Source organism: Cryptosporangium minutisporangium (assembly GCF_039536245.1).
Classification (GTDB): Bacteria; Actinomycetota; Actinomycetes; order Mycobacteriales; family Cryptosporangiaceae; genus Cryptosporangium; species Cryptosporangium minutisporangium.
This window is the reverse complement of the sequence record NZ_BAAAYN010000062.1, coordinates 1-57,671: the sequence shown is the minus strand read 5'-3', so window position 1 is coordinate 57,671 and position 57,671 is coordinate 1. Positions and strand designations below refer to the sequence as shown.

Genomic DNA, 57,671 nt, shown 5'->3' with positions numbered 1-57,671 from the left:
CCCTCGGCGATCGCGGTGAGCTGCAGGCTGCGTGCCAGGTGGAGGATCGCCCGGGTGAACGTCGGATCGGCCGGGCCCGTGTCGGGGGAGCCGGCGATGAAGCTCTTGTCGATCTTGAGGATGTCGACCGGGAGCTGACGCAGTGCGGCNCCGGGCCCGTGTCGGGGGAGCCGGCGATGAAGCTCTTGTCGATCTTGAGGATGTCGACCGGGAGCTGACGCAGTGCGGCCAGCGACGAGTAGCCGGTGCCGAAGTCGTCGATCGCGACGCGGACCCCGGCCGCCCGCAGCCTGGTCAGCCGCTCGCGGATCTGCGCGGCCGGCAGGTCACCGCCGGTCACGAGCACCGACTCGGTCACCTCGAGGATCAGCGCCGCCCCGGGCAGGCCCGCCGCCGCCAGCGCGTCGGTCACCACGTCGACGAAGCCGGGATCGGCCAGCTGCACTCCGGACACGTTGACCGCGACCGCGACGCCGTCGGTGCGGTACCAGGCCGCTGCCTCCGCGCACGCGCGCCGCAGCACCCACGCACCGATCGGCACGATCAGCCCGTTCTCCTCGGCCACCGGAATGAACTGGCTCGGCGGCACCGACCGGCCGTCGGCGTCGGTCCACCGCAGCAGGGCCTCCACGGCCTGGCAGCGGCCGCTGTGCAGATCGACGACCGGCTGGTAGTCCAGGCGGAGGCCATCGGCGACCAGCGCGTCACGCAGCCCCGCGACGAGCCGGCTGTGGGCGAGCCGCGCGGCCCGCAGCTCCGGTGTGAAGACGACCGCTTGGTTCTTGCCGGCGTTCTTGGCCGCGTAGAGCGCCAGGTCCGCGTCGCGTAGAGCGTCGCTGGCCGACGTGGTCGAGGCATCCGCGACCAGCACGCCGACGCTCGTCGTGACGTGCAGGTGCCGGTCGGCGATGGGGTACGGCGTGGCGAGCCCGGCGACGATCTGGTCCGCCAGCCGCTGGGCGGCGTCCGCGTCGGCCGTCGGCAGGACCACGGCGAACTCGTCGCCGCCCAGCCGGGCCACCGTCGCCTCGTCCGGCACACCGGCCCGCAGACGCGCGGCCACCTCGAGCAGGAGCTCGTCGCCGACCGGATGGCCGAGGGTGTCGTTGACCTCCTTGAACCCGTCCAGGTCGCAGAGCAGCAGGGTGAGCGCGCCCGGGCCGGCAGCCAGCGCCGCGGTGAGCCGGTCGGCGAGCAGCGCGCGGTTGCCCAACCCGGTGAGCGGGTCGCGCAGTGCGCGGGCGGCCAGCTGCTCCTGGAGCGCTTCCTGCCGCTCGAGCGCGGCACTGAGCGCGAGCTCGCGCTCGGCCAGCTCGGCCGCGCGCGCCTGGGCGACCCTCGCCACCACCACGAGGCGGACGATGAGCAGCGCGGAGAGCACCGCGACGATGACGGCGGGCACGACGCGGTCGGCCGGGCCGGACAGCTGGCCTCCACCGTCCGCTCCGTCGATCACCCAGAACACCGGAGCCGAGATCGCCACCAGCGCGAAGACGCCGGCCCGTCGCCAGGTGAGCCGGTCGCCGGTGGGCCGCGGCGCCGGTTTGGCCGGCGGCGGCGCAGGCAGCACACGGACGTCGGACGCCGCCCGCGCGTACCAGGCACCCGCCGCACCGAACAGCAGGTAGGACACGGCCCAGCCAAAGTTGGCGGGCGGCAGCGCCTCGGTCGAGCCGGTGAGGGCCGTGCCACCGAGGTAAAAACCGTCGGCGACGAGCAGCACGCCGAGCCCGGCCGCGAGGAGGCGGGACCCGGTCGTCCGCAGGAACGAGCCGATCAGCAGTCGGGCGACGCAGGCGAGCAGCAGTAGGTCGCACGCGACGTAACCGACTGTGGCCGCGGCCGTCGCGGTCGACGCGTGGCCCGCGTGCAGATACGGCTCGACCGCGAACGTCCAGGCCGGGAGCAGGAGGCCGGCAGTGGTGATCCCGGCGTCCAGCAGGCCGATCCGGGACGGCGCTCGGCGGTCGCGCAGCGCGACCACCCCCGCGGAGAGCACGAGATAGTGCAGGCCGTAGCTCGCGGTGGACCACGACGTCGCCGGAACTTCCGGCCCGTAGAGCGCCACGTGCCCCATCCAGCCCAGGTCGGCGACGACCCGGAGCAGTACCCCGGCCGCGAGCAGTCCGCCGGCCCACCGGGAGCCGCAGCGCCGACTGCGCAGCACCCCCCAGACCAGCGTTCCGGCGCCGAGTGCCACGGCGGCCAGGTACAAGGCGGCGCGCCAGTCGATCGGCGCGACCAGCGTGGCCACCGCCAGCGCGCCACCGACGACGACGTAGGCGAGCCCACGCCGGGACACCCCGTCGAGGCGGGTGTCACCGGGAGAACCAGCGAGACGGGGCATGCCGCCATCTGATCGCGGCCAGGGTGCGAGACGGGGTTCCGTCGGTTGCGGCTCCGGTGCGGCTTACTCTTTTCGGCGGGTTGCTCACCGCGGCCGCAGGCCGTCCAGGATGAGCTGGGCGAGGTGCGCCGAGCGCTCGCGGCTGGTCTCGGCGCCGGCGTGCCGGATCGCGGCGAACGCTCCGGCGACGAGCGCCATCACCTCGTCGGCAGTGGCGTCCGGGCGCACGGAGCCGGCTGCGCGGGAGCGCTCCAGCAGGTCCGCGACGTGACGCGTGAGCGCTGCCGCGAGGTCCGGGGCGGCGGTGCGCAAGTCGAACTCGGCCGCCGTCAGCGCGCTCTTGACCGCCGCGTTCTCCGCGCCCGTGGTGATCATCCGGGACAGCAGCGAGAAGAGCGCGGCGGGATCGTCGCCGGCGACGAGTGCTTCCGCCTCGGCCACCAGCGCCTGCAGCATGTCGGTCGCGACGGCGAGATACAGGGCCTCCTTGGCCGGGAAGTGCCGGTGCACTGTGCCGGGGCCGACGCCCGCACGGCGGGCGATCTCGTCCAGCGACACTCCCAGGCCCTCCGTCGCGAACAACTGCTGCGCGGTGCGCAGCACGCGCTCCCGGTTGCGACGCGCGTCGGCGCGCAGCTCGCGGTCGCTGCCGGGGACGGCTGGTGGCGTGGACATCGTGGTTCGAGCATAACCGGGGCGGCGCACCGGCTACGCTGAGGCCTAACCGGGGCGGCGCACCGCTTACTGCCGCGCGGTCCCAGCCCGAGGAGAGGAGACGCCGATGGCCGGACCCGAAGACGTCAGCACCCTGGTGCGGCGGATGCAGGAGTGCTTCAACACCCGCCAGTTCGACGACGCCGCCGACCTGCACACGCCCGACTTCGTCAGCCATCCGCTCGCCGCTACCGGATTCGACGCCGGCCGGGACGCCTGGCGCGCGCTCACCGCTCGGTTCCCCGGCATGCGGGTGGTGGCGCAGGACATCCTGGTCGACGGTGACAAGGCCGCCGTTCGCTCGGCGGTCGAAGGGGTCGCGACCACGGAGGGCACGCCGCCCGAGCTGTTCGAGATCTTCCGCGTCGTCGACGGCCGGTTCGCGGAGATGTGGGGAGCGAGCACCGGATTCCCGTCGTCGGCCAGCCCGGAGGAGCTCCTCGGCTGACCGGGCGACGTCCGGCGAGTGCGGTGATCACAATCATTCGCCGGGGTCGCTGACGTCGGAGGCGGAGTGCGTTGGGAAGCAAGCTGAGCGCCCGATACCAGCCCTAGAGTCCGGTTCTGCGCAAGCGATGCGCGATGCGTGTGCAATTTGACCTGCTACAGCCTGCACAACTGCACACGCGCAGCAGCCCATCCTGCTGCCGGGACCTGTGCCGCACGACGCGTCGGACCCGAGGAACGTTCGTGGTCGCCGCGCTAGCCTCCGCGGCATGGCCGACGAGCAGGTGCTGCAGGACGAGCCCCATCGGCGGGTCGTCCGCATCGGCGACACCGTGCGGCGGCCACTGCATCCGTGGTCGACGAGTGTGCACGAGCTCCTGCTGCACCTGGAGCGCGTCGGGTTCCCGTTCTCGCCGCGGCTGCTCGGCATCGATGCGGACGGGCGCGAGGTCCTGACCTACCTCGACGGGGACTCCGGCGCGGACGGTTGGGGGAGGGTGGTCGAGGACGCCGGACTCCGCGCGATGGCTCGGCTGCTGCGGGCCTACCACGACGCGGTCCGCGATTTCCGGCCGGACGCGACGGCCGGATGGGCCGCCTGCGCGGGTGCCGTCGGGCCGGACGAGCTGGTGTGCCACGGCGACTTCGGTCCGTGGAACCTGGTGTGGCGGGGGAGCGAGCCGGTCGGCAGCCTCGACTGGGATTACGCCTGGCCGGCTCGGCCGGTCCACGACGTCGCCTACGCGCTGGAGTACGTCGCGCCGTTCCGCGACGACCAGTTCTGCCGCGAGTCGTTGCGGTACCCCGCCGCGCCCGACCGGCGTCGACGGCTGGAACGCTTTGCCGAGGCCTACGGGCTGTCGTCGACCGCGGGTCTGGTGGACGAGGTCATCACCCAGCAGGAGCAGGTAGGGCGGCGTGCCCGCGCGCTCGCCGCCCAGGGACGACAACCGCAGGTCGCCTGGCGGGACGCGGGTGTGCTGGACGAGGTGGCCGAGCGGGTCGAGTGGAGCCGCGCCCACCGCGACCTGTTCGAATGAACTTGCGGTGGGCGGCGCCCTGCGGCGCTCCTACCGAGCCCGCCAGCGGCGGAAAATGCGTTCCGGACGGTTATCGGTAGCGGCCGCGCCGGCATCGGCGTTCTCGTAGGCTGCGTCGTATGCAGTCTCGGTCGGTGGAGTCGACAGCATGACCGACCGGCTGTTCGTGTACGGCAGCCTGGCGCCGGGGCGACCCAACGAGCACGTCCTCGCCGATCTCGCCGGCACCTGGGAGCCGGCGACGATCCGGGGGCACCTCCGCAAAGAGGGCTGGGGAGCCGACCTGGGGTACCCGGGCATCGTCCTGGACGAGCGCGGGCCGGAGGTCGAGGGGCTCGTCTTCACCGCGCGCTCGCTCGGTGAGCACTGGGAACGCCTCGACGAGTTCGAGGGGGACGGGTACCGGCGGGTGCTCGCCGCGGCCCGGTGCCCCGACGGGCGCACCGTCTCCGTCCACGTGTACACGCTCGCCACGGACCCGGGCCGCTAGCGAAACCCAACCCCGAGTCCTACGTCCGTCGGTTGTGCTCTTCGTGCCGTGCCTCGGAGGGACCGCGGGCCGACGTCAGGTTGCGGGCGGTGTCGATCAGCGGCACGTGGCTGAACGCCTGCGGGAAGTTGCCGACCAGCCGCCCAGCCTTCGGGTCGTACTCCTCCGACAGCAGGCCGACGTCGTTGCGCAGCGCCAGCAGGCGCTCGAACAGTTCGCGCGCCTCGTCGTGGCGCCCGGCGAACGCGTAGTTGTCGGCGAGCCAGAACGAGCAGGCCAGGAAGGCCCCTTCGCCGCCGGGCAGACCGTCGACGCCGGGCTCCGGAGGCTGGGTGTAACGCTGGACGAAGCCGTCGACGAGCAGCTCCTGCTCGATCGCGGCGACGGTACCGCGCACCCGCGGGTCGTCGGCGGGCAGGAAACCGACGAGCGGCACCATCAGCAGCGCCGCGTCGAGCTCGGTCGAGCCGTACGACTGGGTGAACGTCTGCCGCTTCTCGTCGTACCCGTGGGTGAGGATGTCCGCGCGGATCTCGTCCCGCAGCGCGCGCCACCGCTCGGCCGGGCCGGACAGGCCGAACTGCTCCACGCCCTTGACCGCGCGGTCGGCGGCCACCCACGCCATCAGCTTGGAGTGGGTGAACTGCAGCGAGCCGCCGCGGACCTCCCAGATGCCCTCGTCCGGGTCCCGCCAGTGTTCCTCCACGAACGCCATCAGCTTCACCTGCAGGCCCCACGCCGGATCGTGGGCCTTCAACGCCGAGCGGCGGCCCTGGTGCAGCGCGTCCATCACCTCGCCGTAGACGTCGAGCTGGAACTGCTCGGCGGCGGCGTTGCCGATCCGCACCGGGAGGCCGTCGTAGCCGGGCAGCCAGTCGGCGACGTACTCGGTCAGCCGGCGCTCACCGGCGATCCCGTACATGATCTGCATCTCCGCCGGGTCGCCGGCGATCGCCCGCAGCAGCCACTTGCGCCAGGCCTGCGCCTCGGCCTGGAATCCGGAGTAGAGCAGCGACTGCAGGGTGATCGTGGCGTCGCGCAGCCAGCAGAACCGGTAGTCCCAGTTGCGGACCCCGCCGAGCGCCTCCGGCAGTGACGTCGTCGCCGCGGCGACGATCCCGCCGGTCGGCGCGTAGGTCAGGGCCTTCAGCGTCAGCAGCGAGCGGACGACGGCCTCGCGCCACTCGCCCTCGTACGTGCACGCCGACATCCAGCCCTGCCAGTAACCCTCGGTGGCGCCCAGCTCGACGACCGGGTCCAGCGGCTCCGGCGGCGGCAGGTGCGAGGGCCGCCAGGTCAGGATGAACGGTGCGCGGTCGCCGGGGCCGACCGAGAACTCCGCGTGGGTCGCGAGGTCTTCGCCGTACGTCTCGACCGGCGTGCGCAACCAGACCGCGTCCGGCCCGGCGACGGCGACCAGGTCGCCCTGCTCCCGGTACACCCACGGAACGACCCGCCCGTAGTCGAAGCGCAGCCGGAGGTGCATCCGCATCGGCACGCGGCCCCGCACGCCTTCCACGATCCGGACGACGTCCGGTGCCTCGCCGCGCGGTGGCATGAAGTCGATGACCCGGACGGTGCCCTCGTCGGTGTCGAACTCGGTCTCCAGCACGAGCGTGTCGCCGCGGTACCGCCGCCGGACCGCGCGGACCGGGCTGGCCGGGGCGAGCAGCCAGCGGCCGTGCTGCTCGGTGCCGTGAATCGCGGCGAAGATCGCGCCCGAGTCGAAGCGGGGGACGCACAGCCAGTCGATGGATCCGTCCTTGCCGACCAGCGCGGCGGTGTGGGTGTCTCCGATGACGGCGTAGTCCTCGATCGCTAGAGGCATGGCGGTCTCCCGGCGGCTGCGTGGTCGTGGCGGCGGCGTGGTCGTTGCGAAGTCCGGTGCGGACGTTCCCACCATGCCCACCCCGCCGCGCTGTCGAACCGCCGGTCAGCTCCCGGAAGCCGGCCGTGCAGGGACTGCCTCGGTGAATGGGTGATAGATCAAGCCAGTTTGATGTATCGTCGGGTATGGCCTCGTCGAGCCGATCCGTTCCGGCGTTCGTGCGTCTCGCCGGGCATCCGCTGCGCTGGCAGCTACTGGCCGAGCTGGCCTCCAGCGACCTGCGGGTGCGCGAGCTGGTCGCGCGGGTCGGTGAGCCGCAGAACCTGGTCTCCTACCACCTGCGACTCCTGCGCGACGAAGGCCTGGTCACCGCCGGGCGGAGCAGCTTCGACGGCCGGGACACCTACTACCACCTGGACCTCGACCGCTGCGCCGACGGGCTCACCGGCGCCGGAGCGGCCCTGCACCCCGCGCTGCACCCGGCCCTGCGGACGACCCGGTCGGGGTCGGCGGGGGATCCGCTTCCCCCGGGGCCCGACGACCGTCCGGCGGTGTTGTTCGTCTGCACGGGCAACAGCGCGCGCTCCCCGATCGCGGAGGCACTGCTCCGGGCGCACGCCGCCGAGGCGGTGACGGTGATCAGCGCCGGGAGCGCACCACGTCCGCAGCTGCACCCCGACGCGGTGCGGGTGCTGCGGGACGACTACGGCATCGACGTCGCCGACGCCCGGCCGCGGCATCTCGACACGCTCACCGGCCGCCGCTTCGACTTCGTGATCACGCTCTGCGACAAGGCCCGCGAGGTCTGCCCGGAGTTCGGCGCTGCGTCCCGGCGGATGCACTGGAGCGTCGCCGACCCCTCCGGTGGCGGTCCCACCGTGTTCTCCCGGACCGCCGCCGACATCGACACCCGGGTGAGGCACCTCCTGCCGGTCCTCACCACCACCAGCCCGAAGGAGGCTGTGTCATGACCACATCGGAGGAGTACGCGAGCGTCCGCTACGTCGTCGACGACGTCCCGGCCGCCGTCGACTTCTACACCGCTCACCTCGGCTTCACGCTGAAGGACAGTCCCGCGCCGACCGCGTTCGCCGACGTCGTCCGTGGACCGCTGCGGCTGCTGCTGTCCGGGCCCGCGAGCTCCGGCACCCGGGCCACTCCGGCGGAGGCGTCCGGCCCGGGCCGGAACCGCATTCACCTCGTCGTCGACGACCTGGACGCGGAGATCGACCGGCTGAAGGGCGCGGGCGTGTCGTTCCGCAGCGAGCCGGTGTCCGGCCCCGGCGGTCGGCAGATCCTCGTCGGCGATCCGGCAGGCAACCTGATCGAGCTGTTCCAACCGGCTAGGCGCTAACAACCGGGCGGCGGGTCCTCGACGGCCTCGCACCGGGAGCGCCGATAGGCGTGCGCGGCGGAGACACTGTCCACCACGGCCTCGACCGTCACCCGGCACCGGTGGGTAGGTGACCTCCGGATACAGGAGCGTTTGCGGGCCTGGGTGAGCATGCTCCGCCGCGACTCGGGGGCCACCCCCCAGGCCCACACCTCCCACCGGCCGCTGGGTGCCTTCCAATCGACGCGGTACACGGCGGCGCGTTCGGCCTGCGTCGGGCGGTCCGAGGCGTACGCGGGCGAGACGCTGTCCCGGCCGACGACGAGCCACAGCAGCGCCATCGCGGCCGCGAGGACGACCAGTTGCTTCGCGGTCGCCTCGGCCGAGACCGCGGTCGACGGAGTGGGTCGGTCCGGCGGCTCAACGGTCGGCACGCCGCCGCCCGCGGTGTCGGCCGGAGTAGCCGGGCTCCGGCGTCGAGTAGCCCTCCGGGTGCACCGGCCCGGGGCCGTACGGATGCGCGGCCGACGGGTAGCCACCGGCCTGGGATGGGGGAGCGGACCCGCGGGCAGCCGGTACGTGCGCGGGATCACCGCGCCAGTCGGCGCCCGGTGGATAGCTCCGTGGATCGGCAATGGGTGGATCGGCGGCCGCCGCCTCGTGCGCCGCGCGCTGCGCGGCCGCGGACGGACCGACCGGGAAGAGCCGCGGACGTCGCCGGGCGGCCAGATCCTCCACCCACCCGAACACCACGACCGCCAACAGGATCAGCACCCACGTCGTGCCGAAGATCCAGGCGGGGTGGTACGTGATGCCGGACTCCCAGATCCCCCCGATCCCCTCCATCCGTTCGCTGATCAGGTACGACATGTCGATCAGGATGTTGTGCCACAGATAGATGGTCACGGCTCGCGCGTTCACCAGCGCGACGAACCGACCCAGGACCGGCGTCCGGCCGATCCAGCTCGCCTCCGGAGCGAACCGCAGCAGGGGGACGATGATCGCCATCGACCAGAGCGCCTGCGCGATCGGGATCGCGTTGAGGTCGTAGGAGAACCCGGTGTCGGTCTCCGACGGGTGGGTGAGCGCCCACGCGATGCCGGCGCCCCCGGCAACCGCGACGAACGTCAGCAACGCGGGGACCGGAATCCGGTTGAGCGCGCCGGTGCGGTGGGCGAACCCCAGGATCCAGCACGGCGCGAAGATGCCGAGGTCGGAGAGGAGCGCCCAGAGCAGACCGTCGTCCGCCTCGGGAATCAGCCCGAACGCCTGCGCGACGATGATGCCCAGCGGAGCGATCAGCGTCGGGACCGGCCACTTGCGGAATGCCCGGAGCAGCAGCGGGCTGAGCGCGACCAGCCACAGGTAGGTGCGCAGGTACCAGAGCACGACCGTGGCGTTCTCGCCCCACTCGTTGCCGGGCGGATCGAAGATCGGCACCAGCCAGAACACCAGGTGCCAGAGCGGTATCGGGTCGCCGGTGTCCGAATCGGACCAGGTGCCCAGTGCGCCACCCTGCCAGATCATCACCGGGATCATGACCGCGCCGAACAGCCACAGCGCCGGAAGCAGCCGGCGCACGCGGTTCCGGATCACGGTGGTCGCCGGCTGCCGGTCCAACGACTTCACCATCAGCCCGCCGGCCAGCGCGAACATCACGCCCATGGCGGGGAAAGCCCAGCTCAGCCACGCTCCGCCGAAGGTGTGGTAGACCACGACCCGCACGATCGCGGCCGTCCGTAACGCGTCCAGATACAGCTCGCGTGGGCGTGCGGAGGGCAGGCGGGAGCCGACGGACGCGGTCATCGACGAGAAACTCCAAGCGATCGGTGACGTCTGCAACCTACGCGGACAAGTGTGAATCCTGAGAGATCACACAGCTTAGAGATCCGTTTCAAGCCGTATGAGCGCTGAATCACAGCAGGTCCCTAACTCGGGTGAACTGCGCCGGTCCGAACACTCCGGGAACCACCCGATCTCGCCCGATCTCCGCGGAGGCCTCGCCCGCCGCTGCTCGGCGGAGGATGATGTCGCCATGACCGCGGAGGCGGAGATCACCGAGGATCAGTTGGCCGAGCTGATCAGGGCGATGGACGAGGCGGCGGCCGCGTACATTCGCGGCGACATCCACCACTACCTCTCGCTCTTCGACCACCCGGACGACTACACGCTGATGCCGCCCTACGGCGGGGAGACGTCGCGCGGCTTCGTCTACACCGAAGAGGGCGCGGCCGCGACCGCGGAGTTCTTCGCTTCCGGCGAGGCCTGGCTGGACGTGGTGGAGTCCTATGTCTCCGGGTCGCTGGCCGTCCTGGTGGCGGTGGAGCGACAGCACGGCGAGGTCGGCGGTTACCCCGACCAGGACTGGTCGCTGCGGGTCACGCTGGTGTTCCGCCGGGCCGGCGAGCGGTGGGAGATCGTTCACCGGCACGCCGACCCGCTGGTGCGGCAGATTCCGTTCGACCAGTTCGCGCGCCTGGCCCGCGGCGAGACCTAGCGGTTGTCACGGCCGAGTACGGCGCGCGTGACGGGCCTATTACGATCATCGCGCGCGCCTTGCGGTGCTCGAAGCCCCCGGTTGACGGAGTTCTCCTGGCATGAGTGTGCAACGCCTGCGATCGATTCCCGCCTCCGAGTGGGCCGTGCTGGCCGCCCTGGTGGCGATCGCCGTGGCTGCCCGGCTCGTCGGGCGGGACTACGTCACCGACGACATGCGGGTCTTCTTCGACTGGTACGCCCACTTACAGGAGCACGGCTGGGACTCTCCGGTCGGCAACTACAACGCGCCGTTCCTGTACCTGCTGATGCTGGCCGGCTGGCTTCCCGGCGAGCTGCTGTTCAACCTCAAGGCGATCTTCGTCGTCTTCGACGTGGTGCTCGCCTGGTTCGTCTACCGCATCGTCGCGCTCCGGTACCGCGGCTGGCGGATCCCGACCGCCGCCGCGCTGATCACGGTCTTGATGCCGACGGTGGTCCTCAACGCGTCGATGTACGGCCAGTGCGACTCGATCTGGGCGTCGTTCGCGGTCGGAGCGCTCTACTTCTTCCTCCGCGACCGGCCGTGGCTTGCGGTCTCGTTCTGCGCGCTCGCCTACGCGTTCAAGCCGCTGGGCGTCTTCATCTTCCCGGTGCTCGCGCTTCTCCTGCTGGCCGGTCTGGTGCGCTGGCGGACGCTGCTCATCGCGCCGGTCGTCTACGTCGCGATCGACGTCCCGATCATGCTGATCGGGAGGGACCCGATCGAGGTCCTGACGCTCTACATTCACCAGCTCGACGACCCGAAGCGGCTGACCCGCGGCGGGCCGACCATCTACCAGTTCTTCGACGTGCGGGTCGGCGCCGTGGAGATGGCCGCGATCGGGACGCTGCTCGCCGCCGCGGTGGTGCTCGGTATCTGCTGGGTACTGACCGCGACCCGCACCGAGCTGGACCGGACGCGGATCGTCACGGCGGCCGCGTGCTTCGCGATTCTGGTGCCGTTCCTCCAGCCCCGGATGCACGAGCGCTACTTCTACCTCGCCGACGTACTGACGCTCGTCCTCGCCTTCTACGTGCCCCGGCGCTGGTATCTCCCGCTGATCGTCCAGGCGGGGTCGTTCCTGTCGTACCTGCCGTTCATGCTGCGGGGCGGGCCCCCGGGGACGTACGTGGACCGCAAGGTCCTGTCCGCGCTGATGCTCGTGGCGCTGGTGATCGCGGCGTACGAGCTGCTGCGGGACGTCCGCGGCAGCCGGCTGCTGGAGCCTCCGCCGCCGGATCCGGAGCCCGCGGAGGCGGAGAAGCGCGACGAGACCCCGGACGAGCGCGACGAAGCGGACGAGCGAACCGAGAAGGACGGGAAGACCGAGCCTGGCCACCGCGGCACCCCGTCTCCGCTCTTGGCCACCTAGTGTCTTGACGCGTTGATGCGTCCGCGCCCGGCTTCACCAGCCGTCTGCCTTCTACTTCTCGGTGACGAACCTCTGACTCACGACAGTAGGCTGGGACGTCGACCACGCGAGCGGAGAGCGAGGCTGGGCACGTGCGGCTTGCCGTCGGGTGCGCGATGTGGACGCACCGACCGTGGCAGGGGCGATTCGTCCCGCACCCGCTGCCGGCCGGTGAGCGCCTGCGGGCCTACGCGGGATGGTGCGACGCGGTCGAGGGCAACACGACGTTCTACGCGACGCCGCCGCGGGAGACCGTGGCAACCTGGGCCGAGCAGACCGACCCGGGCTTCCGGTTCGTGGTGAAGTTCCCGAAAATCGTCACGCACGAGCGCCGCTTCACCGGCGTCGACCAGGAGGTCCGGGCGTTCCTGGACGCGGTCGAACCGCTCGGCCCGCGAGCGCACGCGCTCTGGATCCAGCTGCCCGGCTCGTTCGCCCCGTCCGACCTGTCCGTGCTCGCGAGCTTCCTCCGGCGCCTTCCCGGTTCCTTCCGGTACGCGGTCGAGGTTCGTCACCCGGCGTTCTTCGACGACGCCCGCGCGACCGGCGCGCTCGAACAGGTGCTCGCCACGGTCGGCGCCGAGTGGGTGCCGTTCGACACGACCGCGCTCTTCGGATCGCCGCCGACGAGCGACGCCGAACGGGACGCCTGGACGAAGAAGCCGCGGGTGGCGCGGCGTTCGATCGCCCTGACCGACCGGCCGATCGTCCGGTACCTCGGCCGGGACGACACCGCGCGGACCGTCGAGGGCTGGCAGCCGTGGGTGGAGACCGTCGTCGGCTGGCTGCGGGAGGGCCGTTCACCGACGGTGTTCGTCCACACTCCGGACAACGCCGACGCGCCCGCCCTCGCCCGCCGCTTCCACGACGAGGTCCGGGTCCGGATCCCCGGGCTGGCCGCGCTGCCCGATCCGGCTCCGGTCGAGCCGCTGACGTTGTTCTAGCGTCCGACGCCCCGAGCAGACGATAGTTACTGCGCACGTCGACTTTGGTCGCATGCCGTAGCCCCGCGCACGACGCGCCGTGCACGTGGGGAGCGGAACGTAGGTGTCGTCCCGAAGGTCGAGGAGGCACCGACATGCGAGTTCCCCGGTACGTGTGGCCAGCCGCTCTGTGCGCGACCCTGTTCCTCGGGTACGCCGCCGGCAAGGCGTACTACGCGACGCAGGGCCGGCTGGGTCTCCCCGGCGGGGCGACCGTACCGCCCGAGGCGTACGAGCAGCTGGGCTACGTCCCCCAGCGGCAGTGGGCGCTCGCCGCCCTCGGCCTGGTCGCCGCGCTGCTCGCGGTGGCCACCGTCGTGCCCCGCGACGGCGCGGTCGCGCGGTGGTTGCCGCCCCGATGGCTGATCCTGACCGGCCTGTGGGGCGCGCTGGTGCCGCTCGCGGCCGGCGTGCCGTTCGTCGTGTTCCGGCTCGCCACGGACGGCTGGTCAGCCGTGGGGAGCGCGCTGCAGTCGGCGGTGCTGGCCGGGCTGTGGCTGACCATGGTGCTCTCCTACCAGCGCCGGACCCGGGAACTCCGGTGACCCGGCAGCGCGCTCTCGGCGCCGCGGTGGCGTGCACCGCGGCGTACGGCGGGCTGAAGCTCTACTGGGCACTCGGTGGCACCCTCGGGCTCCGGCAGGCGCCGCTCCCGGCGGAGGCGATCGAGGCCGCGCTGGCGCGTGAGCCCGCGACGGTGCTCGGGCACTGGGTGAGCGTCGGACTCGCCGTGGCCTGGATCGTCGTTCTGAGGGCGGCCGCGCGGCGGCGGATCGCGGCGATCGCGGTCGCGGCCGCGGCGGTACTGATGATCACGCGGGCGCTTCTCCAGGGCGTCGGCAGCGTGCAACGGCTGCTCGCCGACACCTCGGCCGCGACCGCCGACACCGCGCGCTGGGACCTGCTGCTGTGGTCCCCGTTCTTCCTGGTCTGGGGCGTGTGCGGACTCCTCGCGGTCCGAGGCAGGTTGCGGTCAGTGCCCGCGCGGGGCGTACATGATCACGGCGACGCCGACGAGGCAGATCACGGCGCCGATCAGGTCCCACCGGTCGGGCCGGAACTTGTCCACGACGACGCCCCAGGCCAGCGAACCGGCGACGAAGATCCCGCCGTAGGCGGCCAGGATCCGCCCGAAGTTCGGATCCGGCTGGAAGGTGGCGACGAACCCGTAGGCCCCTAGCGCCAGCACACCGCCGGCGATCCAGAGCACGCCGCGGTGCTCCCGCCAGCCCTGCCAGACCAGCCAGGCACCGCCGATCTCGGCGAGCGCCGCGAGGGCGAAGAGCAGCAGCGAGCGCACGATCGTCACGCTCCGGATCCGATCACGTCCCGCGGCGGCGGTCGTCGCCAGGGCCGTCAGCCGGGTTCCCGGCGGTACCGGACCAGCGGCCCGAGCGCTCCCGGCACGGTGGCGAACGGTCGCATCCCCAGCCGCTCGGCCACCGCGGCCGACGCGCGGTTGGCCTGATCGACCTCGGCGACGACGCACGGCAGCCGCAGGACGCCCAGGGCGTGGCCGACCACGGCGCCGACCGCCTCGGTCGCGTACCCGCGTCCCTGGTGCTCCGGCTCGAGGCTGTACAGGACCTCCGGCCCCACGCCGTCCAGCGTCCGCAGCCCCACGGCGCCGACCAGCGTCGACGTCGTGCGCTCGAACACCACCCAGACGACCGGCAGCAGCTCGCGGACCTGAGCCGACGTCGGCGGGCTGCCGTCGAACAGGAAACGCCGGACCTCCGGCCTGCCCCAGTGCGCGCGCAGCGCGGCCACGTCCGCGTCGGCCGCCGGGCGCAGCGTCAAGCGTGCGGTGGTCAGCACGGCATCCACCCGTCCGACGGTATCGGTGTCGGGTTGGGTCGCAACCGGGATCGTGTGCTATGGCTAGCGACGTGCTGTTCGACCGGGCCAAGATCGCGAATGCGCTGCCCTCCTACGAGCTGGGGCGGCAGGTCGGCAGCGGCGGATTCGGGCTGGTTCTGGAGGGGCGCCACCGCCAGCTCGGACGGCCGGTCGCGATCAAGGTGCTGTCGATGCACGACCCGGCCGCCGAGCGTCGGTTCCTCGCCGAGGCGCAGGTGATGGCGGCGTTCGACCATCCACACGTCGTGCACGTCCACGACTACGCCGACGACGAGGGCCTGTGCGTCCTGGTGATGGAGCACTGCCCGGGCGGAACCCTGACCGACCGGCTCGACGCCGGGCTACGGCCGGAGGAGGCGTGCGCGATCGCGCTGTCGGTCGCCGACGCCCTGCACGCGGCACACGTCCGCGGGATCGTGCACCGGGACGTCAAGCCCGACAACGTGCTGTTCGCCGCCGACGGTGCGGCCAAGGTGACCGACTTCGGCCTGGCCAAGATCTTCGAGGGCAGCATGGTGACCAGCGGTTCGCTGGTCGGAACGCCCGGTTACGCCGCGCCGGAGCAGATCCTCGGGCAGCAGGTTCGCCCGGCCACCGACGTCTACGCGCTGGCCGGCGTGACCTACCACATGCTCACCGGGCGTCCTCCGTACCCGGTGGACCTGCCGGTGCCCGAGATGCTGCACCACCAGATCTACCGCGGCCCCGAGCTGCCGGGCGGGATGCCGGACCGATTCGCGGCGGTCGTCGGGCAGGCGCTGCGCCGGGATCCCTCGGAGCGCCCGGAGTCGGCGAAGGACTTCGGGCTGCTCCTCGCCGCGGCTGCGGCGGCCGAGCTGGGCCCGGCCTGGTTGACCGGCGCGGAGACCCCGCTGCGGATCGAGGAGGACCTGCTGCGGGCGGCGACCGGCACCACCGGCGGAGGCCGCCGGTCGGTGAGCCGGTCGCTGCGGCGATCCAGGTCGACCACCCGGGATCCGATCGCCGGGGACGACGGACCGGCGCGCGCCGCCGCTGACGACGCGCGGGTGGCCGTGGACGCACCCCGGCGCACGCCCGCCCGGCGCAAAGGGCGGCACGCGGCCCCCGACGACGAGCCCGTCCCGTTCCCCTCCGGTCCGGTCGAGCCGCTCTCGTCCGAGGAGGTCCGGCGCCGGATCGACGCCTGGTCAGGCGAGGACGAGGGCTTCAGCCGGCGGACCTGGATCGTCCTGGCCGTGGCGATCGCGCTGCTGGCAGCGCTGAGCATCGCGGTCGGGGTCGTGCTGGGACAGGCCCAACGCTCCGGCTGACCAACCGGCCTTGACCACGGCGCGGGTCCAGCGAAGAGTGAATCTCCTCCCGTGGTGAGGAGGTGAGCGATCGTGGCGCGCACCATCGTGGACGAGACGCTCGCCGCGACGCTGCGCGAGGCGGTCTCCCTGCAGCCGATCGCCGAGGACGCGCTGGCCGCGCTGTCCGGGGGCGCCGACGTCGTCGGGTTCTGGGCCCGTGCGGCGTCCCGGCTGTCCGGCCGTTACTGGGACCTGCTGCAGGCGCTGCCGACCGATACCCCGCAGCGGCGCCGCGCGGCGGTGCTGCTCGACTACCACCAGCAGCTCCTCCGGCACACGATGCGGTTCGCCTGCTCGCCGCACCACCTCGCCGACCGTCCGGAGTTGAGCAGGCGGCAGGCCGGTGGCGGTTTCGGCGCGCCCGGTGCCGAGCTGCGGCAGCTCCTGAGCGAGTTGACCGACGACCGGTAGCGCGTGCGCCGGGGTGCCACACTTCCGGACGTGAACGTCCTCGCGTCGCCCCCGACCCGCCCGCTGCCGGAGAAGCGGCCGCCGGGGCTCCGCTGGGCGCTGGGCGGCGCGGCGATCGTGGCGGTGCTCGCGGTCGCGGTGGCGCTCTGGTGGCCCCGCTCGACCGTCGTCGCGGTGTACCGCCAGCCCGCCGGGGTCGTCTACGCCGACAACGTTCGCCACGTCGCCGTGCTCCGGCACGTGCGCGCGCCGATCGCGGCACTCCAGTCCTCCGGCGCTGCGGCATCGCGGGAGAACCACTACGTGCTGGTGCTGGGCAGCGACCCCAGCGGCGGCTACGGGCACCCCGTCCGCCTCGACGCGGGCACCGGCACGGACGCCGAGCGTCTCACCGTCGAATGGAGCCCGGCCGGAGCGACGGTCACCTACGGCTCCGGCCATCGGCTCTTCGTGCCGGCGGCCTCCTTCACCGGCGGGCGCTGAGGCTGGGGCGCGGTCACTGGGACACCGGCGGTCGCTTCGCCGGATTCAGCCGCCGAACGCGGCGCGGTGCTCGGCCACCCACTGGGCGTACGTGCGGGCGGGCGCGCCGGTGACCTCCTCGATCGTCGGCAGCACCGTGTACCCGGCCTCCGGCGGGTCGGTCCGCATCGTCAGGAAGAACTCGATGTCGTCCGCGCCGTACCCCTCCGCGCGCCACTGCGCGATGACCTCGTCCCGGGACAGCTCGACGAACCGGATCGGCCGGTCCAGTACCTCGGCGAGGATCCGGACCTGGTCGGGCGGGGTGAGCACCTCCGGCCCGGTGAGCCAGTAGTCCCGGCCGGCGTGGCTCTCGGACGTCAGCGCCGTCGCCGCGACCGCCGCGATGTCGCCGTCGTGGACCAGCGCGCTCCGCGCCGTCGCGAAGCCCTCCCGGACGACGCCCTCGGCGACGATCGTCTCCGCCCAGCCGAGCGTGTTCGACATGAACTCGACCGGCGAGAGCGCTGTGCACCGCAGCCCGGCGGCGTCCAGCGCCTCCTCCAGCGGGCTCCGCTCGACGTCGCCCCGGAGCACGGTCAGGCGCTCGACGCCGGCCTTGGCGGCGGCCGCGGCGATCTCCGGTCCGTTGGTCAGCGGCGCGTAGTCGTCGCCGAACGTGATCAGGTGGGCGGCGGTGACACCGTCGAAGATCCGGGGCAGGTCCTCGTCGGAGGTGAGGTTCCCGGCGACGACCTCCGCGCCGGCCGGCAGGTCGGCGGTCGCCGGGTTCCGGGTCAGCGCCCGCACCGGGTGTCCGGCGGCGAGCAGCTGGTCGACGAGCGGTCGGCCGACGTTGCCGGTGGCGCCGGTGACGAGCACGGTCATGGGTTTCTCCGATCAGGGGGAGGAGCGATGCGCCGACCGTACGGACGATCGCGGTCAACTCCTGTCCGCGATCCCCGGCAGAATCGACCACGTGCTCGACACGTCCGCGCGGTTACTGCGCCTACTCGGTCTCCTGCAGACCCACCGGGAGTGGACGGGTGGCCATCTGGCCGAGGAGCTCGGCGTCACCGACCGCACCGTGCGCCGTGACGTCGAGAAGCTCCGCTCGCTCGGCTACCCGATCGACGCGATCGGCGGCGTCGGCGGTGGGTACCGGCTGGCCGCCGGTGCGTCGCTGCCGCCGCTGCTGCTCGACGACGACGAGGCCGTCGCGGTCGCGGTCGGGCTCCGCGGCGCCGCGTCCGGAGCGGCGGTCACCGGCATCGCCGAGAGCTCGGTGCGGGCACTGACCAAACTCGACCCGATGCTGCCGTCGAGGCTGCGGTACCAGGTCACGACGCTCAGCGCCGCGGTCGTGAGCCTGCCGCACCGCGGCCCGTCGGTCGACGCGACGACGCTGGTCACGATCGCCGCCGCGATCCGGGACACCACCCGCCTACGGTTCGACTACACCAGCGCCGGCGCCGAGACCTCGCTGCGGGACGTCGAGCCCTACCGCCTGGTGAGCTCCGGGCGCCGGTGGTACCTGCTCAGCTGGGACGTGGCCCGAGCCGACTGGCGCACGTTCCGGGTCGACCGCCTCCGGCTCCGGACGCCCGGCGGCCCGCGCTTCGCGCCGAGGCCGCTCCCCGCCGAGGACCTGGCGCGCTACCTCGAAGTCGCGCTGACCCGCGTGCCGTACCGGTACGAGGCCGTCCTGGTCCTGCACGGTGCGCCGGACGACGTCCGGGCCGAGGTGCCGGAGTGGCTCGGGACCGTGGAGGAGCGCGGGCCGGACCGCTGTCAGCTGCGGATCGGCTCGGACGACCTCGACCAGCTCGCGGTCTGGGTCAGCACGTTCGGGTTCGAGTTCGAGGTCGTCGAACCCGACGAGCTGCGGACGCACCTGCGGACGCTGGCCACCCGCATGCACCGCGCCGCCGACGCACTCAACGGGCACCCAGATAGGTGATCGCCGACGCGACGAAGTCCTCGGGAAGGCGCGCCCGATCCTGCGCGAACATCCCCAGGACGAGCTCCCGGTACCCGTGGACGGGAGGCCGGTCACCGAAGTCGCGGGCGAACGGCAGGCACCCGGCGTACGCACCGGCGAGGTCGTCGATCGGCGCGTCCCGGCTGCGGGCCAGCCACAGCCGGAGCAGCGCGTGCACACCCGAGACCGGTTCCCACGGCACCGGGACGCCGTCGGAGGGCATCCGACCGGGGTACCGACGGAGTTCGTACTCGGCGCGGGCGTCGATGAACGTGTTCAGGGCCGCGGTGCCGAGCGTGCCGAACAGCGGCGCCAACGCGTGCACGAGGGTGTCCAGCCCTTGCGCGCAGGCGAGGGTCGTCCCGGCGACCACCTCGTCGCTCTGGTAGCCGGTGAACCAGAGGCCGGCGATCGCGGGGTCGAGGTCGTGGAACCACCGCGGATCCAGGCCCCAGATGTCGCCGCGATCGGCGGGAGTCTCCCGGGCCCGCACCCGGACGCGGCGACGACCGTCAGCCCTGGTCCGCTCCACCGCGAGAGACTCGGCCACCGTGCCCCAGAACCGCAGTTGTGACCGCCAGAGCAACGCGAGGTCCCGCCAGCGGTCCACCGGTGAATCGTCGTCCGGGAACAGCTCGTCGCTGGTGATCTCCCCGGCGGCGAACACGGCCAGCAACACGAGGTTCGCAGAGTAGGTGGCGCACCGGGCGGGGAGCGACGCCCGCCACGGCTGGTATCCGCGGTGGCGGTCGTCGTGCCGGGCGTCGAGTGACCGGCGGAACAGCCCGAGCAGTACGTCGCGGAGCGCCTCTCGGTCCGGGCCGTTCAACGTCGCCAGTCGCTCGGCCACGAAGGCCGCCGTGGTGGCCCGGCTGGTGAGCGGCACGAACGACAGCAACGCGTGCAGGAGCGTGTCGTCGGCCGCCGGGGGACGGCCGCGGCGGGTGGCGTGCCGGACCGTGTCGACCAGCTCGTCCAGCTCCCGCGTGACCAGCCGGGCCACGAGGTACTCGCCGAACGTGGCGTGCAGGAACTCGTAGGTCCGCAGCCGGGTGTCGTCCCGGGTGGCGCGTGCCTCGTGGACGAAGAAGAATCGTCCGACCACCACCTCGGCGGCGCTCGAGGGTGCTCGGAGGCCGCGGCCGGCCGGGTCGGTGGCGGCCGGTTCCGGTAACAACGCGGCCAGGTCGGCGTCGAGCTCGGCCTCGGTCACCCACTGCTGGCCGCGGTTGAACATCGCGAACGCCACCACGGCGAGCCGGGTCAGCTCCTGCTCGATCGCGTGGGTGTCGGCTGGCCCGGTGCCGGTCTTGTGCAGCTCCCGCTCGACGAACCGCAGCAGGAGCCGTTCGTACAACTCGGTGGTGCGCAGCCGCTCGTCGGAGCGCAGCGCGTCGGTCTCCGCGTCGTACAACGCGAGCATCAGCAGCAGCAGCGGCTGCGAGGCGAGCTCGCCGTGCGCGAGGACGGTCGCCGGCCTCAGTGGTCGGCGGCCGGGCGTCGCGACCGCGTTGTGGTCGTTCCAGATCTCCAGCCAGTGGGCGACCTGGCTCTCGCCGAACGGTTCGAGCCGCACCGCGACCGTGCCGGGCACCGTCCGGGCGCGGTCGGCGACCGCGGTCCGCGTGGTCACCACCACGGCGACCGGACGTCCCTGATCGGCCTCGCGCTGCTGGAAGGCGGCCACCCGCTGCAGGTAGTCGGTCTGGCTGACGCCGGTGGCTTGCAGCAGCTCGTCGAAGCCGTCGAGGATGACGACGCCGAGCGCACCCCCGCCGCTGCGAGCGAGCGCAGGCCACGTCAGCTCCTCGCCGGTAACGGTGCGGACGGCGTCCTCGATCTGGGTCTGCAGGTCGGCGTCGGCGGGGACGTCGCGCAGCACCACCCGGACCACGAGGAACTCGCCCGGCGGAAGCGTTCCGGCCAGCACCCGGGTCAGGACCGACTTCCCGGACCCGGGCTGGCCGAGGACCAGGAGCGGAGCCTCGGTCGCCTGCGGGGTGGTCAGGTAGCCGGCCAGGAAGTCCTCGAGGTCGTCGCGGACCGGTACGTCGTCCCACCAGGACTCCTCCGCGAACCGCGCCCCGCGCCCGCCGCGGGCGACGCAGAACCGCGGGGTGATGTACCCGGCGTGCAGCGAGGGCAGCCGAAGGCCATCCGGGATGTCACCGGTGGACGCGATCGAGCGGTCGAGGTCGGCGCGGTACGCACGGGTCAGCGCGTGCCGCCGATCGTCCGGCAGCCGGCCGGACGCCAGCGCGGCAAGGGTCTGCTCCAGCTGGTCGAATCCCTGGCGCACGACCGCACGGGTTGCTTGGTGATCGACGAGGTTCAGCCAGAGACCGACCTCCGGGCACTCCAGCGCCAGCCGGCGCACCAGCTCCTCGTACCGGGCCACGGCGCCGGGCGGCAGCGCCCGCCGGAGCGTAGAGGCGCACGTCTCGCGCTCGGTTTCGGTCAGGTCGTCCCAGACGGCCAGTCCGTTCAGTAGGTCGATGACGGCCCTGGACAGGGTTTCGTAGTACGCCCGGAGGGTACTCACCATGGCCTCGTAGGGCTGGTCCGGGCCGGGGAGCGGAACGTCCGCTCGCAACAGTGCCGCGGTCACCGGGCGAAGCCCGTCTCCGCCGCTCGGGTGGCCGGCCAGGCGCGTCTGGTCGGCGGCGGACAGCCGGAGCTGCTCCGGCGCGAAGGGCAGCGGTGCGGCGGCCAGCTCCTCGAAGTACGCGGTGAGGACGACGATCGCGTGTGCCGCGGCGAGCCGCTCGCTCCGCTCGAACCGGCCGAGCCCGCGGATCCGCTCGCTCAAGCCGTTGACCAGCGAGTGGCTGAGCCGCGCCAGCTCACCCTTCGCGTCGAACAGGCTGAGCGCGAGCGCCGAGCCGCCGGCCGACGCCGCGAGCAGGGCGCCTCCGGTCAGCGTGTCCAGTGCGGACACGATCTTGTTCTGGCGGCCACCGAGCAACAGCACCGCGTCGGCGTAAGTCAGTCCCACTGCGCCTCCCCGTAAGCGGGGTCAGGGTAGCCCGGACCGTAGGTGGCCACGACGTACCGCTCGATCCGGGCCGCGAGGTCGGCGAGGAGTGCGGCGGCCGGATGCCGGGCGTCCCAGGCGCAGGAGAGGCGCACGCTGACCGGCTCGCCCCCGCCCGCGAGCACCGCCAACCCGACCAGGTCGAAGCGTGGATCGTCGGAGACGACCGCCACGCCGCGCCCGGCCGCGGCCAGCGCCTGGGCGACGGTGCCGTTGCTCGCCTCGACGGCGACCGGCAGCGCGACCCCCGCGGTCACCGCGGCGGCGTCGAACGCCAGGCGCGCCGGATGCCCCGCCGGCAGGACGACCAGCTCGGCGTCGGCGAGGTCGGCGAGCGTCACCGACGACGCGGTGGCCCACCGGTGGCCACGCGGAACGTACGCCCAGACCGACAGCGGGGGCAGCGCACGGGAGATCAGCGGCGGCTGCGTCCGGCCGGCGGTGAACACCAGATCCGCGCCGCGCCGCCGTGCTTCGTCGGCGCTGAGGCCGTCGGAGGCGAAGACGGCGGGCACCGGGTCGTCCGGCGCGAGCGTCGCGAGGAACGGCGAGACGACGTCGGTCAGCGTGGTCGTCGGCGCGGCGATCGTGACGTGCGTGAGCCGCCCGCGCGCGTGCAGGTCGGCGGCGGCGCGCAGCGCCTCGGCGCGCTCCAGCAGGTCTCGGGCGTGCGGGAGCAGCGCCCGCCCGGCGGGGGAGAGCCGCAACCGGCCCTGGACCCGCTCGAACAGGTCGACGCCGAGGTCGCGCTCGAGGCCGCGCAGCTGGCGGGAGAGCGCGGGCTGGGTCACCCGCACGGCCTCGGCCGCGGCGCTCACCGTGCCGGCGTCGGCGACCGCGACGAAGTACCCGACGGTGCGCAGCTCCACCTATGCCTCGCAGGCATCGAAAGGATGACGAACAGGTATTGGACAGCATAGGCGGACGGGGCGACGCTGGAAGCATGAGGACCGGACTGATCGAAGCGCTCGACCCGACCCGCGGCCTGATCATCGGCGGTGAACACCGTCGGGGCGGTGCCGGCCTGTTCGACGTCGAGGACCCCGCCCACCGGCGGGTCGTGGCCGCGGTCGCCGACGCCGACACCCGGGACGCGACGGCGGCGGTCGACGCCGCGCACGCCGCGTTCGACGGCTGGCGGGCGCTCGCACCGCGTGCCCGGTCGGAGATCCTGCACCGGGCCCACGCGCTGATGCTGCGCGACGCCGACGATCTGGCCGCGCTGATCACGGTGGAGAACGGGAAGTCGCTCGCGGACGCCCGCGGTGAGGTGGTCTACGCGGCCGAGTTCTTCCGGTGGTTCGCCGAGGAAGCGGTCCGCACCGGCGGCGACTACGGCTCGTCGCCCGCGGGTGGCACTCGGACGCTCGTCACGCATCGGCCGGTCGGCGTCGCCGCCCTCGTCACCCCGTGGAACTTCCCGGCGGCGATGGCGACGCGGAAGATCGCTCCGGCGCTCGCCGCCGGATGCACGGTCGTGCTCAAGCCGGCGGCGGAGACGCCGCTGACCGCGATCGCCGTGGTGCGCTTGCTCGCCGAGGCCGGGGTGCCGGCCGGCGTGGTGAACCTCGTGCCCTCCACCGACGCCGGGGCGATCGTCGGCACCTGGCTGGCCGACCCCCGAGTCCGCAAGATCTCGTTCACCGGCTCCACGCGAGTCGGGCAGCTGCTGCTCCGGCAGGCCGCCGACCGGGTCGTCAAGACGTCGATGGAGCTCGGCGGCAACGAGCCGTTCGTCGTCACCGCGGACGCCGACCTCGACGCGGCGGTCGAGGGCGCGCTGGTCGCGAAGTTCCGCGGCGGTGGCCAGGCCTGCACCGCGGCGAACCGGTTCTACGTGCACGCCGACGTCGTGAGTGAGTTCACCGCCCGGTTCGGCGCGCGGGTCGAGGCGCTGACCGTGGGACCGGCCGACGGCGGGGCGGAGATCGGGCCGCTGATCTCGGGCGCGGCCGTCGACCGGGTCACCGCGCTGGTGCAGGACGCCGTCGCGGCCGGTGCCCGGGTCGCGGCGACCGCCGCGGTGCCGGAGTCGAAGGGGTGGTTCGTCGCCCCGACCGTGCTGGCCGACGTGCCCGTCGACGCCGCGATCCTCGACGAGGAGATCTTCGGCCCGGTCGCGCCGATCGTCGCGTGGACCGACGAGGAGGAGCTGCTGCGGTGGGTGAACGACACCGAGATGGGCCTGGCCGCCTACGTCTACGCCGGTGACCTCGGCCGCGCCCTGCACCTCGCCGAGCGGATCGAGGCCGGCATGGTCGGCGTCAACCGGGGCTTGGTGTCGGACCCGGCCGCGCCGTTCGGCGGCGTGAAGCAATCCGGGATCGGACGCGAGGGCGCCCGCGCCGGCCTGGAGGAGTTCTGCGAGACCCAGTACTTCTCGGTCGCCTGGTGAGGAGCCCGGCGGCGCCGGGCACCCAGCTCACTGCGCGAAGGAGATCCCGCCGTTGACCGGGTAGGTCTGTCCGGTGATCCAAGATGCCTGCGGCCCGGCCAGGAAGACGGCCAGCGCGGCGGCGTCCTCCGGCAGCCCGGGGCGGCGCACCGCGTACCGCTTCAGCAGGGACTTCGCCATCGGGTTCTCCGGGTCGGACCAGAGCCCCTCGGTGGCCTCGGTGCGCATCGTCCCGAGCGCGATCGTGTTGACGGTGATCCCGTACCGCCCGGTCTCCACCGCGAGCGAGCGGGTGAGCCCGGCGGCACCCGCCTTCGCTGCCGCGTAAGCCGCCATGTTCGCCTCACCGGTGCGGGCGGAGTCGGAGCTGATCGTCACGATCCGGCCCCAGCCCTTGGCGATCATGCCCGGCAGCACCGCATGGGCGCAGTGCAGGACGCCGTAGAGGTTGACCCGGAGGAACGGCTCCCAGTCGGCGGGGGTGGTCTCGACGAACCGGCCGAGGCCCGCGAAGCCCTGTACGCCCGCGTTGCCGGCGTTGTTGATCAAGATGTCCACGCCGCCCAGCGCCTCGACCGCCGCGGTGACGGCCGCGTAGTCGGTGACGTCGAACGCCGAGGCGGTCGCGGCCCCGCCGGCGTCCCGGATCTCGTCGACGACCTCCTGCGCCCGCTCGGTGCGGAGGTCGTTGACGATCACCTCGGCGCCCGCCGCCGCGAAACCGTGGGCGATGCCGCGGCCGACGCCCTGCCCGGCGCCGGTGATCAGCGCCCGGCGGTCCTTCAAGTCCAGTTCGTACGCCACGTCGGGGTTCCTCTCCGGCGGCCCTCGTCGGACGCCCGGACCGAGTCGACCACGCGGTGGCCCCGGCGGTGGGCGAATCGGAGTGGAATCCGCCCACCGCAGGACCGATCAGCAGCGTCGGCCGGTGTTGATGCAGTTCACGACTCGCTTCATCGACGTGGGGGACATCACGTTGATGAAGTCGTTGTGGTCGTTGATCGGCTTGTGCAGCTGCTCGGGGAAGCCGTCGATCGCGAACGACGGGCCGCGCGGGACGTCGTAGGTGAGCGTGATCGTCAGCTTCGGCACCGCGACCGTGCCCCGCGGGCACTTGCCCGCCGCGTCCGGGAAGACGATGTGCGTGCGGTGGTTGGCGCTGTCCGTGCTCTTCCCGTCCCAGCAGCTCGGGAATTCCGAGATCCGGGTGAAGCCGCGGCCGTCCGGGCAGAGCGTGTACTTGTCGGTGCTGATCCGGTTCGTGAAGCCCCGGCAGGTGAACTTCGCGCGCTGGTTGGCGCCGCCGTTGGTGAACGCCTTGGCGTCCCCGGTGAGCACGCGCAGGAAGCGCGGCATCGGCGCGACCTTCGCGAACGGGTTGCCCGAGTAGGTGATCGTGACGCGGGGCCGCAGCACCTTGCCGACGTTGAGGTCGGCGTCGAGCTCGCCCGGGACCCGCTTCTGCTTCTTGGTCTTGGTGATGTCCCGGACGACCGGCCAGTAGTACGTGGACCGGTCGCCGCGATCCCGGCAGGTGGTCCGCCCGGCGGCGAGGCTCTGGTCCGTGGAGGCCGCGGACGTCGTGGTGTTGCCGACGTAGTCGTGCAGGTGGTGCGCGCCGTTGCCGACGCCGGGCGCGACGATGACGTTGTCGGAGTTGAAGTGGCCGCGCTCGTTGTTGCCGCAGCGCGCCGTGAACGTGCCGCCCGAGCCGCGGCGGGTCGTCCGGGCCAGCGTGCTGCGGGTCGGCCGGACCTTCCGGATCGAGACGAAGTCCGCGGGGACCGGCCCCCGCTGCACGTGCCCGTGGTTCGACGCGGACGCGCTGGGCGCCGCCGTCGCGGGTGCGGCCGTCGTGGGGGCCGCCGTGCTCGGCTGGGCGGTGTTCCCGGCGCCCTCGACGCGGCAGGTGGCCAGCGCGGCGACGTCCAGGTTCGGGCGGGGCGCCGCGCGTCCGATCGAGATCACGATCCGGTCGACGGTCGCGGTCCGCTTGTCCTTCAGCGGCCCGAGGATCGCGTTCTGGACGAAGTTGCGACCCCCCTCGCCGGCCGAGGTGGCGAGCCGCTTGTTCGCCTCGTCGATCTGCGTCTGGAGCTGCGCGAGGTTCCGGTCGACCTCGGCGGCGGCGCGCGCCGGGATCGCGGGCAGCTGCCCGCGCACGTCCGGGCAGACGATCCGCCCCGGCGACGAGCCCGCCACCTGCTGGTCACTCGCGGACGACACGCCGACCAGCGTCGTTCCGGTGATTGCGGCCGCGGCGACGCCGATGACGGCGCCGATCGTCCATCTCTTCTGCAACTGAGTCATCCTCCGCCGAGCGCTGTGACACGAAGTGGACTCCTCGCCGCCGCGCGACCTCAGCGGTCGCCGGTCGAGAAGAGTTCACCGACCCCGATGTCCCATACGGCGCCACGGATGACGCGGTTCACAGCAAACCGTTAGGTTTCGCGGATCGGCACGCCCTCTACCTGGCGAAAGGTGGATTTCAGGGCAGATCGTCGGCCGTACCACGCCCACGCCCCGAGCACGAGCAGGCCGCCGGCGACGGCGTCCAGCGTCCAGTGATTGGCGGTCGCGACCACGGCGACGGTCGTGATCGCGGGATAGCCGAACGCGAGCAGGCGCTGCCACCACCACCGGGCGAAGCCGGCGAGCACCAGCCCGCACCACAGCGACCAGCCCACGTGCATCGACGGCATCGCGGCCAGCTGGTTGAGGCCGGCCGAGTTGTGGTCGGGCCACCAGCCGACGTCGGCGGTCGCGATCAGCGTGTCGACGTAGCCGGGCAGCATCCGCGGGGGAGCGGTGGGGTACGCCAGGTAGCCGACGAGCGCGACCGCGGTGGCCAGCACCAGCGCCGACCGGGCCGGGCGGTACCGCTCGGGCGCGCGCCGGTACAGGGCGAGCAGCACCAGCGGCGTCACCAGGTAGTGCAGACCGGCGTACCAGAACGCGGTCGCGAGCTCGGCCCAGCGCACGCTGGTGACCGCCGCGTTGAGCCACGCCTCGACGTCCAGGCCGAGGTGCCGCTCCAGCGTCAGGATCGCGCGGGCGTGCGCCAGGGCCGGGCCGCGGTCGTCGCTGGCCGCCGCCCGGATCAGGTCGTACGGCACGAGGAACCCGATCAGCAGGAGGATCTCCCGGCGCCACGACGGGCGTGTCCCGGCCGGCGGGGACGGGCGCCCGGGCCGGAGGTACGTCCGATGTGCCTCGAGTACCACGCTGGTCGCCCCTCCTGCGCCTCGCCCGCCGGTCCGTCCGGTGTCCCGGTGCGGCGTTCCGATGCGCGGCTCACCGCTGGCCGACCGGCTAGGGCGGACAGAGGTCAGCCTAGCCGGTTGGCTAGGGCACCGTGCGCTGCGGGTCTCCACGATCCGGCAGCCGACCGGGGCGTCGTCCACGAGGTACGTCGGCCGCCGTGAACACTGTGCGGGCCGCCACAGTAGTGGACCTGAGCAACACCGGACCCTCGCGGCGCGTCAGAGGTCGGCGCAGGCGGCGCGGGCCGCCTCGATCTCCTTGTTCGCCGTCGCGATGTCCGCGTACTGGGCGGCCTGCGACGCGGAGTGCGTGTCCGAGGCCAGCCCCTGGTAGCGGCGATCCTCTTTGGCGGCCGCCGCGGCGAGCTGGGAGGCGGCGCTGATGCGGTAGGCGTAGACCATCCCGAGCGCGTCCGCGCTCGCCGTGTCGATCCCGTCCAGGATCTGGCAGGCCGTGGCGGCGTCCGCGGCCGGACCGGTGTCGTCGTCGCCGACGAGCGACGTGCCCAGCCAGACGGCTCCGACCGCGAACGCGCCGACGAGGAGCCCGGCGATGCCGGCGAGAACGGGGACGTGCCCGCGGCCCGGTGTCCGGGGCGGGAACGGCGGCACGGGCTGGGGGGAGTGCGGACTGCTCACGATCGATGATCCTCCACGGTTGGACCGCCCATCCTGCCGCCGCTGCCGCGTGCGTGGCCCCGGAACCGCGCGAAACGGCGCACGGGCCGATCGGGCAATTCGTCTTCTTTTGGACAAAGGCCCCTAGAATTGCGAAGCGTGACCGTGCCCTCCACCCTCGACACCTCCGCCGGGCCCGGCGACCACAGGGCTCTGGATGCGCTCGGCGATGTCGGGGGCCCCGACGGCGACGCCGCGGCGATCGCCGTCCTGCCGGCCGCGGTCCGCGCCGCCTACGACGCCGCCGAGCGCACCGACCACCGGATTCGCCTCGGCGTCGTTCCGGACTTCACGCTCGTCGTCCTCGGGCCCGCCGACGCGGGGAAGACCGCGCTGACCACCGCGCTACTCGCCGACGGTGCCTCCGGGCTGGTCTGCCTCGCCGAACGCCCCGGCCCCGGTACGCCGGTCCCGGTGGAGTACGCCTACGCGCCTGCGCCCGAGCTCTGGCTCGGCCTGGGCGGCACCACCGGCGAGCCCGCGGAGTGGATCCGGGCACCGCTGGACACACCGGACCTCGGGCGGCTGCCCGAGCTGCGCCGCGTCCGTGCCCTGCTGCCCGCCGCCGTGTTGCGCGACTGGGGCGTCCGGATCGTCGACTGCCCGGGGCTGGACGGCGTCGACGATCTGACCGGGCCGGCCCTGGCCGAGGCCCGCCGCCCGGACGCCGGCGTGCTCTACGTCGTGCCCCGGCGCGGGATCACCGAGCTGGACGCGCAGGCCCTGGAGGCACTTCGGCGCGTGCCGCTGGTCCTGGTCGAGAACCGCCGGGAGGCCGAACTCGCGCCGACGGCCGCGGCGGGCGTCGACGAGCTGACCGTACCCGGGCTCGACGTCGGCCTGGCCCTTCCGCTCGCGGTGCGGCGGCTGGCACGACCCGGCCCCGAGCGCGACACGGTGCTGCACTGCGTCGCACTGCTCCGGACGCGGACCGCACCGGATCGGTGGACCGGCGCGCTCGGCGCGGCCGCCGGGCGCAGCCGGGAGGCGCTCTGCGCCGAGTTCGTCCGGCGCCACACGATGGCGCTGATGGCCAGGCACCCGGACTGGCTCGGCTCGCTGCACCTGCTCGCCGACCTGCTCGGCATCGAGCGGGACGGCCCCGGCGTCATCGAACTGGACGACCGGCTGGCCCGGATCACCCGGCTCGCGCAGGCCGCCCGGCCCGCCGAGGCGTTGCGCGCTCTCGTCGACCGCGACGCCCACGCGGCCGTGGAACGCTACGCCGCCGCGGCGGTCCGCGACGCCGGGGTCCGGCCGCCGCGCGACGCCGCCGCACCGCTCGCGTTCGGCCGGTCCTACGCGGAACTCCGCGACGAGTTGGCTGCGCTGCTGGAGGCCGCGCCGGCCGACGAGACGCTCGGCGCCACCGCGACCGAACGGGACGCGCTCGTCGAGATCCATGCCGGAATCCTGGACGACCAGCTCGAGGTGGCCGTGCTGGGCCAATCCTCCTCCGGCAAGTCGTCGCTGATCAACGCGTTGCTCGGCGTCCGGACCGGTACGACGCTGCTGCCCACCGCGCCGCGCCCGACGACCGCGACCGTCAACCGGGTCGAGTACGCGCCGGAGCCCGGGCTCGACGTGAGCTGGCTGCCCGAGATCGAGCTGCGGCTGCTCTCCCCGGGCGCCGAACCGAACCAGGTCCGCGTCCACGTCGAGAACATCCGCGCGGTGGGCCGCTGGCTGCGCGACCGCGCGGTAGCGGCCCGCGACTGCGTATTCCACCCGCTGGCCGGTCGGCCGACGCGCGACGGCGGCCAAGCCGCGTTCTGGCGGCTCTGGAAGATGCTCGACCTCGCCGGCGACGCGCCGCTGCACGCGTACCTGGCGCCGAGCCTGGACCGGCCGCGGGTGACCGACCTGTCGATCCCGGCGGAGGTCACGATCCGCCGGTTCGCCACCGTGCCGGACCAGTGGCCCGGCACGGTGGAGCGGGAGCGCGCGTTCGCCGACCTCACCCGCGACCCGTCGCTGGCGCTGCGCGTCGACACGCTGCGGGTGGGGTTGCCGCATCCGCTGCTGCGGCACGTCACGATCGTCGACACGCCCGGCACCGACGCCCCGGTGCCGCACCACCGGATCACCGCGCACCGCGCGGTCCGCGACCAGCGGCACAGCGCGGTCGTGTACTGCTTCGACGGGGCGAAACCGGCCAGCCGCGAGGACAGCGCGAACCTCGCGTTCCTCCGCGAGCGGCTCGGCACCAGCGACCCGTCCCGCTTCTTCTTCGTCATCACCCGCCGCGGCGTCGTCGAGCGCGACGCCGACCGGGTCCGCGAGACGGTGGAGAACGCCCTGTCGACCGCGGGGGAGGAGCCACCGCGAACGTACTTCACCGAGGTCGTGTCCGAGCTCAACGACGATTTCCGCGCGCTCGCCGACGACCTCGGCCGGTACGTGCTCACCACCCGGCGCGCGCTGCTGCGATCGTGGATCGAGCGCGCCCAGCGGGTGCTGGACGACGTGCACGGACGGCACGTGCGTCGGCTGCAGCGGCTCGCCGACTCCGAGGACGGCCGGCTCACCCGGCTACGGACGCTCCGCCAGGAAGCCGAGCAGCTCGACGCGCTCCGCACCGAGCTGCGGACCGCGGCGTGGGGTGAGCCGTGGCTGCGCACCCGGACCACGGACCGGCTCGGAGTCGGGACCGCGCGCGTCGGCGAGATCGTGCACGGCCTCACCAGCCGCCGGGCGTTCACCGCCGCCCGGCCCCGGCTCGCGACCGCGATCGAGGAGCTCAACCGCGCGGTCCGGGACGGCCTGGCCGACGACTGCGCCACGCTCGGTGGCGAGGTCGCCGCGCGGCTGTCCGGCCGCCGCGTCGGGCTGCTGGAGCTGACCTGGGACGCCGAGCCGTTCGCCGCCGCCGGCGTCGACGCCGCCGCCACGACCGCCGAGTGGCGACGCGGCTGGCAGCGGTTCCGGGCACTGCTCGACCCGCGGCGGCGGCGGTCCGATGCGGACGCCAACCGGGCGCTCGTCGCGGCGGCCTGGAGGCTGAGCCGGGAGCACGGCGAGCACGCGGTCGTCGAGGCCGTGGACCGGTTCGTCGCGCACCTGCACGCCGAGCTGGCCCGGCTGGCCGACGGGCTCGCCACCGAGATCGCGGTGGTCGAGCGCGACCCGCACCCGGACGACCGGGCCCGCGCCACCGACGGACGCGACCAGGCGGCGACCCACCTGGCACGCCTGCGGACCTTGAGCAAGCTCAACGGAGGGGACCTTTGACCACGACCAGGGACGTGCACCAGGAGACCGTGACACTGCTGTCCGACGCGGTCACCGACATCACCAAACGTGCGGTGGAGCCCACGCTCGCCCCGTTCGGTGCGGAGCTACGGGAGACGATCGCCGGCCTCGACGTCCGGCTGCGGACGCTCGACGAGTTGCTCGGCGACGACCGAGCCGATCGGCAGCGCCTGACCCGGCAGATCGGAGAGCTGGTGCGGGCGACCACCGCCGGCACCGAGGAGATCCGGCAGCGCGTCGACGAGGCCGCGGAGACCCTCGACCAGCTGTGCGAGCTGGCGACCGCGAACGCGGCGACGATCGACCGGCTCCGCCGCTTCACGTACGGGCTCGCGATCGCGCTACTGATCTGCGTCGTCGCGCTCGGAGTGGTGCTCGTGACCGGCCGCTGACCGCAGGCGGTGCTGCTCCGTCAGGGAATGGCCTCGATTCGCTCCATGTGCTCCTCACCCCACTCGCCGAGCGGCGCGAGTGCCGCGTTGAGGGAGCTGCCGAACTCGGTCAGCGAGTACTCCACCTTGGGCGGCACTTGGTGGTACACCTCGCGGCGCACCAGGCCACTGGCCTCCATCTCCCGGAGTTGAAGAATCAAGATTCGCTCGCTGATGCCGGGTACGGCGCGCCTCAACTCCCCGAACCGCAGCGGCCCGTCGCCGAGTGAGAACAGGATCAGCCCTTTCCACTTGCCGCCCATGACGGCGATCGCTGCGTCCAGCCCGCAGGTGTAGCTCCGCTTGCCCATCGGGCCTCCCACTAACAAAACTGTCAGTACCGGACAGAATTGTAGGTACTTGCTGAAATGTGCGTGCGACCCAACGATGGAACCGACGCCGCGCCGGACGCTTTTCGCGCTCGCTCTGCGGCCCGAGCTGTCCATCTGCTGGCTGGAGTGACGCATGACGAGGAACTTCCCCACCGCCGTGACCATCGTCGGGATGGGCTCGATGGGCCGGGCACTGGCTGAGGCGTTCGTCGACGCAGGGCACCCGACGACGGTATGGAATCGCACACCGGCCAAGGCCGAGCCGTTAGTGGCCAAAGGTGCCGTCCACGCCAGCACGATCGAAGCTGCCGTGGCGGCCAGCCCGCTGATCATCACCTGCCTGACCACGTTCGACGACACCAGCACCGCCCTGGAGCCGGCTGCGGTGACGCTGTCCGGACGGGCGCTCGTCACCGTGAACAGCGGTTCGCCTGCGGGCGCCCGCGCGATGGCCGCCTGGGCGACCGACCGTGGCGCTCGCTTCCTGGCCGGAGCGGTCAAGAACGTGCCGACGGCGGTCGGTGGGCGGGACACGCTGCTGTACTACAGCGGCGACAAGACCGTATTCGACGAGTACGAAGCGACGCTACGGGTCCTGGGTGGCGACACCGTCCACCTCGGGGTCGAGCCCGACCTCGCCGCCGTGTACGAAATGGCCGTGGGCGCACTACTGCTTCCCGCGCTCGTCGGCTTCTTCCAGGGAGCCGCAGCCGTCCAGGCTCGTGGGCTGGAGGCGGGCAGCATGGTGCGGTTCGCCGAGAAGTGGCTGGACATGATCAAGTCTCTGCTGCCGACCTACGCCGAGGAGATCGACACCGGTGACTACACCGACGCCGCCTCCTCGGTGAACCTCTTCCTCGCGGGCGCCGCCCACGACGCCGACCTGACGACGGAGACGAACGTCGATACCGGCTGGCTCGCTCCCCTGCACGACCTGCTGAAGCGGGCGGCTGCGGCGGGGCACGGGGACCACAGCATCTCGGCGCTGACCGAAGTGCTCAGGGAGCCGGCGCCGCGAACGTGACTGCTTACTCGCCCGGTGCGGCGGCGTCCGGGCTCAGCCCGAGGTAGTCGAGGAACAGCAAGACCGGTAGACCGGAGCGCAGCGGGGTTCCGCCGGACGGGTCGGCGTCCTCGCGGATGCGAAACGTCTCCAGCCGCGCTCCCCGGACCAGCTCGCGCGCGTCCGCCAGCGCCAGCGGGGGACGCTCGGCCTCGGCCCGCGCGTTCTCCTCGGCCCAGAACAGCTCCGAGAAGACCGCGGCCTCCGACGAGCGTTCGCAGCCGCGCTCGCGGTACTGGGCCGGCATCGCGTCGAAGAACGCGGTGACCACCGGGTGCGGCGGCCGGGCGACGTCCGAGCGGGCGCTGCGCGCGACCCAGCTGCGGTCGGCGATCGTCAACCGGCTCATCGTCGCCGGGAAGAACCGCGCCGCCGGGCCCTGGGAGGTCGGCTCCTCGGGCGGCCGGCCCTGCAGCCGGTCGGCCTCGGCCCGTACGCCACGCTCGTACCACGCGGCGATGTTCGGCGGCGGCAACGTACCGCCGACGATCAGGTCGCCGGACTCCCGGTCGAGCACCATGCTGGGGACGCCGATCTGGTCCCGGTCCAGCACGGGGTAGCGAGCGGAGATCACCCAGCCGAGCGCGAATTCGTGCAGGACGGGCTCGGCGCCGGGCGCGGCCTCCGCGATCCACCGCCGGGCAACGTCCTCGGCCTCGGTCCGGTTCAGCGCCGCCATGCAGCCCACTGTATCCAGCCACCGCCGCCCGGCCGGAACCGGATCGCGATCCCGGCGCCGATAAGGTATCCCGCATGCCACCGCTGGTACTCCCGATCGGCCAGTGCCTGGGCGCGGCGTGGGATCCGCACGCGGGCGCGCGTCAGCGGGTACGGCTGGGCACCCAGGTGTTCGCTCTGGACGACGTCCGCTTCGCGGTGTGGGCGCTGGCACACGGCGCGCCGGACCGGCCGTCCGGCACCACCCGGGAGTCGCTGTTCGCTCTCGCCGCCGACCTCGGACTGCCTGCGCCCGAGTCCGCGTTCGCGGCGTTGTCGGCCGACGGGCTGCTCGCGGACGTCGCACCGGCGAACGAGTCGGGGGTCGCGTTCGCCGCGCGGCATCGCCTGGTGCCGCTCATGCTCGGCCTGGGCAACACCGCCGAGGAGCCGGACCGGTACCGGATCGGCCTGCCCGGGCGCCCGATCGTCGCCGTGGACGCGGCGACCTACGGCCTGTTCGCGTGGGCTCACCTGGAGACCGACCTGGTTGCTGCCTGCCGCGCCGCCGCCGACCGGGCCGCCGCCGGCCTGCCGATCGGCCTTCCTTCCGCGGCCGGTGCAGGCTCGGCAGCCGGTGCGGACGGGGATTGGGCCGACGAGCAGGGGGCGCTCGCCGCCTCGTTCGGCGGCCTCCACCCCCTGCTCGCCGCGAACGCGGCCTACCTCGACCGCGCACTCGGCGCGGGACACTAACATCGGGCCGATGGCCGCACCCCTCGTCTTCCCCGTCGGGCACCTGCTCGGCGAGATCCATCCCGGGCCCGGCGCCCCGGCCGGCTACCACGCCGTGCGGGTCGGACCGGAGGTCGTCCGGGTGCCGGACGAAGACTCCCGGGACGTCTGGGCGCTCGCACATCCGGACCCGTCCGCGCTGGGAGAGGTCTGGACGTCCGCTGCGCTGGTGACCACCGCGGAGCGAGCCGGGATCCGGGACGCCGGGTCGCTCGTGGAGCGTCTGCTCGCCCAGGGGCTCCTGGTCGAGGTCCCGGAGGAGCCGGCGGCGATGGTCGCGTTCGCCCGCGCCCATCGGCTGGAGCCGCTGCTGGTCGGCCTCGGCAGCACGCCGGAGGAGCCGCTGGACGGGATCGGCGTCCCCGGCCTGCTGGTCGCCGCCCGCGTGCCCCCGCGCGTCTTCGAACTCTGGCAGTGGGCGCACCTCTGGCCCGACCTGTGGGCGGCCTGCCAGGGGCTCGCGGAGGTCGCCGTCGAGCTGGGCCAGCAGGAACCCGGCGAGACCGACCCGCAGCGGGTGCTCACGTTCGCGCTCGGAGCCACTCAACTGCTGCTCGCGCACGGCGTCGCGTACCTCGACGCGCGGCGCACCGCCGGTCCGGGCACGGTGGCTGCCGCGGACGGCCGACGGACGGCGTCGAGTGGGTCAGTAGGGTGAAAACATGACCCACCGGCTGGCGCGCACCGTGGCCGAGGCGCACCTCTTCATGGACCTGCATCCGTGCGAGGTGTGCGGCGAAGAACAGTTCGACCGGACCGCCGCGGTGATCCTGGTCGAGGGTGAGCTGCTGAGCCGGTACACCGGCGTGTGCCCCCAGTGCGGTAGTCCGCGCGAGTTCACGTTCCTCCTGCCCGACGAGACCCCGATGCCCGACCCGGACGAGCCGAGCTTCGGCGACGACCGTCCGTCCGAGTTGCTCGACGCCGGCGAGTGGCTGTGGGTGGCCGACGAGATCACCCGCACGATCCCGGCGGAGCCGGACGGGATGACCCCGGACGAGCGGCGCCACGCGCGTCGGGAGGTCCGCACCGCGGCCGCGGCGGTCGCCGAGGCACGCAAGTTCGTGCCGCCTGGCGCCGACGCCGTGCCCGTCGGGCAACTCTGGAGCCTGGCCGGCCGCGCGGTCTACGACGCCGAGCCCGGCCGTTTCGACGTGCAGCGGCTGGAGCTGGTCGAGCGGGTCTACCGCGAGCTCGCCGACACGTTCTCCGACTGACCGAGTTTCTCCCGAAGGGCAGGCCGGTGTCGTTCCCCTACGCACGCACCTACGACGAGGTCCACCTCTATCTGAGCCTGCGGCCGTGCGTCTGCGGCGAGGGTGAGTTCGACGAGCTGAGCAGCGACACCGGGCTGGTCGGTGGGGTCCTGGTGGAGCGGTTCACCGGTACCTGCCTGGGGTGCGCGCGGCTGCGCGAGTTCACGTTCCAGATGTCGGATCGGCCGCGGGAGGTCTCGTTCGACATCCGGTACGGGCTCGACGACGAGCCGTCGCGGCTGATCGACGCCGGTGAGTGGCTCGCGGTGAGCGAGTTGTACGGCCAGGCGGCAACCGAGGAACTCGACGGCGAGCCGCTGGAGGACCCCGACGACGTGGAGCGGCTCCTCTACACCGTGACCTCGGCGATCGCTGCCCTCGACGAGGTCGCCAAGTTCATCCCGGCGGGCGCCGACGTCGTTCCGGAAGGGGCGTTCTGGACGCCGGCCGGGCGGATGCTGTGGGAGGCCGAGGAGGCACGCTTCACCCGTGAGGCGCTCGCCGCCGACCGGGAGCGGCTGCTCGGGCGGCTCGCGGTGTTCGAGCGTCGTTACGGCGTGCCGGACGGCCCGCCGCCGGGCGGGAGCCCGGGCGGGGGCGTCGACCGGCCCAGCTGATTGAGATCGTCGATCCGCAGCTCGGCGGGGTCCACGTAGCGCGGCTCGATCGCGCTCGGCTGCGTCCGGCCCCACCAGCCGGGCAGCGGGTTGGTCACCGGAACGAGCTGGTCCCCGGTGACTTGCCAGTGCTGCGGATGACCGGGGCTGAAGCCGGGCGGTAGGCCCTGCTCGTCGATCAGTCGCTCGGTCTGCTGGGCGATCTCGAGCAGCGCCTGCAGGCGTTCGAGCTGGTCGAGTGCCTCCCGCTGCAGCTCGTCGACGAGGTCGGCATGGGGTTCCTTGGCGAAGTAGCTGTTGCGGTCGGCGACGGCGGCCCGGTGGACCTCGGTGTGCTCGCCGCCCAGCGCCGCCATCACGGCCCGATGCAGACCGCCGGCGGTGATGCCGGCCGCCGAGGCGAGGAACAGGTCCATCGGGTCGTCCGGAAGGACACCTGGCGTGGGCGTCGCGGGGGCGGGCTTGTTCAACGCGGTGATCAGACCGTACACACCGGCCGCGACCGGGCCGACGGAGTTGATCGCCTGCAGCGCCACGTGCACGCGGGTGAACGGAACGCGCGGCGACAGGCCCATCTGCGTCGCCCCCATGAACACCAGGGCCGAGGCGACGCCTTCGATGAGCTGGTCCTCGCTCGCGTGCGGGTTGACCCGGACGACGTAGCCGTCGCTGACCCGCGCGACGTCGACCGGCGCGTCGGTGGGGAGGTTGTGGGCCGATTCGAAGCGCACCAGCGCCTGCGCGATCGGTCGCTGGTAGACCGACCGGAGCCCGGGCGTCATCCCGAACCGATCGCCGGCGTACTGCACCCGGTAGTGGTACTGGCCGTCGTGGATCACCCGGACGATCCCCAGCCGATCCGCGAGCGAGGTGTACGGATCGTCCGGGCTGACCGCTCGGTTGATGTTCTCCAGCATCCGGTCCAGCGCCTGCATGATGTCGTCGAAGCGGGGCAGTGTCACGCGGTCGAGCAGCGTCTCCGCCGCCGATCGGGCCTCGTCGCTCAGGCCGGGCTGGTCGAGGACGTCGCGCAGCGTCGCGGCGAGGGTCTCCTGCAGGTGATCCAGTGCGCGCTCGCCGACCTCGGCCCTGGCCATCAGCGCCCCGGGCCTGATCTGCTCGGTCGCCGGGTCGAGGTCCTCCGCGGTGATCGGCTCGATCGGGTACTTCTGCTCGGTGTGGTAGCGGTCGGCCTTGGCGTCCGGGAGCGCACCACCGGCCGCACCGACCGGAGCGGCGGGGTTGGTCTGGGCGGGGAGCTGCTGCTGCACCCCGGACGCCAGCGCGGTGAAGAACTGTGCCATGCCCTGGATGACGCCCGAGCTGACGCCCCGCTCCTTCAGGTAGTCGCGGTACCGGCGCAGGTAGTCGTGGAGGAACGCGTAGCGCATCTCGCGCACGATCCACGGCGTGCTGGTCAGCAGCTCGGTCTCGGTGGCCGAGGTGGAGACCTCGTAGAACAGCGTCGTCGGGTGCTGCAGGTACAGGCGGACGCCCTCCGGGCCGGTGAAGTCGCGCTTCGGGTCGGCGATCAGGACCGCGCGGGCATACCGTCCGTTGTCGCTGCCCCAGCCGGGTGTGTAGACCGTGATGACCACCGCGCGGTGCTGGTCGTCCGGTTGCGCCGGTGGCGGGTCGGTCGTGCCCCGGCGCTCCACCTTCCACGGCAATGTGTTCAGTTCTTCGACGTGCGTCTCGTCGTTCCGGTCGAGGTACCGGATGTCGACCACCGGACGCTGGCGCCCAGCCCACCGGCGGGCGCCCTCGAACGGGAGACCCCGGTCCGGGAAGAGTTCGCCCTCCAGCGCCTGCACGATTCCGGTGACGACGATTTGGAGGTTGCGGTTGGCGCGGTCGGCGTCGAGGACGGGAGGCGGCGCGGGCGTTCCGGCCGGTGCGGTCAGCGCCCGGACGGCCTGGGTCGCCGCATCGGTGTGTGCGGTCAGCTCCGCGAAGCCGTCGCGCACGTTGCGGGCCGCCTCGGCGGTCACGGTCGGGTCCGGAGCGGTGGTGTCGTCCTCCTCGCCGTGCTGGCCGAGGCGCATGTCGGCGGTGTTGAACTGGCCCTCCGTCCACCGGCTCAGGCCGGAGGCGAGGACCACCTGCTGCGCGATCACACCCGCGAGCATCGTCACGCCCATCGCGAGGTTGTTGTTGAGCAACCAGTTGACCAGCGTGAGCGACCCGCCCTGCGTGGCCATCCGCCAGAGTGCCTTCTGCCACTCGGCCTTGGTGTCGTGGTACCGGCGGAGCAGTTTGTTGGTGAACTCCGCGGCCTCGGTGACCGCCTTCTTCAGAATCGCGTCGCGGACGTCCGCCGGCGCGTCCACCAGGTTCTCCGGTAGCACGACCATCGTCGCGCCGATGGACAGCGGGTAGACGCGGAGCGACACCTCCTCCACCGCCTTGTCGGGGTCGGTGGAGATCGGGCGCCGGGTCGGTGGCCCGACCTCGAATCGAACTTCGGCGTGGTGGGGGTTGGAGCGGTCCCGCAGCCAGCGCAGCGGGCTGACCGTTGCCCGAGCTACGCGACGGGTCCGGCTCGGCGTCGCGGGCACCGGCGCGGCCGTACCCTGACCGGAGCGGTCCAGTTCGACCCGGACACGCGGCTGCCCGCGTCCGAGCGGCCGGGCGGTGCGCGCGTCGTCGCTGCGGATCGCCGCCCAGGTTCTGCGGGGAACTTGGCTGACGAGGTGGAGCAGGCGCGCGGCGCGTGCCGGGTCCACCGCCGGATCCGGACGGGCCGGAACGTCGAGCGGACCCTGCTCCGGAAGGTTGACCGCGGTCCGCGCGGCGTCGATCCGTTGCTGGCCGCCGTCGAGATCGGACTCCGTGGTGCGCCGGTAGAACTGGCCGAACTCCTCCGGCAGCCGGCGGCCCACCACGCGCACCAGGTGCCGCATGAACCACACCGTGCCCACCGAGCCCAGCACGGCGCTGGTTCCGGTGGCGATGAAGTAGCCGACCGCGTCGGCGAGACTGATCAGGTCGACGCCGATGGCGGCCCCGACCGCGCCCATCCCCGCCAGCGGGATGCTGGCCGACCGGAGTGCGAGCGCCCACTTGCCGGGCACCATCTCCGCCAGGCGACTGTGTGCCCGGCTGATCTCGCGCTCCACGGCGTCCGCGATCAGCCGGTCGAGGGCGGCGGGAGGGAGCGCGGCCGCCGCGTCGCTGACTTCCAGCACGTAGTGGAGCTGGGCGAGGAAGTGCGGGTTCATCCGGGTGACGCGGACGAGCTGGTCGGGCGGGAGCGCGTCGCCGGGAACAGGCAGCACCCACACGCCCCGGAACACGCGCGAGTTGTTCAACCGCAGATCGCGGCGGCGGCCGACCGGCTCGACGCGCCACAGGCCGTTGTGCACCCGGGGCGCCTGGAGGTCGGTGAGCCGGTGCACGGCGTGGATCGTCAGCTCGGTGTCGAGGTCGAACGGCAGGTCGAGCTCCGGATCGACGCGGAGCCCCGGCAAGCCGGCGCGGAACCGGGCGTGGACCGCGCGGACGCCCGGCCGCTGCAGGTCCTCGGGGTGGTTCTGCGCGCGGAAGATCGCGAGCTGACGGCTGGTCAGGCCACCCGCCAGCGCCCGGAGCATCCGGCTGCGAACGTCCGGGTCGTACGCCTCCTCGGTGGTGAGGATCGCGTCCAGCACCCGGCGGGTGGCCGGGTCGACCTGGTCGTAGGCGCGGGCGGCGGCGGCCTTCGCGCCGAGCACGGTCAGGTCCGCGCGGCTCAGCGAGCGACGGCGATCCGTGCGTCCCGGCAGCAGGACGCGGTAGTCGGTCCGCTGAGCCCGCAGCAGGCCCGGCAACCACTCGGGCAGCGCACCGTCGAACACCCGGTTCCGCGCCCGCGCGAACGGATGCCTGACCGGGCGGAGGACGGCCGCGATCTCCCGCTGCATCACGCCGCCGAGCCAGGCGATCACCACGGCGTCCAGCGCGGCCTGGTCGGCGGGGAGGCCGCCGCGGGCCGCGAGCAGGCCGCCCAGCTCGGACACCGCGGCGCGCAGATCGATCCGGACCCGTCGGGTGACGTAGCGCCGCCTGGTCAGCTCGAGCTCCCCGTCCGGGCGCAACGTCGCCTGGATCCGTGGGTCGACGGCGCGGGGGAGCGTGCGGATGACCGCGTCGTAGACGCGCTCCTCGGCCGCGGTCAGCGGACCGACCTCCGCCTGGATCTCGGCGAGCCCGACGACGGTCACGCCAGGGCCCGCCGGCGTCCCGACGTTCCCGGCCGATCCGGTGTTCGGCCGGAAGACCGCGTGCACGGCGTCGCGCACCGCGGCGGCCAGCCCTCGGCGCACTCCCGGGTTCGCCAGGGGCGGCCGGTCGTCGGTGATCAGCCCGGCCCGCCGCGCCGCCGCCTCCAGCGCGCTCTCCGCCGCCGCGAGCCGCTGCTGGAGGGCCGGACGGTCCGCGGCCGGTAGCCGCAGGGCGGTGCGGATCCGGTCGCGGACGGCGGTCCAGCCGTAGACCTCTCCGAGAGCCTCCTCGTTCTGCTGCAGGAGCACACCGACGCCCTCGGCCCGGGCGGTGACCCGGCCCAGCCAGGCGCCGAGCCGCGGAAGCGCCGCGTCCAGATCCGCGTCGACGTCCGAACCGGACGAGGATGCCGGTTCGAGCAGGTCGGCGGGCAGGTCGACGCGTTCGGAGCGGCCCCGTCCGAGGCGTCCGGATCCGGGCAGCGTGATCCGGATCCGCCCGTCGCGCCCCAGCTCGGCGACCCGGACCAGGCCAAGGCCGCCGCGGCGCCCGTCCAGCAGCGGGAGCGCACGCTCGGCGGCCGCGAGCCGCCGCAGCACGTCGGGGTCCGGCCCACCGATCACCTCGGCGTGCACCGGATCGCGCGTGAGGGCGTAGAACAGGTAGCGCTCGTATCCGGTGAGCCGATCGGTCCACCGGTTCTCACCGGGAACGCCCGCGACGCGCCGCAGGCGCTGCAGGACGCCGTCCCGGACGTCGCCGGTGGTGAGCTCGAGCAGCCGGGCCAATGTGCGGAACTGGGCCTCGCGGCGCCCGCTGTCGGCACCGCCGTGCACCTCGTCGGCGAACGCCTCGGTGACCAGGGCGGCCAGCCGGGCCCCGTCGACGCCCACGCGGGCGGCGTGCACCCGCGGGAGCGCGATCGCGCGTTGCTCCCCGTCGGGGAGCACCACCGAGAGCGTGTCCGGATCGGACATCGCGCCGGCGGCGATCAGACCGGCGGCGCGCAGCGCCGGGACGACCAAGGAGTCGACGACCGCGGCAACCTGGTCGGCGGGGAGCGCGCTGGGGTGCCTGGTTTCGCTGTTCATCCAGCCCAAGCGGTCGAACCGGCTGGGCGTCGGCCCGGTGATCGCCGGCATCCGCGCCTGCACGGCAGGGGGCAGCTCATCGACCGGGACCAGTCCGGTGGGCGGGGACTGGAGCAGGCCGAGCTCCTCGGCGACCTCCGCGATGCGGCCCGCGACGGCCCGGTCGAGTGGCGCCCCGGGCGCGCGCGCTTCGAGCGTCACCAGCGCGATGAGCGCACCGGCCGCGGGGTGGCGGTGCAGGCCCAGCGTCGCGCCGATCCGACGCCCGAGGCGGTCGGCGACGCGCATCGGCAGGTCGCTGTGGTCCGGACGGCGGGCCAGGTCGTCGAGCAGGGCATCGATCGGTACGGTGACCGACTCGTCGGGATTCTGCAGGTGCACGAGGAGCGTCTGGTCGTCCTGCCACTCGACCGTGCGGAGGCGTCCGGTCACCAGTGCCGGCGCCACGTCGGAGAGGACGTCGTCCACGGCGGCCCGGACGGCCGCGAGACGTGCCGGGTCGATCGGTGCGGGTCCCGGCGGCGGCCCGGCCGGCGGGAGCGAGGCCGGGCTCGGCGGGGCCGGCGGGGCGGATGTCGGCAGGGTCGGCAGCTCGTCGACCGGGGAGCGGGTGGGCACCTGCGGCGGCCGGTACGCGGCTGCCTCGGCGGCCTCCCACAGCTCCGGATCGCGGAAGGCCCGGAGCAGCGTCGCGGCGTCGGCCGGGCTCAGCCGGCGGATACCGGCTTCGAGGGCGGCGATCCGGCTGGGGACGCCGATCGCCCCGGCTCGCCGGACCAGGTCGCCGAGGCGCCGGTAGCTGACCGCGAGTTGGTCCATGAGCTGGCGGGCTTCGGCGTCCAGCAGCGGAGCGTCGGCCGCGGTCGCACGCGCTGCCTGCTCGGCCGTCGCCGCGACCTGCTCCTCCAGCGCGACGTGCTGCTGCAGTTCCCAGATCAGCCCTCGCAGCGTCGCCATGTCCGCGATCGTCGCCGGGAGCACGGTCGACCGGAGACGCCCGAAACGGCGGGAGGTCTCCCGAGCCGTGAACAGGTCGCGGCGCGCGGTCACCAGTTTGGCCAGCCGGCGCAGCGTGATCTGACGAGTGGTGCGCTCGACCGTCTCGGCGGCCGCCTGCGCCAGTGCCGCGCCGAGTGCGCGTTCCAGATCGGCCTGGCTCTCGACGTCGACGATCCGGTCCGGGTCGATCTCTATCAGGTTGATCGGAATCCGCATCGGGACCGGTCCATCGCCGATCATCTCGTCGGTGAGCCGGACGCGGAGTGCCTCCGGACCCGGCAGCGGGCTGAGCTGGATGCGTACCGGCGTCCCGAGGCCCCGGCCGTAGCGGACGACCAGGAGCTGGCCGTACTGCCGGACGAACGGCATCCGCTTCATCGCCGCCTGCAGCGCGGCGGCCGCCCGCTGGATCCGGCCCGGCGGTGTCGGACCGGTCGCGGACGGTGTGCGGACGCTGGTCGGAGCCGGCGTCCGCGCGGCTCGGCGTTGCTGCTCGGCGTTCTCGGTGCGCCGCACCGCCGCACTCAGGTGGTTCGCCACCTGGACGCGGTGCTGTTCGGCCTCGGTCGGCGAGCTCTGGGCCTCCGCGCGCAATCCGTCCTGATGGGCCTGCTCGGCGCCGCGCAGCGCGTCGCGGATCGACTCGGTCTGGGCGAGCAGCTCCGCGCGCTGTTGCGCGGACGGTCCGGCGTTCGCGCGGCGGCTGAGCCGGTCGGATTCGGCCTGGTGGGCGGCGAGCAGCCGGCGCAGCCCGTCCTCGAACGCGGCCCGCGTTTCGTCGACCGTCTGCGCACCGGCGTGGGCGGTCGCGGCCGCGGCGAGGGCGTCGCGGTAGGCGGCGAACGCGTCCCGGACCGCGTACGCCGCCGCGGCCGGGCCGTGCTCGGTGCCGAACGGGCCGGGAGCGTCCGCACCGGCGGGATCGCCGGCCCAGGTCTCGGTCGCCAGCCGGGAGAAGAGCGCGGTGGCGGCGGTCGGCAGGCCATCGGTCGCCGCGGCGTGCCGTGCCGCGTTCCAGTAGTGCTCGGGCCGCATCAGCGCGAGGAACGCCCGGTCGACGGCGTCGGCGAGCTCGGCGTCGGCTCCGAACTGGAGCTGCACGTCGGCGAGCAGCGTCATCGCGGCTCGGCGGCCGGCCGCGGCCGGGTCGTCCGGCTCGCTGTCCGGCCGCGCCGCGCTGTCTCCCAGCCGGAGGCCGAGCTCGGTCGCCGCCGCGGCCAGCAGCGCGCCGGGGTCGGTGTCGGTGGCCAGGTCCGCGAGCCGCTGGACCAGGTCGCGAGCGTCGATCACGATCGGATCCGGCCGCCCGGCGAGCGCCACCTCGAGCCGGGTGTCCGGGCGGAGCGTGAGCTGCCGCACCGCGTACAGGCTCTGCAGGCTCGACGCGGTGTCGGCCACCTCCCGCAGCGCAGCCGTCGCGGCCCGATGACGCAGCGCGAGGCCCAACGGCTCCGCGCCGGGCGGCAGGCCGTGCAGGAGGCGGATCAGCTCGCGGCTGTTCACGGCGCCGAGGACGTCGGCGACGACCCGGGCGGCCGGACCCCGGTCGGTACCGGCGGCCTGACCGTAGGCCTCGGCCGCGAGGCGCGCGAGGGCGTACGCCGGGTCGGCGGCGGTGGGTGGCACGGTCAGTGCCTGGCGCACCGCCTCGGCCTGCGGGTCGAGCGCGACCGGGCGGAGTCCGGGAACTCGGGCGGCGACCGCGTCGAGGACCGCGTCCGCGATCCCGGCCGCGGTGTCCGCCCCGACCGGCTTCGCCGGGATCAGCACGGTGACGACGTCGTCGTGCACGCGGACGTCCGGCGTGGTGGTGTCGCCGCTCGCCACCAACTCGACCGCGACCTCGGTGCCGTCCGGCAGCGTGAATCGGAACAGCCGGTCGGCGACGACCTCGTCGGCGGTCCATCCGAACTGGGCGTCGGCGGTGCCGACGATCGCGGCGGTGACGATCCGGCGCGCCACCGTGGTCCCGTCCGCGTCCACGGACAGGTCGGTGAGTGCGATGTCCGCGTCGTCCGAGATCAGCCCGGCCCGACGGAGCGCGGCGTAGCGGAACGCTCCGCCGGTGTCGGTGAGGTGGCAGGTGGCGAGCAGGTCGGCGATGGCCGCGGAGTCGGTGCTGTCGACCGCGGCGAGGAGTTCGGCGGCGAGCGCGGCGTCGGCGGGGGAGATCTCGTTCTCGTCCGGGACGCCCGGCAGCGCACCGGAGCCGAGGATGCCCGGACCCGCGCGCCCGGCCAGCACGGCGAGCGCCCTGCCGATCTCCCGGCTCACCCGGCGGTCGGCGTCGCGCTCCGCCTGCGCGTCCAGGTGGCCCGGCGTGCTGATCGTCAGCTCCGTCCGGCCGTTCGGGGTGACGGTCAGCGCCGCGCCGGTGCCGCCGGTCGCGAACGTCACGGCCAGCACCCGGCCACCGACCGTCAGCTCCGTGCGGGCGCCGGTCGCGCGGACCGGGGTGCCGCCGAGGCGCTCGGCCGCGCGCTCGACGAGCTGCCGGGCGATCGTGCGGCCGGGCGGCTCCACTCCGCTCAGGTCGACGAGCGCCCGTTCGGTGTTCTCATCGAACTGGCCGCGGAGGACCGGTCCGTCGTTTCCGAGGAGGCCGATCTCGGTGGCGATCGCGCGGGCCAGCGCCCGGGAGCGCGCGTGCGGAACGCGAGCCGGACGGGCCAGCGCCACGCGGAGCTCGGCCTCGGCCCGCGGCGGAACGCCCGGGCCGGTCCAGCCGGTCCAGCGGGCGATGGCCTCCGCGACGGCTCCGGTGAGACCGACGACCCCGGCCGCCCTCTCGGCTCGGGAGTCGAACCGGACCAGCGCGGTGTCGCTCCCGCCGGTACCGGGTGGCACCGCGACCGTAGCGGCCTCGCCGGAGCGCAGCCGGCCCGGCTCGATCGTGATCGTCAACTCGTCGGTGGAGCCGGCGGCTTGCACGATCACCCGGATCCCGGTGGGTCCCGCGCTGACCCGCACGTCGTCGAGGTCGAGGCCGGGGATCGCCTCCAGCGTGCGGACGATCAGGTCGGCCTGGCGTCCGATCGTGGCCGAGGTCAGGGTCGGACTCTCCGGGTCCGACCGGTCGTCGAGCAGCGCGGTGAGATCGTCCGCGAGCGTGGCCGGCAGGCTCGCGCGCAGCTCCGGCGCGGTGCCGGCGCCGTAGCGCAATCCCAGCGCGTCGACTCGGCTGCGGAGGGCTTCGCGCTCCGCGCTCCGCGCGAATCGTCCACCGGTGTGCACGGCGTGGACGCGCTCGATCAGCTCCGCGACGTCCACCTCGGCGACCTGTGGCCCGGTCCGCGGCGGGCCGGCGACCAGCGCCGCCGCGGGGCCGCCCGCGCGTCGGATCTCGACGATCGCCTCGGCGAGCGCACGGGCGACCGCGACCGGGGACGCCGCCGGATCCACCGAGAGCACCAGCAGGCCGTCGCGCAGCTCACCGACGGCCGGCGCGCCCGGAACCGCCTCACTGCGGATCTGCAGCGGCAGTCCGGCCGGCCCGGTGAAGGTCAGGTCGACCAGTCCGCCGCCGAGCGGGGTGGCCCGGCCGCCCAGCGCACGGACGACGCGGTCCACGACCGCCCGGGCTCCGTCGGACGCCGCGGCGGGGGCCAGCCGATCCAGGTCCGCGGACGTCGCGGTACCGGCCCGGGCGGCGTCCACCAGGTTCAGCACGGTGCGCTCGGGAGACGGCGTCGGTCCGTTCGTGGCGGTCGCGACGAAGCTGGCCAGTTCGGTCGCGAGCCGCGACGGCTCACCGGGCGGTGCGGTGGCGAGGCCGAGTGCGCCGGGGGGAGCGGGGAACCGCCGCACCTCGCCGGGCGGCAGGCTCGGGTCGATCACGATCGCCAGGGGGAACGTGTGTCCGCCGCTGCTGACGGCGGTGTACAGCCCGGGAGTCCCGGCGGTCGGGGTCAGCGTCACGCCGGTGAGCAGCGCCAGGTCGCGCACCGCGTCGGTGGCCGGGCTCCCGGGCGCCGCGTGGGACGGCGTCCGGTAGGGCGGCGTCGGCTGATCGGTGGCGAGAGCCGGGTCGGGGCCGAAACCGCGGCGTGCGCGCTCGGTGGCGAGCGCCGCGGCCAGCGCGTCGGCGCGCGCCCGCTCGGCGGCGACGTCCGCCTGCAGTGCTCGCACGTCGGGGGGTGGATTCGGATCCGGCTGCCGCATCTGCGCGGCGACGTCCTGCCCGGCCTGCTCGTCCGCGCCGGCCTCCGCCCGCCGGGAGGTGACCCAGCGGGCCATCGCCCCGGCGGCGGTCGCGGCGCCGGCCGCGGCCAGCGTCCCGAGCCCGCCCGCCCAGCCCAGGGTGCCGATGGCCTCGGTGACCGCGTCCGCGAGCCCGGCTGCGGCGACGGCGGGCGAGCCGACCCGGACGGCCGCCCACCGGGCCGTGGCGCCGGGCGTCACCGTCGACGGTGCGGCGACCCAGCGCAGGATCGATGCGGCGACGTCCTCGGCGAGCTCGGCGAGCGCCACCGGCCAGCCCGCGGTGCGGGGATCCCCGGCGTACGGATCGCGCGCATTCGGACCGGAGCGTCGGGCGGTGGGAACCCCGACCCCGTCCGGGTGGAGTCCGGCGGCGGCCAGCGCGTCCGCGAGCAGCCGGAGCGCCTCCCGCAGGGGCCGGCCGGGCTCGGCCCGCTCGACGTCCTCGACCAGCCGGCGGAACGCGTCGTTCCGGGCCGTGCGGTCGACGGAGCCGGCCGTGCCGTCCTCCATCCGGACCAGCGCCTGATGGAGCAGCCGCCGGACGGCTTCGTCCACGGCCTCGTCCGAGGCGCGGTCGGAGATTCGGATCACCAGCTGGACGTCGGTCGACCCGGGGTCGAGGGCGGCCTGCGCCACCAGCGGACCGCTCGGCCCGGTGAGCTGATCGGCGGGCACCGCGACCACCTGGGTCCGCAGCGGCACACCGGAGTGGGTCGCCAGCCCGACCACGTTCCGGTCCGGATCGGAGCCGGAATCCGCGGGGCCGAGGCGGCCGGTCGGCCAGCGGCTCGCGGCCAGCGCCGCGAGCGCTCGCCGGGTGACCGGCCTCGCGTCCGGGCGCCGGCCGCGGCTGAGCAGGACACCGCCGTCGTCGGGGACGCCGAGTGTGCCGCCGGGCGGCGGGAGGACCGTGTCGTCGCCGGCGTCCAGTCGCTGCTGGGCCGCGGTCAGCGCGGCGGTCCGACTGCGCAGCGCCTGTTGCTCGGCCCGGGCGTCCGCCACCCGCTGCGCGATCCGTGACTCGCGCGCCAGCCTCGCGCGCGAGTCCAGGGCGTAGGCGCGCCACTCCTCGGCGGTGGTGTTGAACCGTCGGACGAACGACGCGACGTCGGGGTGCAGCGCGCCGAGTCGTTGCTGGTAACCCGGTGGGTAGCCGTTCTCGGTGCGCAGCAGCTGCAGGTGGTCGAGGAGCCGCCGGAGATCGGTGGTGGCGGTGGCGGCTACGCCGGGCACCCACGAGGTGGTCCGCGCGCGCAGCAGGCGGATCTCCTCCTGGCGGCCTTCGCCGTGCGCGGTGAGGACACCGCTGACCGGGTGGAACTCGTTGGTCGGGTCCGCAGGGGCGGTGGAGAGGATCTCCGCCACCTCGTGCCGCAGCGCGCGTGCGACGTGGCGGAGGGGTGTGTGCGCGGCGAGCGTGACCAGGTAGGTGTCCGGGCCGGTTGCCCGGAACCGCGCGACGTCGTCGACCTGGTGACCGCGGTTCAGGTGCAGCGTGATCGTGCGGTTCGGGGTCGTGACGGTGAACGAGCCGTCCGGGTTCGCGACGACGCTGTCGATGCCTGGCGTCCCGGAGAGCCCCGCGAGCGTCCGCCGAGCCAGCGCACGGACCAGCGGCCACGGCGCGGCGATGCGGGCGTCGGCGCGGAAGCCGTCGATCGCCGCCGCGGCGCCGGAGTCGGTGGCCGCCTCGCTAGTGGCTGCCTCGCTACTGGCCGCGCCCCGCGGCGACGGACCGCCCGGCGGGTCCGCGGGCGGCGCGTCCCGGGTGGCGTCGGCGTACTCCGGAGGGACCGGGAGGGTGCTGGTCGGTGAGAGCGGAACGCCGCGGATCGGCACCGGGGCGCCGTCCGGCCCGAGCCGGAGTGCGCTCAGCGAGCGGACGCGATCGGCGTAGAGCGGCGTCCGGCTGCGTAGCCCGCTCTGCGGGTCGACCCACCAGATCACGCCGTCGTGGTTGACCGCCGCCCAGAAGTGCTCCAGCGCCAACCCGTCGATCCGCGTGTTCAGCAGCATCGTGGCGCCGTCGCCCGCGTCCAGCAGTGCCGCCGCGACCTGGTCGAACGCGTCCTGGACGGCGTCGGGGTCGGTACCGGCGCTGCGGGCGAGGACCTGCTGGAACCGGCCACCGGTCCAGGCCTCGTCCTCGGACGCGGCGGCGCCCGGGTGGTCCACGTCGGACGCGTCGCGCCCGAGGTAGCCGCCGCGGACGACCGGCGCGGCGACCCGCGGCCGGCCGTAGAACGTGTCGACGAACGACCGCCGCGCGTCGGCGCAGTTCAGCCGGCGGGAGGGGTCGTCGGCGAACCCGAACGCGTTGATCCGCTGGAACCAGGTGCCGACGTCCACCCGCGGATGCACGGGCAGGTTGCCGAAGTCGGCCAGCAGCGCGGCCTCGAGCAGGCGCTGGTGGGCGAGCGCCGGCGTGCGGTAACCGCGCCACGGGTCGTCGGTACGCAGCTGGTCGGCGGGTGGCCGGTCGGTGGTGGGCGACCGCTGCACGAGCGGATCGTCGGCGGTCATCGGCCGCCCACCGTCGGTGTTCTGGTCGGCCCAGTTGGTCGGTGCGGCGGCGTGCTGCGGGTCGTCCGGGTCGTACTCGGGCGAGAGCGCCTCGTCGAGCGCCCGTTCGGCCTCCTCGAGTGCCTCGCGCTCGGCGTCGGTCTCCGCCTCGGACTGCCGTTGCGCGACCGCCGCGGCCAGCATCTCGTTCCGGAGCCGGCGCGCCTCCTGCTTGAGCCGGTAGGCGTCCTCCGCGGACCCCTCTCCGGCCTGGACTGCCGCCTCCGCCTCGGCGGCCTGGGCGGCCACCGCGTCGGCCTGCCTCTGCAGCGAGCGGACGCGCGACTGCTCCTGCCACTCGTCGTCCAGCCGAGCGTCCAGCGCCGCGCGGGTGGACTCGATTCGGTCGAACTCCTCCTGCAGCCGGTCGATCCGGTGACGGAGGTCCTCGAAGTAGGCGGTGGACTCCGCCTGCCAGCGGGTGACGTTCGCGGGATCGAGCACGTCCCCGACGTGCTCGTCGGTGGGGTCGCTGCCATCGGCGGGGCTGGTGTCGCCGGCCGCGCGTTTGCCGGACGTGGGCAGGTTCGCGTCCGGCGGCGGCTGGGACGTCGCCGGGGCGTTCGCGGTGGCGGCCAGGTACTCCGGCGTCGGCTCGCGTCGGCTGAAGTACGAGATCGGCTGCCCGGCCACCGGCGCGGGCGCGCCGTCCGGGTCGAGCACGATCGCTTCCAGGTACACAACGCTGTCGGGGAACGGCAGGTCCCGGGAGATCTTTCCGCTCTGGGGATCGACGAAGACGATCTCGCCGTCCTGGTTCACGGCGTTGTACGCGTGGGCACTGCCGTCGCGCCACCGGGCGGAGATCATCGCGGCCGACCCGTTGCCGGCGGCGAGTAGCGCTGCGGTGAGCTGAGCGGCGCCGTCCTGCACCGCTTGCCGGGCCGCCGGGGAGCCGGCCGGTGTGTCGTGGAGGAACGGGACGAACTCCTGGAACCGGCCACCGGTCCAGTCCTCGTCCGTGGCGTTGGCGTCACCGGGGTGGTCGACCCTGAGCGCGTCGCGGCGCTCGTAGCCGCTGCGGAACACCGGCGCCGCCACCCGCGGCCGCCCGTACCAGGTGTCGATGAACGACCGGTGGGCGTCGGCGCAGTTGATCCGCCGGGCCGGGTCGAGGTCGTAGCCGAACGCGTTGAGCCGGTGGACCCAGTTCCCGACGTCGACGCGGGGGTGGATCGGGATCTCGCCGAACGCGGCGAGCAACGCGGCTTCCAGCTGGCGCTGGTGGGTCAGGAGCGGTGTGCGGACGCCAGCGACCGGATCGGTGCTGCGAATCGTGTCGGCGGACGGGCGTCCGGCCATGCCGGGGACCCGCGCTCCGGTGACCAGCGGGTCGTTGGCGGCCATCGGACGAGCGGTCGCGCTGTCCGGATCGGACCAGTCGGTGTTCTGGTCCAGCCAGTTCGTGGGGACGTCGGCGAGGTCGGGCGCGGTGTAGGTGGCGGGGTCCAACGCGCGGTTCTGCTGGTCGAGCTCGGCGCGCAACTCGTCCGCCTGCTGGAGCATGTCCACTCGGCCGACCCGGTGGTCCTGCAGAGCCGCCCGGGCGGCGTCCAGCTCGGCGGCGGCCTCGTCCGCGGCGGCCCGCGCCTCCCGGACCACCTGCTCGGCGAGCTCGGTGAGGCGGGCCGCCTGCGCGTGGTGGGCCACCGCGTTGCTCCGAGCCCGATGGCTGCGCGCGGCGAGCAGGTGGGCGCGGCCGGGTCGATTCGCCGCCCTGGCTTCGGCGGCCTCGTCGGCGAGCCGCTCGGCCTCCCGGGCCAGCGCGTCGCCCACCGTTCGGGCCTCGTCGGCGGCGTGCCGGTGGTCGGCGGCGACCTGGGCCATGTGCGCGGCGTGTTCGGTCGCCGCGGCGCTGGCGGCCCGGAGCTCCGAACTCTCCCAGACCAGGCGCCTCACCTCGGCGGCGTGCTGGACGGCGAGCTGCTCGAGGCGGGTGATCTCCGCGACCGTCGGCGCGAACTGGTCGAACCAGGCTTGGAGACGCTGGTGACGGTCGGCGAGGTGCGCGAAGTAGCGGTCGGACTCGCGCTGCAGCTCGTCCTGGACGGCCGGGTCGGTCAGCGCTTCGGCGGAGACGGCCGGATCGGTCGCGTCGGCGGAGGCAGCCGGGTCGGTCGCGTCGGCGGGGTCGATCGGGCCGTTGGGGTCGGTCGCGTCGGCGTGGTCGGTCGCGTCGGCGTGGTTGGTCGCGTCGGCGTGGTTGGTCGCGTCGCCGGTCGTGGGGGGTTCGGCGGCCGTGGGGTCACCGTTCGTGGCGTCCGGCCCCGTCGTCGGAGCCGCGGGCTTCGCCGGCGGCGGCTGGGACGGCGCCGGGGCGTTCACCGTGGCCGCGACGTAGTCCGGCGTCGGCGTGCGCTCACTGTAGATCGAGATCGGCTGCCCGACCGTCGGCACCGGAACACCGTCCGGGCCGAGGACGATCGCGTCCATGAACAGGATGCTGTCCAGGTAGGGCGGGGTGCGGGAGACGGTACCGGGCTGGGGATCGACGAAGAAGATCTGGCCGCCCTGGTTCACCGCGTTCCACGCGTGGCCACCGCCGTCGCGCCACTCGGTCGTGATCATCGCGACCGACCCGTCGCCGGCGGCGAGTAGCGCGGCGGTCAGCTGAGCGAAGCCGTCCTGCAGCGCTTGTTGGGCCGCCGGAGAGCCGGCCGGTGCGTTGTGCAGGAACGGGACGAACTGCTGGAACCGGCCGCCGGTCCAGTCCTCGTCGGTGCCCCGGAAACCGCCGGGGTGGTCGATCTGCAGCGCGTTGCGGTCCTCGTATCCGCTGCGGACCACGGGCGCGGCGACCCGCGGCCGCCCGAACCAGGTGTCGACGAACGACCGCCGGGTGTCGGTGCAGTTGATCCGTCGGGCCGGGTCGACGTTGAAGCCGAGCGCGTTGATCCGGCCGACCCAGTCTCCGACGTCGACGCGGGGGTGGACGGGGAATCCGCCGAAGCTGGCGAGCAGCGCGGCCTCCAGCTGACGCTGGTGGCTCAGCAGCGGCACGCGGAAGCCGCCGGCCGGGTCCTGCGGCCGGAAGACGTCCGCGGGCTGACGCCCCGCCATGCCCGGCACCTGGGCGTCGGTGACCAGCGGGTCGCTCGCGGTCATCGGACGAGCGGTCGCGCTGTTCGGATCGGACCAGTCGGTGTTCTGGTCCTGCCAGTTGGTGGGTACGCCAGCGAGGTCGGGGGCGCTGTAGGTGGCGGGGTTCAGCGCCCGGTCCTGCTGGTCGATCACCGGGCGCAGCGCATCGGCCTGCAGGCGCGCGTTCGCGCTGCGCGTCTGGTGGTCCTGCTGGAGCGCCTGAGCGGCGTTCAGGTCGGCCGCGGCCTGGTTCGCGGCCGCCGCCGCGGCCTGCGCGGCCCGCACGGCCTGGTCGGCCATCATGGCGACGCGTGCGGCGTGCGCGTAGCGGGCGACCGAGGCGTCGCTGGCCTGACGACTCCGGACGGTGAGCCGGTGAGCCCGGACCGGCCGCATCGACGCCCGGGCCTGCGCCGCTTCGGTGGCGAGCCGCTCGGCGTCCTGGGCAAGCGCGGCGGCCACCGCTCTGCCCTCGGCGGCGGCCTGCAGGTGGCGCTGCGCGATCCGGGCCCTGTAGGCGGCGTGCCCGGCCGCGTTGCTACTGGCGGCCGCGAGCTGGGGAATCCGCTGGGCCTGCTGCTGCGCGTCGGCGGCGTGCCGGTCGGCGAGGTCCTGGAGGTGCTGAATCTGCTGGACCGTGGGGTTCAGCTGGTCGAACCAGGCTTGGAGGCGCTGGTGCCGGTCGGCGAGGTGGGCGAAGTATTGGTCGGATTCGCGCTGCAGCTCCGCGAGCGCGGCCGGGTCGGTCAGCGCGGCGGCGGGATCGGGCGCGGCCGTGGTGTCGGGCGCGGCGGCAGGATCGGGCGCGGCGGGGTCGGGCGCGGTCGCGGACGGCGCGGCGTTCGGATCCGCGGACGGGTCGGGACCCGAAGGCGCGCCAGGCTGCGACGGGTCGTCAGCGTGAGCGGCGGGCCCGCTGGTGTCGGCGGGGTCTGCCGGGGCTGTGGAGTCGACCACGCCCGACGTGCCAGCGGTGCGGGAGACGCTGCCCGGCGTCGGCGGCACGGACGCCGGCGGCGCGGAGGCCGCCGCGGCCGCGTACTCCGCGGGGAGCGGCAGGTTCTCGTCGCTGAAGTAGGAGACGGGCAGGCCGTCGACGGCGTACGGGCGGCCGTCCGGGTCGAGCACGAGCATGTCCATGAACAGGACGCGGTCCGACTGGAACGGGAACTCGGTCGTGCGCTCGCCGTTCTGCGGGTCGACCCAGTAGATCGTCCCTCCGTGGTTGACCGCCGCCCAGGCGTGGCCGCTGCCCTGCCGCCACGCGGTGGTGATCATCGCGACCGAGCCGTCCCCGGCCTGGAGCAGGGCTGCGGCGATCCGGTCGGCGCCCTCCCGGAGCGCCTGGTCGGCCGCCGACGAGTTGGAGGCGTTGTCGAACTGGAAACCGAGTACCTGCTGGAACCGTCCGCCGGTCCACGCCTCGTCGACGCCTCGCTCGCCGCCGGGGTGCAGAACGTGATCGGTGTTCCGGTCCTCGTACGCGCTCCGGACCGTCGGTGCGGCGACCCGGGGGCGCCCGTAGTAAGTGTCGATGAACGCGCGCCGGGCGTCCGAGCAGTTGACCCGTCGCGCCGGGTCGTGGTCGTGCCCGAACGCGTTGATCCGCGAGAACCACGTGCCGACGTCGACCCGTGGCCGCACCGGCAGGCGGCCGAACTCCGCCAGCAGCGTGGCTTCGAGGAGCCGCTGGTGGGTCAGGAGCGGCGTCAGGAAGCCGTCGGTGGTGTGATCGGACCGGAGCGTGTCGGCCGGTGGCCGGTCGATGCCGCTCGGGAGCTCGCTGACCAGCGGGTCGTCCTCGGTCATCGGACGGGCGGTCGGACGGTCCGGTGTCGCCTCGTCGACGTTCTGGTCGCGCCAGTTGGTCGGGGCGTCGGTGAGGTCGGGATCGGCGTAGTAGTCGGGGGAGACCGCCCGGCTGAGCCGGTCGACCTCCGGGCGAAGCGCGTCCCGCAGCGCGTCCGCGCGATCGGCTTCAGCGGACGTGAAGTCGGTGAGCCGCTGGTAGGACCGCTCGGCGTCGGATACCCGGCGAGCCGCCTCGGTTGCGGCGGACGCCGCCGAGGACGCCGCGCGGAGCGCCTCGTCGGCGCGCTGGGCCAGCGTGGCTGCGTAGGCCTCCTGGGCGGTGGCCTCGTTACGGGCGGTCCGGCTCGCGACCGCGTTCCGGTGCGCGTTGATCAACCGGAGGCGGCTCCGATCGGCCGCGGCCGCATCAGCGAGGCGCCTCGCGTCGGTGTTCAGGTCGACGGCCCGCTGGGCGGCCTCCTCGGCGGCGGCGATCGCGGCTCGGTCGGCGTCGGCGGCGGACGGAGCGGCGGCCGCGGTCTCGGCGGCGGAGCTGCGTAGGCCGGGGAGCTGGGCGTCCAGGTCGTTGGCCTGCCGGGCGGCGGGCTGGATCGCCGCGAAGATCGCGGCGATCTCCTGCTCGCGGGCGCGGACCTGGTCGAACCAGTCCTGGAGGCGTTGACGCCGGGCCTCGAGCTCGGCGAAGTAGCGGTCTGATTCGCGCTGGAGGGCGTCGCGCGTGGCGGGGTCGGTGAGGTCGCCGAGCGTTCCGGCCGGGTCGGTCGTCCCGTCGGTGCCGTCCGTGCCCGAGCCGTCCGTGCCCGAGCCGTCCGTGCCCGAGCCGTCCGTGCCCGAGCCGTCCGTGCCCGAGCCGTCCGGGGTGGACGGGCCGTCGGGTCCGCCCGGCCCACCGGGGCCCGTTGCACTGCTGGCCGGCGGGCCGGCGACGCCGTGGACCGCGCCGACCAGGACGCGCGGGTTGCCGGTCGCGGGACCATCGGCGGGGGCGGAGGTCGGGCGAGAAGCTACCCGCGCGGCACCGGCGGCAGCCGCCCCGGCCGCGAGCAGCACGGCGAGCGCGGTGCGATGGTGCTCGTCGACCGCGGCCCGGAGCGCCGCCAGATCCGGCTCCTGCCCGTCCGGGGAGAGCGCGAGGAGCAGCTCGCGCAGCCTGATCTGCTCCGCGGTGCGGGCCTGGCCGTGGAGGACCTCGTCGAGCGCGGCTGCGGTGAGCGGCTGGGGTTCCGCCGGGGCGGTCTGCGACGGAGTCGTCGCCGGCAGTTGGATATCGGATACCTCGGGGCCGGTCACCGGCGGGCGGACCCGACGCTCGTCCCGCGTGGAGGTCTGGTCGGAGGTGGAGTCCTGGCGCGCGGTCGCGTCCGCCGCCGCGCCTCGCCCGTCCGCGACCGCCGCACCGGCGGCCTCGCCCTGCGCGAGGCTGTGCGGCCTGCCCTCGCCGGTGGGGAGGCTCGACGCAGCGTCGGCGGTCGGTAGCCCGGCCGGTGCGGAGGCGCCTCGTCCGGCGTCGGACGGGCTGCCCTCACCGACGAGTGCGACGCCCTCGGTCTGCGCGCGCTCCGCCGAGCCGGTCGTCGCGGAGTCGCTCGTGTCCGCTCCGGCGGGCGCGGTGGCGCTCTCGGCAGGCGCGGTGCCGCTGTCGGCGGGTGTCGTACCGCCCTCGGCATGCGCCGTACCGGCCGGCGCGGTGTCCGTGGCGGCACTGTCCGCAGTGGCCGTGGTGACGGACGCGGTGTCGGCCTGCGTTTCGCCCGCGCGATCCGTCTCGGCGGGCTCCGTCTCGGCCAGCACGGTCTCGGCCAGCACGGTCTCGGCCAGCACGGTCTCGGCCAGCACGGTCTCGGCCAGCACGGTCTCGGCCAGCACGGTCTCGGCCGGGGCCGTCTCGGCCGGGGCCATGTCCGCAGCTCCCGTGTCGGCCGCACTGTCGGTGGTGGGGTCCGCGACCGGACTCGTCTCAGCGCCCGCGGTCGATGCGCTCGTGTCCGATCCGCCGGTGGCTGCGGTGTCCACCGTGTTCGCGGTGTCCACCGTGTCGGCTGTTCCGCTGGAGGTGTCGGCGTTCGCCGTGTCTGCAGCGACGGGGTCCGAGGCGGTGGTGTCGGCCGGTGAGAAGTCAGCGGGCGCGGTGTCGGCCGGGGCCGTGTCGGCCGTGTCCGCGGGAGCGACGTCGGTCGGAACCTGCGAGGCTGCGGTCTGATCCGCGGCGGGGCCGGCGGAACTGGTGTCCGCGGTCGTCGAGGCGTCGGCCGGCCCGGGCCCACCCCCATCACCGGCGGCGGGCTCCGACCCGCCGGGCGCCGTGCTCGAGGTGTCGGCCGACTCGGTTGTCTCCGGCGATCCGGATCCGCCCGCCGGCTCGGACGATGCTGACGACCCGGCCGGCTCGGAGGACCCGGCCGGCTCGGAGGACCCGGCCGGCTCGCTGGTCCCGGAGGGCTCGGAGGATCCAGAGGATCCGGAGGGCTCGGAGGATCCAGAGGACCCGGAGGACCCGGAGGACCCGGAGGATCCAGAGGATCCAGAGGACCCGGTAGACGCAGACGGGCCACCGTCTCCGGTGCGGCCACCGCCGGAGGACGTCTGGGACCCCCCCGACGACGGGCCGGACGACCCGGAGGAGCCGGACGAGCCGGATGACGGTGCAGCACCGGACGGACCGGTCGCGGACGGCGGCGCCATTGCGGGTGGTGGGGGAGAGACGGTGGGCGCTGGCGGGTTGGCCGACGGGGCGGGTGGCGCAGAGGAGTCCGGATCGAGAGGCCCGGTGAGTAGTGAGTTTTCGGCG

General features: G+C 73.9%; 39 protein-coding genes and 3 pseudogenes (1 of these 42 running past the window's edge). 24 read left to right on the top strand and 18 right to left on the bottom strand.

Translation table 11 applies throughout. The features are described 5' to 3' along the window. The 3 genes and pseudogenes from ABEB28_RS43280 to ABEB28_RS37930 all read right to left on the bottom strand — a co-directional run. Positions 1–98, bottom strand: partial view of an EAL domain-containing protein gene (locus ABEB28_RS43280; RefSeq protein ID WP_425559050.1) — the beginning only. Its footprint begins 181 nt before the window's first position; only the first 98 of its 279 coding nucleotides appear in the window; the start codon lies at positions 96–98; its stop codon lies beyond the left edge, outside the window. 140 nt (positions 99–238) lie between these two features. Next, positions 239–2,077, bottom strand: a pseudogene (locus tag ABEB28_RS37935) (putative bifunctional diguanylate cyclase/phosphodiesterase); the annotation flags it as partial. A gap of 354 nt (positions 2,078–2,431) precedes the next feature. Further along, complete coding sequence (locus ABEB28_RS37930; protein WP_345733134.1) at positions 2,432–3,022, bottom strand: TetR/AcrR family transcriptional regulator; 591 nt, start codon at positions 3,020–3,022, stop codon at positions 2,432–2,434. A 106-nt stretch (positions 3,023–3,128) separates the two neighbouring features. On the opposite strand from ABEB28_RS37930, the gene ABEB28_RS37925 reads away from it, so the two are divergent. The 3 genes from ABEB28_RS37925 to ABEB28_RS37915 all read left to right on the top strand — a co-directional run bounded on the left by ABEB28_RS37925 (position 3,129) and on the right by ABEB28_RS37915 (position 5,038). Continuing rightward, positions 3,129–3,509: an ester cyclase gene (locus ABEB28_RS37925; RefSeq protein ID WP_345733133.1), complete on the top strand. Its 381-nt coding sequence runs from the start codon at positions 3,129–3,131 to the stop codon at positions 3,507–3,509. 268 nt (positions 3,510–3,777) lie between these two features. Beyond that, entirely contained in the window at positions 3,778–4,548 is a 771-nt protein-coding gene (locus ABEB28_RS37920) for an aminoglycoside phosphotransferase family protein (protein ID WP_345733132.1), read from the top strand. 148 nt (positions 4,549–4,696) lie between these two features. Continuing rightward, entirely contained in the window at positions 4,697–5,038 is a 342-nt protein-coding gene (locus ABEB28_RS37915; RefSeq protein WP_345733131.1) for a gamma-glutamylcyclotransferase family protein, read from the top strand. A gap of 19 nt (positions 5,039–5,057) precedes the next feature. On the opposite strand, the gene ABEB28_RS37910 is transcribed toward ABEB28_RS37915, so the two are convergent. Then, entirely contained in the window at positions 5,058–6,866 is a 1,809-nt protein-coding gene (locus tag ABEB28_RS37910; RefSeq protein WP_345733130.1) for a glycoside hydrolase family 15 protein, read from the bottom strand. Positions 6,867–7,051: 185 nt separating this feature from the next. Between ABEB28_RS37910 and ABEB28_RS37905 the strand changes: the two genes are divergently transcribed. Both ABEB28_RS37905 and ABEB28_RS37900 read left to right on the top strand, forming a co-directional pair. Further along, on the top strand, positions 7,052–7,837 hold the full coding sequence (locus ABEB28_RS37905) for an arsenate reductase/protein-tyrosine-phosphatase family protein (RefSeq protein ID WP_345733129.1): 786 nt from the start codon (positions 7,052–7,054) through the stop codon (positions 7,835–7,837). Beyond that, positions 7,834–8,220 (top strand): VOC family protein, encoded by a 387-nt coding sequence (locus ABEB28_RS37900; RefSeq protein ID WP_345733128.1) that lies wholly within the window; start codon positions 7,834–7,836, stop codon positions 8,218–8,220. The genes ABEB28_RS37905 and ABEB28_RS37900 overlap by 4 nt, the downstream gene beginning before the upstream one ends. On the opposite strand, the gene ABEB28_RS37895 is transcribed toward ABEB28_RS37900, so the two are convergent. Both ABEB28_RS37895 and ABEB28_RS37890 read right to left on the bottom strand, forming a co-directional pair. Further along, positions 8,217–8,633, bottom strand: a complete 417-nt coding sequence (locus tag ABEB28_RS37895) for a hypothetical protein (RefSeq protein ID WP_345733127.1) — start codon at positions 8,631–8,633, stop codon at positions 8,217–8,219. The genes ABEB28_RS37900 and ABEB28_RS37895 overlap by 4 nt on opposite strands. Further along, positions 8,620–10,005 (bottom strand): acyltransferase family protein, encoded by a 1,386-nt coding sequence (locus ABEB28_RS37890; RefSeq protein WP_345733126.1) that lies wholly within the window; start codon positions 10,003–10,005, stop codon positions 8,620–8,622. Before ABEB28_RS37890 ends, ABEB28_RS37895 begins: the two co-directional genes overlap by 14 nt. 229 nt (positions 10,006–10,234) lie before the next feature. On the opposite strand from ABEB28_RS37890, the gene ABEB28_RS37885 reads away from it, so the two are divergent. From ABEB28_RS37885 to ABEB28_RS43275, 5 genes and pseudogenes are all read left to right on the top strand, one after another. After that, positions 10,235–10,696, top strand: a complete 462-nt coding sequence (locus ABEB28_RS37885; protein WP_345733125.1) for a YybH family protein — start codon at positions 10,235–10,237, stop codon at positions 10,694–10,696. A gap of 100 nt (positions 10,697–10,796) precedes the next feature. Beyond that, positions 10,797–12,089 carry a glycosyltransferase 87 family protein gene (locus tag ABEB28_RS37880; protein ID WP_345733124.1) on the top strand — a complete coding sequence of 431 codons (1,293 nt, stop codon included), beginning with the start codon at positions 10,797–10,799 and terminating at the stop codon, positions 12,087–12,089. A 131-nt stretch (positions 12,090–12,220) separates the two neighbouring features. Continuing rightward, positions 12,221–13,072 (top strand): DUF72 domain-containing protein, encoded by an 852-nt coding sequence (locus ABEB28_RS37875; protein ID WP_345733123.1) that lies wholly within the window; start codon positions 12,221–12,223, stop codon positions 13,070–13,072. A gap of 134 nt (positions 13,073–13,206) precedes the next feature. After that, positions 13,207–13,656 carry a hypothetical protein gene (locus ABEB28_RS37870; protein ID WP_345733122.1) on the top strand — a complete coding sequence of 150 codons (450 nt, stop codon included), beginning with the start codon at positions 13,207–13,209 and terminating at the stop codon, positions 13,654–13,656. After that, a pseudogene (locus ABEB28_RS43275) lies at positions 13,605–13,994 on the top strand (hypothetical protein); the annotation flags it as partial. The gene ABEB28_RS37870 and the pseudogene ABEB28_RS43275, both read left to right, overlap by 52 nt. Positions 13,995–14,084: 90 nt before the next feature. Here the strand turns inward: ABEB28_RS43275 and ABEB28_RS37860 are convergent. After that, positions 14,085–14,420, bottom strand: coding sequence for a YnfA family protein (locus tag ABEB28_RS37860; protein WP_345733120.1), 336 nt, complete (start codon positions 14,418–14,420; stop codon positions 14,085–14,087). A gap of 47 nt (positions 14,421–14,467) precedes the next feature. Beyond that, positions 14,468–14,938 carry a GNAT family N-acetyltransferase gene (locus ABEB28_RS37855; protein WP_345733119.1) on the bottom strand — a complete coding sequence of 157 codons (471 nt, stop codon included), beginning with the start codon at positions 14,936–14,938 and terminating at the stop codon, positions 14,468–14,470. A 50-nt stretch (positions 14,939–14,988) separates the two neighbouring features. Between ABEB28_RS37855 and ABEB28_RS37850 the strand changes: the two genes are divergently transcribed. From ABEB28_RS37850 to ABEB28_RS37840, 3 genes are all read left to right on the top strand, one after another. Next, the gene (locus ABEB28_RS37850) at positions 14,989–16,263 is read left to right on the top strand and encodes a serine/threonine-protein kinase (protein WP_345733118.1); all 1,275 of its coding nucleotides are present in this window, start codon (positions 14,989–14,991) and stop codon (positions 16,261–16,263) included. A gap of 72 nt (positions 16,264–16,335) precedes the next feature. Then, positions 16,336–16,716 carry a hypothetical protein gene (locus tag ABEB28_RS37845; protein WP_345733117.1) on the top strand — a complete coding sequence of 127 codons (381 nt, stop codon included), beginning with the start codon at positions 16,336–16,338 and terminating at the stop codon, positions 16,714–16,716. A 30-nt stretch (positions 16,717–16,746) separates the two neighbouring features. Next, positions 16,747–17,199, top strand: a complete 453-nt coding sequence (locus ABEB28_RS37840; RefSeq protein WP_345733116.1) for a hypothetical protein — start codon at positions 16,747–16,749, stop codon at positions 17,197–17,199. Between the two features lie 45 nt (positions 17,200–17,244). Here the strand turns inward: ABEB28_RS37840 and ABEB28_RS37835 are convergent, their stop codons facing one another. Continuing rightward, complete coding sequence (locus ABEB28_RS37835; RefSeq protein WP_345733115.1) at positions 17,245–18,066, bottom strand: SDR family oxidoreductase; 822 nt, start codon at positions 18,064–18,066, stop codon at positions 17,245–17,247. 91 nt (positions 18,067–18,157) lie between these two features. Here ABEB28_RS37835 and ABEB28_RS37830 point away from each other — a divergent pair, with 91 nt between their 5' ends. Further along, positions 18,158–19,138, top strand: coding sequence for a helix-turn-helix transcriptional regulator (locus ABEB28_RS37830; RefSeq protein WP_345733147.1), 981 nt, complete (start codon positions 18,158–18,160; stop codon positions 19,136–19,138). Here the strand turns inward: ABEB28_RS37830 and ABEB28_RS37825 are convergent. Further along, positions 19,116–22,154 (bottom strand): NACHT domain-containing protein, encoded by a 3,039-nt coding sequence (locus ABEB28_RS37825; RefSeq protein WP_345733114.1) that lies wholly within the window; start codon positions 22,152–22,154, stop codon positions 19,116–19,118. The two genes, ABEB28_RS37830 and ABEB28_RS37825, sit on opposite strands and share 23 nt — an antisense overlap. Beyond that, entirely contained in the window at positions 22,145–23,062 is a 918-nt protein-coding gene (locus ABEB28_RS37820) for a LysR family transcriptional regulator (protein WP_345733113.1), read from the bottom strand. Before ABEB28_RS37820 ends, ABEB28_RS37825 begins: the two co-directional genes overlap by 10 nt. Positions 23,063–23,136: 74 nt before the next feature. On the opposite strand from ABEB28_RS37820, the gene ABEB28_RS37815 reads away from it, so the two are divergent. After that, a complete protein-coding gene (locus tag ABEB28_RS37815; RefSeq protein ID WP_345733112.1) occupies positions 23,137–24,588 on the top strand; it encodes an NAD-dependent succinate-semialdehyde dehydrogenase in 1,452 nt (483 codons plus the stop codon). Between the two features lie 27 nt (positions 24,589–24,615). Here ABEB28_RS37815 and ABEB28_RS37810 read toward each other — a convergent pair whose 3' ends face one another. From ABEB28_RS37810 to ABEB28_RS37795, 4 genes are all read right to left on the bottom strand, one after another. After that, the gene (locus ABEB28_RS37810) at positions 24,616–25,392 is read right to left on the bottom strand and encodes an SDR family NAD(P)-dependent oxidoreductase (protein WP_345733111.1); all 777 of its coding nucleotides are present in this window, start codon (positions 25,390–25,392) and stop codon (positions 24,616–24,618) included. Positions 25,393–25,500: 108 nt separating this feature from the next. Continuing rightward, the gene (locus ABEB28_RS37805; RefSeq protein ID WP_376981475.1) at positions 25,501–26,898 is read right to left on the bottom strand and encodes a DUF1996 domain-containing protein; all 1,398 of its coding nucleotides are present in this window, start codon (positions 26,896–26,898) and stop codon (positions 25,501–25,503) included. A 131-nt stretch (positions 26,899–27,029) separates the two neighbouring features. Beyond that, positions 27,030–27,812 carry a phosphatase PAP2 family protein gene (locus ABEB28_RS37800; protein WP_345733109.1) on the bottom strand — a complete coding sequence of 261 codons (783 nt, stop codon included), beginning with the start codon at positions 27,810–27,812 and terminating at the stop codon, positions 27,030–27,032. A gap of 258 nt (positions 27,813–28,070) precedes the next feature. Continuing rightward, a complete protein-coding gene (locus ABEB28_RS37795) occupies positions 28,071–28,490 on the bottom strand; it encodes a hypothetical protein (RefSeq protein ID WP_345733108.1) in 420 nt (139 codons plus the stop codon). 138 nt (positions 28,491–28,628) lie between these two features. Between ABEB28_RS37795 and ABEB28_RS37790 the strand changes: the two genes are divergently transcribed. Together ABEB28_RS37790 and ABEB28_RS37785 are read left to right on the top strand one after the other, a co-directional pair. Then, complete coding sequence (locus ABEB28_RS37790; RefSeq protein WP_345733107.1) at positions 28,629–31,760, top strand: dynamin family protein; 3,132 nt, start codon at positions 28,629–28,631, stop codon at positions 31,758–31,760. After that, positions 31,757–32,173 (top strand): hypothetical protein, encoded by a 417-nt coding sequence (locus tag ABEB28_RS37785; RefSeq protein ID WP_345733106.1) that lies wholly within the window; start codon positions 31,757–31,759, stop codon positions 32,171–32,173. The genes ABEB28_RS37790 and ABEB28_RS37785 overlap by 4 nt, the downstream gene beginning before the upstream one ends. A 20-nt stretch (positions 32,174–32,193) precedes the next feature. On the opposite strand, the gene ABEB28_RS37780 is transcribed toward ABEB28_RS37785, so the two are convergent. Next, complete coding sequence (locus tag ABEB28_RS37780; protein WP_345733105.1) at positions 32,194–32,523, bottom strand: winged helix-turn-helix transcriptional regulator; 330 nt, start codon at positions 32,521–32,523, stop codon at positions 32,194–32,196. A 154-nt stretch (positions 32,524–32,677) separates the two neighbouring features. Between ABEB28_RS37780 and ABEB28_RS37775 the strand changes: the two genes are divergently transcribed. Further along, the gene (locus ABEB28_RS37775) at positions 32,678–33,568 is read left to right on the top strand and encodes an NAD(P)-dependent oxidoreductase (protein WP_345733104.1); all 891 of its coding nucleotides are present in this window, start codon (positions 32,678–32,680) and stop codon (positions 33,566–33,568) included. A 4-nt stretch (positions 33,569–33,572) separates the two neighbouring features. Here ABEB28_RS37775 and ABEB28_RS37770 read toward each other — a convergent pair whose 3' ends face one another. Then, a complete protein-coding gene (locus ABEB28_RS37770; protein ID WP_345733103.1) occupies positions 33,573–34,286 on the bottom strand; it encodes a YwqJ-related putative deaminase in 714 nt (237 codons plus the stop codon). A gap of 74 nt (positions 34,287–34,360) precedes the next feature. On the opposite strand from ABEB28_RS37770, the gene ABEB28_RS37765 reads away from it, so the two are divergent. Genes ABEB28_RS37765 through ABEB28_RS37750 form a run of 4 tightly spaced genes read left to right on the top strand, consistent with a single transcriptional unit; the run spans position 34,361 to position 36,932 of the window. Continuing rightward, complete coding sequence (locus ABEB28_RS37765) at positions 34,361–35,020, top strand: hypothetical protein (protein WP_345733102.1); 660 nt, start codon at positions 34,361–34,363, stop codon at positions 35,018–35,020. 10 nt (positions 35,021–35,030) lie between these two features. Beyond that, positions 35,031–35,717: a hypothetical protein gene (locus ABEB28_RS37760; RefSeq protein ID WP_345733101.1), complete on the top strand. Its 687-nt coding sequence runs from the start codon at positions 35,031–35,033 to the stop codon at positions 35,715–35,717. Between the two features lie 4 nt (positions 35,718–35,721). Then, entirely contained in the window at positions 35,722–36,276 is a 555-nt protein-coding gene (locus ABEB28_RS37755) for a hypothetical protein (RefSeq protein WP_345733100.1), read from the top strand. Between the two features lie 26 nt (positions 36,277–36,302). Then, positions 36,303–36,932, top strand: coding sequence for a hypothetical protein (locus ABEB28_RS37750; protein WP_345733099.1), 630 nt, complete (start codon positions 36,303–36,305; stop codon positions 36,930–36,932). Here ABEB28_RS37750 and ABEB28_RS37745 read toward each other — a convergent pair. Then, the gene (locus ABEB28_RS37745) at positions 36,866–56,782 is read right to left on the bottom strand and encodes a toxin glutamine deamidase domain-containing protein (protein WP_345733098.1); all 19,917 of its coding nucleotides are present in this window, start codon (positions 56,780–56,782) and stop codon (positions 36,866–36,868) included. The two genes, ABEB28_RS37750 and ABEB28_RS37745, sit on opposite strands and share 67 nt — an antisense overlap. On the opposite strand from ABEB28_RS37745, the gene ABEB28_RS37740 reads away from it, so the two are divergent. Further along, positions 56,781–57,083 (top strand): hypothetical protein, encoded by a 303-nt coding sequence (locus ABEB28_RS37740; RefSeq protein WP_345733097.1) that lies wholly within the window; start codon positions 56,781–56,783, stop codon positions 57,081–57,083. The genes ABEB28_RS37745 and ABEB28_RS37740 overlap by 2 nt on opposite strands. 24 nt (positions 57,084–57,107) lie before the next feature. Next, positions 57,108–57,671: pseudogene (locus ABEB28_RS37735) on the top strand (hypothetical protein); the annotation flags it as partial.

Bases quoted from the DNA above. Each gene is read 5' to 3' on its own strand.
- ABEB28_RS37780 (WP_345733105.1), bottom strand. From the start codon at position 32,523: ATGGGCAAGCGGAGCTACACCTGCGGGCTGGACGCAGCGATCGCCGTC.
- ABEB28_RS37805 (WP_376981475.1), bottom strand. From the start codon at position 26,898: ATGACTCAGTTGCAGAAGAGATGGACGATCGGCGCCGTCATCGGCGTC.
- ABEB28_RS37920 (WP_345733132.1), top strand. From the start codon at position 3,778: ATGGCCGACGAGCAGGTGCTGCAGGACGAGCCCCATCGGCGGGTCGTC.
- ABEB28_RS37870 (WP_345733122.1), top strand. From the start codon at position 13,207: ATGCGAGTTCCCCGGTACGTGTGGCCAGCCGCTCTGTGCGCGACCCTG.
- ABEB28_RS37770 (WP_345733103.1), bottom strand. From the start codon at position 34,286: ATGGCGGCGCTGAACCGGACCGAGGCCGAGGACGTTGCCCGGCGGTGG.
- ABEB28_RS37745 (WP_345733098.1), bottom strand. From the start codon at position 56,782: ATGGCCCCGGCCGAGACGGCCCCGGCCGAGACCGTGCTGGCCGAGACC.
- ABEB28_RS37925 (WP_345733133.1), top strand. From the start codon at position 3,129: ATGGCCGGACCCGAAGACGTCAGCACCCTGGTGCGGCGGATGCAGGAG.
- ABEB28_RS37755 (WP_345733100.1), top strand. From the start codon at position 35,722: ATGACCCACCGGCTGGCGCGCACCGTGGCCGAGGCGCACCTCTTCATG.
- ABEB28_RS37890 (WP_345733126.1), bottom strand. From the start codon at position 10,005: ATGACCGCGTCCGTCGGCTCCCGCCTGCCCTCCGCACGCCCACGCGAG.
- ABEB28_RS37915 (WP_345733131.1), top strand. From the start codon at position 4,697: ATGACCGACCGGCTGTTCGTGTACGGCAGCCTGGCGCCGGGGCGACCC.
- ABEB28_RS37775 (WP_345733104.1), top strand. From the start codon at position 32,678: ATGACGAGGAACTTCCCCACCGCCGTGACCATCGTCGGGATGGGCTCG.
- ABEB28_RS37815 (WP_345733112.1), top strand. From the start codon at position 23,137: ATGAGGACCGGACTGATCGAAGCGCTCGACCCGACCCGCGGCCTGATC.
- ABEB28_RS37765 (WP_345733102.1), top strand. From the start codon at position 34,361: ATGCCACCGCTGGTACTCCCGATCGGCCAGTGCCTGGGCGCGGCGTGG.
- ABEB28_RS37740 (WP_345733097.1), top strand. From the start codon at position 56,781: ATGTCCGCAGCTCCCGTGTCGGCCGCACTGTCGGTGGTGGGGTCCGCG.
- ABEB28_RS37880 (WP_345733124.1), top strand. From the start codon at position 10,797: ATGAGTGTGCAACGCCTGCGATCGATTCCCGCCTCCGAGTGGGCCGTG.
- ABEB28_RS37850 (WP_345733118.1), top strand. From the start codon at position 14,989: ATGGCTAGCGACGTGCTGTTCGACCGGGCCAAGATCGCGAATGCGCTG.
- ABEB28_RS37905 (WP_345733129.1), top strand. From the start codon at position 7,052: ATGGCCTCGTCGAGCCGATCCGTTCCGGCGTTCGTGCGTCTCGCCGGG.
- ABEB28_RS37760 (WP_345733101.1), top strand. From the start codon at position 35,031: ATGGCCGCACCCCTCGTCTTCCCCGTCGGGCACCTGCTCGGCGAGATC.
- ABEB28_RS37910 (WP_345733130.1), bottom strand. From the start codon at position 6,866: ATGCCTCTAGCGATCGAGGACTACGCCGTCATCGGAGACACCCACACC.
- ABEB28_RS37885 (WP_345733125.1), top strand. From the start codon at position 10,235: ATGACCGCGGAGGCGGAGATCACCGAGGATCAGTTGGCCGAGCTGATC.
- ABEB28_RS37835 (WP_345733115.1), bottom strand. From the start codon at position 18,066: ATGACCGTGCTCGTCACCGGCGCCACCGGCAACGTCGGCCGACCGCTC.
- ABEB28_RS37900 (WP_345733128.1), top strand. From the start codon at position 7,834: ATGACCACATCGGAGGAGTACGCGAGCGTCCGCTACGTCGTCGACGAC.
- ABEB28_RS37930 (WP_345733134.1), bottom strand. From the start codon at position 3,022: ATGTCCACGCCACCAGCCGTCCCCGGCAGCGACCGCGAGCTGCGCGCC.